This is a genomic window from Acidovorax sp. Q11 (assembly GCF_054950075.1).
The window spans coordinates 279,404-337,074 of sequence record NZ_JBUDZG010000001.1 but is presented as its reverse complement, the minus strand read 5'-3'; the positions used below and the strand labels follow the sequence as shown (position 1 = coordinate 337,074).

Genomic DNA, 57,671 nt, shown 5'->3' with positions numbered 1-57,671 from the left:
CCTGCCAGAGGTGGGGCCACGCGCGGGGCGCGGCCGATTGGGCATTTTAGGCCGCAGGGGCCCGCGCGTACATCCTTGGAGCCTGTTCAAAGCCTTTTTGGAGATCGCATTGGAGTGCAATCGGGAGGAGTGGATGCTTCGGGTGCGCCGCATGGGCTCGTGCCCATGCAAGCAGCCGGGGCGTCCAATCGCCCGATTGCACGCCAACCCTTCGGGCAAGTGCCTTGCCGGGCGGTCGGCGGCGTTGCGGCGCTTGCCGATAGCACAGGATATCGGCTGCGCACCGCGCCTAGCATCCCATCCCGGCAAGGGACTTGTGCGGCTCCAAAAAGACTTTGAGCAGGCTCCTACAGCAGCGTCAGCGCCGCCAGGGCCGCCAGCGGCGCGGTTTCGGCGCGCAGCACGCGGGGGCCCAGCGTGACGGGGGCAAAGCCATGCAACAGGGCCAGGTCCTCCTCGGCGCTGCTGAGCCCGCCCTCCGGGCCCGAGAGGAACAGCACCGGCCCGGCCGGGGCCGCCGCCTGCTGCAGCGGCAAGGTGCCTGCGCGCAGCGACAGCAGCAGGCGCTGCGCCGCCCCGGCCCCGTCGGACGCTGCGGCCCCTGCCTGCGCGCGGGCCCAGCCCGCGAGGTCGATGGCATCGTGCACCACGGGCACACGGTTGCGGCCACATTGTTCGCAGGCGGCCACGGCCACGGCCTGCCAGTGGGCGATCTTCTTGTCGGCGCGCTCGCCCTTGAGCTTGAGCACGCTGCGCTCGGCCACCAGCGGGGTGATGCTGGCCACACCGAGCTCGGTGGCTTTTTCCACCAGCCAGTCCATGCGCTCGTTGGCGGTGATGCCCGCCAGCAGGTGCACGGCGCGCGGCGCCTCGCGCTCGGTGGCGTGGTGGGCCCCCACCTGCACCAGCACATCGCTGCGGCCCATCTTCAGCACCGTGGCCTCGAACTCGCCGCCTTCGCCGTTGAACAGCGTCAGCGCATCGCCGGGCTGCAGGCGCAGCACCTGCACATGGCGCGCGGCGCCGGGGGGCAGTTCGATCTCGGCGCCCGTGGCCAATGGAGCGGGGCAGTGGAAACGGGGCATTTGCTGTGTTTTTAATAGCTATCTGGGCAATGTGATCGCGCGCAGAGGGCTGTTTTGCTTGAGTTTTTTGGCGTCTGGGCGTCTGGGCCTGCCTACATGCGGCCGTAGGCGAAGCCCACCACGGGCTCGGTGCCTTCGATCTGGTCGAGCATCTGCAGCAGCGGGCCCAGCTGGCGGTAGCGGTTGGCGGTGGCGCGGATGTAGGCCATGAACCGGGGCGCATCGGCCAGGTACCTGGGCTTGCCGTCGCGCAGCGTCAGGCGCGCAAAGATGCCCGCGACCTTGAGGTGGCGCTGCAGGCCCATCCATTCCACCGCGCGGTAGAACTCGCCAAAGTCATCGCCCCAGCCGCTGGCGCTGGTGGCGCCCAGCAGGCCGGCCTTGCGCGCCTTCTCCCAGTAGCGCACGGTGATGTCAATGATGAATTCCTCTTCCCAGCTGATGAAGGCATCGCGCAGCAGGCTGGCGATGTCGTAGGTGATGGGGCCGTAGACCGCGTCCTGGAAGTCCAGCACGCCCAGCGGCGCGCCTGCTTCCACAGGCGCCATCAGGTTGCGGGTCATGAAGTCGCGGTGCACATAGACGCTGGGGGCCGCAAGGTTGTGCGCCACGATGGCGTCAAAGGCGCTTTGCAGCGTGGCCTGGTGCTTGTCGTCCAGGGCGATGGCGCGGTGCTTGGCGAGGTACCAGTCGGGGAACAGCGCCAGCTCGCGGCGTAGCAGTGCGTCGTCGTACACGGGCAGCACGCCGGGGGTGGAGGCTTTTTGCCACTGCAGCAGCACATCGGTGGCCTGCTGGTACCAGGCGTAGGCATCCTGGGGTTTTTCAGGGTTCAGCCGCTCGATCACGGTCTGGTAGCCCAGGTCCGTCAGCAACATGAAGCCGGTGGGCTCATCAAACGCCAGGATCTGCGGTACGTTCAGCCCGGCGGCGGCCATCAGGCCCTGCACCTGCACAAAGGGCTTGCAGTTCTCCTTGTCGGGCGGGGCATCCATCACGATGCAGCTGGCGCCCGTGGCCGTGTCAATGCGCAGGTAGCGGCGAAAGCTGGCATCGGCCGAGGCGGGGCGCAGCGTGGCGGGCAGCAATTGCTGGGGGCCGACCAGGGGCGCCAGCCAGGCGTCGAAGGCGGCTTTGCGGGCGGCGTCGGGCCAGGTCACGGGGGGCAGGGCGGTGGCGGCAGCGGCCGCGCCCAGGGGCGCACCGGTGGGTGATGGGGGGATGGGGTGGCTCATGGATAATCCGATTTTAAAACCCGCTTTGGGCACGCGCCCCCGCAGAGCCTGGGGCGGGCCTTCTTCCTCTGCCACTGCCCGAACCACCACCCCACGTGCCACGCTGCCAGCCCCCTACCGTGCAGACCCCCTCTTCCCTGCGGCCCCGGCCTGCCACGGCACAGGCAGTGCGCCTGCGCGCCCCGGTGCCGCGCGCACTGGCCTACGGCGTGGCGCTGGCCTGCTGCAGCTGGCCGCTGGCGGCCCTGGCCCAGGGCCCGGCGCCCAGCGCCTGGGACGCCCCGCCCGCACTGCGCACCTCGCCCCTGCTGCAAGAAAAGATCCCGGACGCTGTGCGGCCCCAGCTGCCCGTGTTTGTGAAGGGTGACCGCATCAGCGGCCAGACCGACCTGAACGCGCTCATCGAGGGCAATGCCGAGCTGCGCCGGGGCGACACCGTGATCCACGCCGACCGGCTGGACTACAACGTGCCCGAAGACCTGGCCAAGGCCAACGGCAAGGTGCGCATCAACCGCGCGGGCAATGTCTACGAGGGCACGGCGCTGGAGCTGCGCGTGGATGCGTTTGAAGGCTTCTTCAGCGACGCGCGCTACCAGTTCCTTGCCACGCAGGCGCATGGCGACGCCACGCGCGTGGACTTCATCGACCGCTACCGGGCCGTGGTGCACAACGCCACCTACACCACCTGTGAGCGCAGCAACGAAGAAAGCTGGGAGCCCGACTGGGTGCTGCGCGCAGGCACGCTGCGCCTGGACAACGAAGAAGAAGTGGGCACGGCCGAGGACGCCGTGCTGGAGTTCAAGGGCATTTCGGTGCTGCCCATCCCCTACATCACCTTCCCGCTGTCGGACAAGCGCAAGTCGGGCCTGCTGCCACCCACCATCGGCCTGGACAGCCGCGACGGCGTGGCCTACATCCAGCCCTATTACTGGAACATCGCCCCCAACCGCGACGCCACGCTGCGCGCTGCGCTGATGACCAAACGCGGCGCCAACCTGGGCGGCGAGTTCCGCTACCTGGAGCCCACGTACTCTGGCCAGATCAGCGCGGACGTGATGCCCGCCGACCGGCTGCGGGACCGCCTGCGCTGGAGCTTCTCCGGCCAGCACCAGGGCGCGTTTGACACTGCCATCGGTGGCCTGGGCCTGAACCTCAACATCAACCGCGTGAGCGACGACAACTACTGGCGCGACTTTGGCCGCGCCTCCGAGCCGTTGCGCCAGCGCCTGCTGCCCGGCGACGCCACGCTGTCCTGGGCCCGCAACGACATGAGCGCCCGGGTCCGCACCCTCAAGTGGCAGACGTTGCAGGACGTGAACTCGCCCATCGTGCCGCCCTACGACCGCATGCCGCAGCTGCAGTGGCGCTATGCCCCGTCGCAGCTGGACGGTGGGCTGGATGCCAGCGTGGAGCTGGACACCACCCGCTTTCAGGCCGCGCGCGCCCTCACGGGCCAGCCCAACGCCGACCGCAGCTACGCGATGGCGCAGATCAGCCGGCCATTCCTGTCGCCCGGCGGCTTCATCACGCCGCGCCTGCAGCTGCACGCCACCACCTACCAGTTCGACAGTCCGCTGGCGAACGGCGACCGCTCTGCCAGCCGCACCCTGCCCACCTTCAGCCTGGACAGCGGCCTGGTGTTCGAGCGCGACGCGGCGTACTTTGGCCGCGCCTTTTTGCAGACGCTGGAGCCGCGTGCGTTCTACACCTACACGCCCTACCGCGACCAGAGCCGCCTGCCGGTGTACGACACGGCGGCCAATGACTTCAACTTTGCCACCATCTTCACGGAGAACGCCTTTGGCGGCAACGACCGGCTGGCGGACAACAACCTGCTCACCCTGGGTGTGACCACGCGGCTGCTGGACCCGAACACGGGCGCCGAGGCCGCACGTTTTGGCATTGCCCAGCGCCTGCGTTTTTCGGACCAGAAGGTCACCCTGCCGGGCGTAGCCCCCGTGAGCGAGCGCCTGTCCGACCTGCTGCTGGGTGCGGGCATCACCTGGACGCCACAGTGGGGCTTTGACTCCACCGTGCAATACAACCCCAAGACGGGCCGCTCCATCCGCTCTACCATCGGAGCGCGCTACAGCCCCGGCAACTACCGCACCGTGAGCGCGGCCTACCGCCTGCAGCGCGGTACCAGCGAACAGATCGACATCGGCTGGCAATGGCCCCTGAACGACCTTTGGGGCGACAAGGGCAAGGATCTGGGCGCAGGCCGGGGCCAGGGCGGTGGGCGCTGGTACAGCGTGGGCCGCCTGAACTACAGCCTGCAGGACCGCAAGCTGGTGGACACCGTGGTGGGCTTCGAGTACGACAGCTGCTGCTGGATCGGCCGCGTGGTGCTGGAGCGTCTGCAAAGCAGCGTGACCACATCCAACACCCGTCTGCTGTTCCAGATCGAATTTGTGGGATTCTCCCGCCTCAGCCTGGGCTCCAGCCCGCTGGAAACCTTCAAGAACAACGTGCCGCGCTACCAGAACCTGCGCGAGCAGGTCTCCACGCCGAGCCGTTTCAGCAACTACGACTAACGCCATGAACCACCGAGTTTTTGCACTGGCCCTCGCCACCCTGGCCTCCATGAGCATGCAGGGCGCTGCGGCGCAGGGGCTGCGCCCTTCGGGGGCGTCGCCGTCCGGCAAGAGTGGCCTGTCCGCGCCCTCGGCACGCCCACCGGCAGCGCCGTCGATCACGCTGCCAGAGTCTGGCGCGGGCGCAGCGCCCCGCTCGGCCGACTTCATCGTGGCGGTGGTCAATTCCGAGCCCGTGACCAACTACGAAGTGCGCTCGCGCCTGGCGCGGGCCGAGGCCCAGCTGGCCAAGCAAGGCGGCGCCATGCCCCCGCGCGACCTGCTCGCACGCGAGGTGCTGGAACGCATCATCCTGGAGAAGGTGCAGCTCCAGCAGGCGCGCGAATCCGGCATCAAGGTGGACGATGTGGCGGTGGCGCAGGCCGAACAGGGCGTGGCCCGCCAGAACGACATGACCGTGGAGCAGCTGTATGCGCGCCTGGGCCGCGATGGTCTGAGCCGCGAACGCTTCCGCGAGGAGCTGCGCAACCAGCTGCTGCAGCAACGCCTGCGCGAACGCGAGGTGGAGGCGCGGGTGAAGGTGACCGACCTGGATGTGGACCAGTACCTGCGCGAGGAGCAGAAGGGCACGGACCCCGCCGCGATGGAAATCAACCTGGGCCATGTGCTGGTGCTGGTGCCCGAGAACGCTAGCCCCGTGCAGGTGGCTGAGCGCCAGGCACGGGCCCAGCGCGCGGCCGACAAGGTGCGGGCCGGTGAAGACTTTGCCGTCGTGGCGCGGGAGTTTTCAGACGCCGCAGAGGGGCAGCGCGCGGGTGGCCTGCTGGGCCTACGCCCTGCCGATCGCTACCCCGAGCTGTTCGTGAACTCCACACTGGGCCTGCCCGTGGGCTCCATCGTGGGCCCCGTGCGGTCCCCGGCGGGTTTCCATGTGCTCAAGGTGGTGGAGCGGGTCACGGCGGGCATGCCCGCCACCGTGGTGCAGAACCGCGCGCGCCACATCCTGCTGCGCACCGGCCCCCAGTTGTCCGAGACCGCCGCCGCCGCCCGCCTGGCCGACTACCGCCGCCGCGTGCTCGCGGGCCAGGCCGACTTTGCGGCGCTGGCGCGCGAGCATTCGCAGGACGGCAGCGCCAAGGACGGCGGCGACCTGGGCTGGGCCAGCCCGGGCCGGTATGTGCCCGAGTTCGAACAGGCCCTGGACACCCTCAAGCCCGGCGACATCAGCGAGCCGCTGGTGTCGCGTTTTGGCGTGCACCTGGTCCAGCTGCTGGAGCGCCGCGAGGCCAAGCTCACCCAGCGTGAACAACGCGAGATGGCGCGTGGCGCCGTGCGCGAGAAGAAACTCGACGAAGCCTACGCCACCTGGGCGCAGGAACTGCGCGGGCGCGCGTATGTCGAGTACCGCGAGCCACCCCAGTAAACACTTGCAGCAGCATTGGCAGCAGCACACCCATCCCCCACTTCCGTGACAAGACAGGCAAGGCCGCGTTGAAACACATCCCCCGCAAGCGCTTCGGGCAGCATTTCCTGTCCGACCACGGCATCATCGACGGCATCGTCTCGGCCATCGCCCCCCTGCCGGGCCAGCCCATGGTCGAAATCGGGCCCGGCCTGGCTGCTCTGACCCAGCCCCTGGTGGAGCGCCTGGGGCGCCTCACCGTCATCGAACTGGACCGCGACCTGGCGCTGCGCCTGCGACTGCATGGCCAGCTCGACGTGATCGAATCCGATGTGCTGAAGGTGGATTTCACCGCCCTCGCGCAGGCCCTGCGCGAGAAGGCGGGCCAGCCCGGGCTGCGGCTGCGCGTGGTGGGCAACCTGCCCTACAACATCTCCACGCCCATCCTGTTCCACCTGCTGGAGCATGTGCAGGTCATCGAAGACCAGCACTTCATGTTGCAAAAAGAGGTCATCGACCGCATGGTGGCCAGCCCCGCCACGGGCGACTATGGCCGCCTGTCGGTGATGCTGCAATGGCGCTATGCCATGGAAAACGTGCTGTTCGTGCCGCCCGAGAGCTTCGACCCGCCCCCGCGCGTGGACAGCGCAGTGGTGCGCATGGTGCCCCATGCCGAGCCCGCGCCACTGTCAGTGCCCGTGCTGGAAGAACTGGTGCAGGTCGCCTTCAGCCAGCGCCGCAAGCTGCTGCGCCACACCCTGGGCCGCTGGCTGGAAGCCCGCCAGTTCGCAGGCACCTTCGACACCCAGCGCCGCGCCGAGGAAGTGCCCGTGGCCGAATATGTGGCGCTGGCGCAGATTTGCTCTTGAATTGATAGCTATCGGCGCTTGATGGGCGCGCGCAAGGCGCCATTTTGGCTGTGGATGCGGTGGCGTATCGGGCGATGATGCTCACCCAGCCTGCGATGGCGTCGCGCTTGCAGCTTCGGCGCCTCATTTCGCCACCACCGTCTCAACTGGCGCAGCCCAAGCCAGTGACACCGCGCAAGGGCCGCCCCGCCGCGCTGGTGTCGTCCCCCTTCCCGGCGAAGCCGAGAGAAGGGGGAAGCGGCGCAGCCGCTCAGGGGGATGTACCGAGTTATGCGGCGCTGAGCCAGTAACCCGCGTTGAACGGGCTGCTCATGCGCAGCGCCATCGGGGAGACGTCCACGAGCTTGTCGGTCGGCATCTTCTCGGCGGATTCCGCGTGGATCTCGATGCCCTTGACTTCCTGGGCGCCGGTAGCCTCGTTCGCCCGTTCTGCTTGGCTGGTGGATGCAGAACGGGCTACAGAAAAGAATAGAAACACCGGAACGGGATCTTGCGGTCGCCCCAGTAGTCCGCCGCGTCGCGGAAGATGTCGAGCAGTTGCTCGCGTGCTTCCTTGTCGAACTTGGCCGTGGCGGGGATCTGCTCCAGCACCACGATGAAACCTGGCTGCGGGCCCGATTTGTGCAAGGGGTCCGTCATGCAGTCGTACAACGCGTCGAAGTTCTTGCCGAAATGCGACGGGAAGGTGAACTGGGCGGCAATCAGGTCCAGCACATCCTGCTTGGACTGCGCGTGGGCCAGATTGGCATACAAGAAATGATGACCCATAGAGGTGGCCGCATCCTGCAGGTCCTGCACGCGGAAGGCGCGAATGGACTGCACGATGTTGGTGCGCACGCCACGCAGTGGCGTTTCCAGGTCTTTACGAAGTGGCGTCTGCATCTCCGCTACTCTTTCTTTAGAAAGTCCACAAACTTCTGGCTCTCCGCAGGGCTGCGGAATGCAGCCTGCGGGTGGGGGATTCAAGGGGGCGCACTGACCGCTGCCAGCGTATCTCTGGCCTGCGTGCAGCGCAACGGGTGTCACTCGACGATTTCGCGAAAACTGGCGTAGTGATCGCTGGTGTAGTAGCAGGCATCCGGAACCCGGGGCTTGCCGCCACACACAATGCGCCGGGCTCCCCGGTTGCGCGATCCTGGTGTTCTGACGGTGTACTCACGGTAGTAGCCCCGCTTGTGGGCGGGCAACAGCCGCTCGCGGTTGCCGAAAACTGTTCCGTCCTTGTCATACGGAAAGGGCCCTCCTTCACGGATCAGCGCATACGTGGCGCGCCCTTGGGGCGGCAACTCGGCCAATACGATGGGGGGGATGGCGCCGCCGGTAGACGGGGCGTTTCGTGCGTGCCCCATTGCCGGGGACAACACGAACGCAACACCCAAAACACACAAAAACCCTGCTTTGCGCGCCCGGGTGGCTACAGCCTTCAACATCAACGAACCTTTCACACGACTTATGCAATTCGGGGACAGGCAGGTCGCTTGTCCTCTAAAAACGCACTTCATGCACCCTTGTTTGCATAAGTCCAGCGTCCAGAAACCTACGGGTTAACCCGAAATTTCGAGCCGCTAGTGTCGCTCAACGGCCCCCAAAAAGCAAGCGTCTGCACAAAGATTGGGCAGACGCTGAAGGGTTGATCAAGTGCTTTAAGTTAGCACTTGCTACTGTCTTGTGGCTTATCTTGAAACGTTGGCGTCGGCCACCGTCAGGGCAGTCATATTGACAATCCGGCGCACAGTGGCGCTGGGTGTCAGGATATGGACGGGCTTGGCCGCACCCAGCAGCACGGGGCCGATCGCAATGCCGCCACCGGCTGCGGTCTTGAGCAGGTTGTAGGCAATGTTGGCGGCATCAATGTTGGGGAACACCAGCAGATTGGCATCACCCGTGAGTTCGCTGCTGGGCATGAGGGCCGCGCGGGCCTTGCCGTCCAGCGCCACATCGCCATGCATTTCGCCGTCCACTTCCAGCCAGGGTGCCTGCTGGCGCAGCAGCTCCAGCGTCTGGCGCATCTTCACGGCGCTGGGGTGGTTGCTGGTGCCAAAGTTGGAGTGCGACAGCAATGCAGCCTTGGGCTTGATGCCAAAACGCATCATTTCTTCGGCCGCCAGGGCGGTGATCTCGGCCAGCTCCTGGGGGGTGGGGTCGTAGTTGACGTGGGTGTCCACCAGGAACACCTGGCGGCCGGGCAGCATCAGGCCGTTCATGCAGGCATACACCGGCACGTCCTGCGCCGTGCTGTCGGCGCCGCCCGCGTGTTTGCCGATCACCTGGTCGATGTAGAGCAGGTGGTTGGCGGTGGTGCCCCAGGTGCCGCAGATCAGGCCGTCCACCTCGCCCTTGTGCAGCATCATCGCGCCGATGAGCGTGAGGCGGCGGCGCATCTCGATCTTGGCGACCTGCTGGGTGATGCCCTTGCGCTCCGTCATGCGGTGGTAGGTCTGCCAGAAGTCGTTGTAGCGGTGGTCGAAGTCGGTGTTGACCACGTCGTAGTCCACGCCTTCCTTCAGGCGCAGGCCGAATTTTTCGATGCGCTGGGCGATGATGACGGGGCGGCCGATCAGCGTCGGGCGGGCCACTTTTTCGTCCACCACGATCTGCGCGGCGCGCAGCACACGCTCCTCTTCACCTTCGGCATAGGCCACACGCTTCTTGGCGGCATTGCGTGCTGCGTCGAAGATGGGCTTCATCGTCGTGCCCGAGGCATACACAAAGGTCTGCAGCCGCTCGCGGTAGGCGTCCATGTCGGCGATGGGGCGCTGCGCCACGCCGCTGTCCATGGCCGCCTGGGCCACGGCAGGCGCGATCTTCATCATCAGGCGCGGGTCGAACGGCTTGGGGATCAGGTACTCGGGGCCGAAGGTGAGCTTCTCGCCCACATAGGCCGCCGCCACCACTTCGCTCTGCTCGGCCTGCGCCAGCTCGGCAATCGCGTGGACGGCGGCAATCTCCATTTCATCGGTGATGGTGGTGGCGCCGCAGTCCAGTGCACCCCGGAAGATGTAGGGGAAGCACAGGACGTTGTTCACCTGGTTCGGATAGTCCGAGCGCCCCGTGGCCATGATGATGTCGCTGCGCACGCTGTGCGCCAGCTCGGGCGTGATCTCGGGGTTGGGGTTGGCCAGCGCGAAGATCACCGGGCGCTCGGCCATCGTGGCCACCATCTCGGGCTTTAGCACGTTGCCAGCCGACAGGCCCAGGAACACGTCCGCACCCACCATCACCTCCGCCAGCTTGCGCGCGTCGGTCTTCTGCATGAACTGGCGCTTGTCGTCGTCCATCAGCTCTTCGCGGCCTTCATAGACCACACCGGCCAGGTCGGAGACGAACACATTCTTGCGCTGCACGCCCACCTTGAGCAGCAGGTTTAGGCAGGCCAGGGCAGCAGCGCCCGCGCCGCTGGTCACCAGCTTCACGTCTTCAATCTTCTTGTTGGCCACCTTAAGCGCGTTCACTATGGCCGCTGCCACGGTGATGGCCGTGCCGTGCTGGTCGTCGTGGAAGACCGGGATCTTCATGCGCTTGCGCAGCTCGCGCTCCACATAGAAGCAGTCCGGGGCCTTGATGTCTTCGAGGTTGATAGCGCCAAAGGTCGGCTCCAGCGCCGCGATCACTTCCACCAGCTTGGCAGGGTCCTTCTCGTCGATCTCGATGTCGAACACATCGACGCCCGCAAACTTCTTGAACAGGACGGCCTTGCCTTCCATCACCGGCTTGGAGGCCAGCGCGCCGATGTCGCCCAGGCCAAGCACGGCCGTGCCGTTGGAGATCACGGCCACCAGATTGCCGCGCGCGGTGTAGCGGAAGGCATTGGCCGGGTCCTTGACGATCTCTTCGCAGGGGGCCGCCACACCGGGCGAATAGGCCAGTGCGAGATCGTGCTGGTTGATCATCTGCTTGGTGGCAGCAATCGCCAGCTTGCCCGGCTTGGGAAACTCGTGGTATTCGAGAGCGGCACGGCGCAATTGGGCGCGTTTGTCGGAATGGCTGTTGTTGTTCTCGGCCGTGGTGTTCTCGGGCATTCAGTGTCTCCAGCGCAGTCAATCAGGCAGTCAGGATGGAAGCAAAAAACCGTGCCGCAGCGGGGCTGCAGCGGGCTGTCAGCTTTGTAAGGGTCTGCGATTGTAGGGGGTGGGCGGTAAAAACCCTAGTAAGCGAATCTGCTTATATGGGTGTGGGTGTTTTGACTTTCTTCGCTTTACTTGGGCACCTGTTCTGGATCCTCCCCAGCGAAGGGCTGATCCATGCTGACGTGTTGTGTTTACGGGGCCCAATTTCGTTTGGAAATAAAGAGTGACAACGGAGAGGGCATTGGTTAAAACCCATGGATTCAAATTGTTAATCCATTGAGGTTAAAGCCTTGAGTGCCTCTACGCGATACCTGCTGAACCCGCAGGAATGCTGAGTGCCCTTCTTATGAAGAAACCAGAAACGGCCACCACCTGGTGGCTCACGGGCCTTCCGGGCGCCGGAAAAACCACCCTGGCGCAGGCCTTGGCAGCAGCCTTGCGTGAGCGCGGAGAACCCGCTTGCGTGATTGACGGCGATGAACTGCGCATGGGCCTGTGCAAAGACCTGGGATTTGACGAAGCCAGCCGTGCAGAAAACGTTCGCAGGGCGGCGCACATGGCCCACCTGCTCAATGCCAACGCCATCCATGCGGTCGTTGCCATGGTCTCTCCTGCAGCACCCGCACGGGCGGCAGCGTACGCCACGATCGGCGAGGGGCGTTGCAAGGAAGTCCACGTCAGCACTCCGCTGGACGTTTGCGAAAAACGCGACCCCAAGGGCCTTTATGCGCGGGCAAGGGCTAATCAGCTGACACAGATGACCGGAATACAGGCGGGCTACGAGACCCCTGAGTCTCCCGCATTGCGCATTGACACCAGCCAGACCGAATTGCAAGTTGCCGTGCAGCAACTGCTTCGGGCCTAGGCATCCACGTTCACCCACTACCAATCTTTCATGACCTCCCTGGCCGCTCCTCGCTACCACTTCATCACAGGCCTGCCCCGATCGGGCTCCACACTGCTATCGGCACTGCTGCTCCAGAACCCACGCTTTCACGCAGGCATGACCAGCCCGGTTGGTGGTTTGTTCAAGGGCATGCTCAACCAGTTAGGGGCAGGCAGCGAATTCGGTCCCGTGGTCACTAAAGAGCAACGCAGGCGGCTGTCGCGGGGGCTTTTCGACAGCTATTACGCAGACCAGGTGGGCGAAAAAGAAGTCATCTTTGACACCAACCGCATGTGGAGCGCGCAGATGCCCGCGCTGATGGACCTCTTTCCCGGGGCCAAACTCATTGCCTGCGTGCGCAACGTGGCTTGGGTGATGGACAGCATAGAGCGCAGGTACCGCGCCAACCCCTTCGAGATCACCCGCTTGTTCAACGACGACACCGAGCGCAACACCGTCTACAGCCGTGTAGATACGCTTGCCCAGCGCAACCGCATGGTCGGCTACCCCTGGACAGCGCTCAAAGAAGCCTTCTACGGCGAACACGCCAGTTCACTGTTGTTGGTGGACTACGACCTGCTTGCGCAGGCGCCACAAAAGGTGCTGCCCTTGATCTACCAGTTCTTGGGCGAGCCCGAGTACGCGCACAACTTCGAGCGGGTGAAATACGACGCCCCCGAGTTCGACGAAGCGCTGGGACTGCACGGGCTGCACCAGGTGCGCCCACAGGTGGGGCTGCAGCGGCGCGAGACCATCCTGCCGCCGGACCTGTTTGAGCAGTACAGCAAGCTTTCGTTCTGGCAGGACCAGACCAACAGCCGGGCCAGTGTGATCACGGCCAAACCTGCTGCTTCCACCGAGAATCGTTGATCGCTCCTATATTAATAGCTGACTTTGCAATGTAGACAGGCGCAAGAGCCACTTTTTAATCACAACACCATGACCACTGACCACACTCCCGTCGTCTCCACATCTCCTGTCCAAGAGGTGCTCTTTGTCGACAGCCGGGTTCCCGACCTGCAGGCAATCATTGCCTCAGCCCGCTCCGGTGTGAAGGTGGTCATTCTCGATCCGAATGAAAGCGGCGTGGCCCAGATGGCCAAGGCATTAGAAGGGGTGCACAGCCTGGCGTCCATCAGCGTGGTCTCGCACGGCGATGAAGGTGTGCTGCTGTTGGGCAACGGCCCGCTGTTCAGCGGAAACCTGGAGCAATACCAGGCGCAGCTCAAGGCGATTGGCGCAGCGCTGGGTGCTGACGGCGACCTGCTGCTGTATGGCTGCGACGTGGGGGCGGGCGAGGCGGGAGCCCAGTTCCTGCAGGCGTTGGCGCAACTGACGGGGGCGGATGTGGCCGCCTCCAACGACAGCACGGCGGGTGCAGCGCGTGGCGGTGATTGGGATTTGGAAGTCACCAGCGGGCAGATTGAGGCGACTGCTGCACTGGATGTGCAGGCGCTGGAGGGTTATGAATTCAGCCTTCACACGGCAAGCGTTAGCACTGTGGCGCAGCTCAAGGCAGCTATTGCTACGGGGAGCACGGATGGCTCCGCCGATACCATCACCTTCACTGGGAACATCACGTTCGCCAGTGCGGCAGACGCTGTCGCCATCAATGTGACCGATGGACACAACATGTCCATTGTGGGTGGTGGTTTTACTCTCAGCGGTGGAAATCTCGCACGGGTTCTCGACGTGACGGCGGGCACCGTGTCCATTGACAACCTCACCATCGCCAATGGTTTTGTGACCGGTACGGGGGGCGATCGCACTGCGGGGGCGGGGGGGGCGGGGGGGGATGCGCTGGGCGCTGGTATTTACAACGCGGGTACTCTTACGATCACCAACAGCACCATTTCTGCAAACAAGGCCGCAGGCGGCGGCGGAGCGGGGGGGAACCTGTTCAATGGCTCGGCTGCAGGCGCTGGCGGCGGAGGCGGTGGCTACGGATCAACATTTGGTGGGGTTGGTGGCAACAATTTTGGCGGAGGCATCCAGGCTGGCCCCAGCGCAGGTGTGGGTGGGCGTGGCAGTGGGTTCAATAGCGGCAGCAACTTTTTGGGAGGCGCTGGCGGATCTACTGTGGGTGGCGCAGGTTCGAACTACGGGGGGGGCTATTCGAATGGCGGTGCGGGTGGTAGCGCCAATGCTGGCGGCCCACTGCAGATAGGCGGCGGCGGCGGCGGGTCGGGGTACGATGCTGCGGGAGGACGCGGCGGAAATGCCGCCGGTGGCGTTTACAGCATCGGTACGCTGACTGTCACTACCAGCAGTATCACTAACAACATCGGCGCAGGCGGCGGTGGCGGTGGCGGCGCATTTGGCGGCCATGGTTCCGGCGCAGGCGGTGTGGGCGGTATCGGCATTGGCGGTATCTGGAACAAGGGCGGCACCGTCAAACTGGATGCAGCAACCAATGCTTCGCTGTCCACGGGAAACACCGGCGGCGGTGGGGCTGGTGGCGCGGGAGACACCCCCGGCACAGCTGGTTCCACGACATCCACGGTCTCGACCACTAATGGCGGCACCACGGTTACTAACTATGTTCCCCCTAGCCTGACCAATGCCACCTACGACGCCAGCACCGGCACGCTGGTGGTCACCGGCGTTGCCATGACCAACGGCGGCGCCATTGACGTGAGCAAGCTGAGCCTTGCAGGCCAGGGCGGCAGCTACACCCTCACCAGCGCCAACGTCACCGCTTCGAGTGCCACCAGCTTCACGGTCACGCTGAACGCGGCCGACAAACTGGCCGTCAACGGCATCCTTAACAACAACGGCACCAGCGCGGTGGACACCACCACCTTCAACCTGGCGGCAGCCGCCAACTGGGATGTGACGGCTTCAGCAGCGGCCGACCTCACCGGCAACGGCGTAACGGTATCGAACGTGACGGCCCCGACAATCACATCGGCCACCTACGACGGCACCACCCACGTCTTCACCGTCACCGGCACCAACCTGGTCAAGACTGTCGGTGCCACGAATGACATCACGGTTTCCACATTGACGATCACGGGCGAAGGCGGTGCAACACGCACTCTGTCTACTACCGGCAATGTCGAAGTCACTTCGGCCACCAGTTTTACCTTTACCCTGGCCGGTGCCGACATCGCTGCGGTGGATTCGCTTTTGAACAAGAACGGCACGTCATCGGCCAGTAGCAGCACCACCTACAACCTTGCGGCGGCCGATAACTGGAACAGCACAGTGACGGGCGGCAACATTGCCGACCTCACAGGCAATGGCATTACCGTCTCCAATGCCGCTCCGAGCATCACCAGCGCCACCTATGACGCAGCCACCGGAGTTCTCTCCGTCTCGGCAGTCAACATGGTGGGTGGTGACACCATCGACGTGAGCAAACTTTCCCTTACGGGCCAGGCTGGCTCCTACACGCTGACCACAGCCAACGTCACTGCCAGCAGCTCGACCGCATTTGCAGTGACCTTGAACGCTGCTGACAAACTGGCCATCAATGGCATCCTGAACAACAACGGCACTACGGCGGTAGACACCACCACCTTCAACCTGGCAGCGGCCGCCAACTGGGACCAGACCGCCACTTCAAGTGCAGACCTGACAGGCAACGCCGTGACGGTATCGAATGTCACGGCCCCCACCATCACATCGGCCACCTACGACGGCACCACCCACGTCTTCACCGTCACGGGTACCAACCTGGTCAAGACCATTGGCGCAACGAATGACGTCACGATTTCCACATTGACGATCACCGGCGAAGGCGGCGCTACGCGCACTCTGTCGACCACTGGCAACGTGGAGGTCACCTCGGACACCAGCTTCACCTTCACCCTGACCGGTGCAGACATCGCTGCGGTGGATTCGCTCTTGAACAAGAACGGCACCTCGTCTGCCAGCAGCTCCACCACCTACAACATCGCCGCAGCCGACGATTGGGACAGCGTCATTACCGGCGGCAACATTGCCGACCTCTCGGGTAACGGCATCACCGTCTCCAATGCGGCACCCAGCATTCTTTCCTCTGCGTACGACGCAGCCACCGGAGTCCTCTCCGTCGCGGCCGTCAACATCGTGGGTGGCGACACCATCGATGTGAGCAAGCTGTCCCTCACGGGCCAGGCTGGCAGCTACACCCTGACCACGGCCAACGTCACCGCCAGCAGCTCGACCGCATTTGCGGTGACCCTGAACGCGGCGGACCAACTGGCCATCAACGGCATCCTGAACAACAACGGTACCAACGCGGTCGATACCACCACCTTCAATCTGGCCGCGGCCGCCAACTGGGACCAGACCACCACATCGAGTGCCGACCTGAGCGGCAACGGTGTGACCGTGTCGAATGTCACGGCCCCCACCATCACCAGCGCCACCTACGATGCCAGCACCCACGTGCTGACCGTCACAGGCACCGGCCTGGTCAAGACCATCGGCGCCACCAACGACATCACCGTCAGCGCACTGATGATTGCTGGAGAGGGCGGTGCTACCCGCGCCCTGACCACCACCGGCAACGTGGAAGTCACCTCGGCCACCAGCTTCAGCATCACCCTGGCCGGCGCTGACCAGGCGGCGGTCGAAGCCCTGTTCAACAAGAACGGAACCAGCTCCACCAGCGGCAGCACCTACAACCTGGCAGCGGCTGACGACTGGAACAGTGTGATCACCGCAGGCAACATTGCCGACGCCACCAACGCGCTCACCGTGAGCAACGTCGCGGTACCCACCATCACATCCGCCACCTATGACGCCAACACCGGAGCGCTCACAGTCACCGGCACGGGACTCTCCGGGCGGACAGGCGCCGTCAACGACATCGTGGCCGACAAATTCAGTCTGCAGGGCGAAGGTGGTGCCAGCTACACGTTGACCACCACCAGCAGCGTGGAGATCACCTCTGCCACCAGCTTCACCCTGACCCTGAGCGCGGCGGACAGACTGGGCGCCAACCTCCTCCTGAACAAGAACGGCACCAGCTCCACCAGTGCCAACACCTACAACCTCATCGCAGCAGAGGACTGGAACGCAGGTGCTGACGCTGCGCTGGTCATCGCCGACCCCACCGGCAACGGCATCACGGTGAGCAACGTCGTCGCGCCCACCGTCACCAGCGCCACCTACAACGTAGGCACCGGCGTGCTGGTTGTTGCTGGTAACAACTTCCTGAGCCTCACTGGCGCTGCCAACGACATCACCGCCAACCGCATCCGCCTGCTGGGACAAGGCGCGTTCAACTACACGCTGACCGACACATCCAACGTGGACATCACGTCCAACACCAGCTTCACGGTCACCATGAGTGCCACCGACCGTGCGGCACTGGCCCTGCGCATGAACAAGGACGGAACGTCATCCCTTGACACCACGACCTACAACATTGGCATGCTGGAAGACTGGAACACCGGTGCGGCCACTGCCGTTGTGATTGCCGACCTGTTTGGCAACGGCGTCACAGTCAGCGGCAACGACCCCGATGCCCCCGTCTGGGCCTCGGCCAGCGTTAATGGCGCCAGCCTGGTGCTGACCTACACCGACGCCAGCGACCTGGATGCCGTCAACGTAGCAGGCACAGGAGCCTTCGCCGTAGTCTCTGGTGGAGTCGCCAACGCCGTGACCGGCGTGGTTGTGAACGGCCCCGCCAAAACCGTGACGCTGACCCTGACGACGCCGGTAGGGTTTGGCCAAGTGGTCACCGTGGCCTACACGGACCCCACGGCAGGCAACGACGCCAACGCCATCCAGGACATCCAGGGCAACGACGCCGCCAGCCTGGGTGTGACCGCTGTCACCAACAACACACTGGATACCACCCCCCCTGTGGTGAGCACAGCCACTGTGACCGCCAACCAACTGGTCCTGAGCTACACCGAAGCGACCACACTGGACGCGATCAACACCGCCGCCAACGGCGCCTTTGTGGTGATGGCGGGAGGCTCAGCCAATGCCGTCACCGGCGTGGTTGTCAACGCAGCCGCCAAGACCGTCACCTTGACCCTTGCATTCGTTGTGGGCGCCGGCCAGACCGTCACCGTGGCCTATACCGACCCCACGGCAGGCAACGATGCCAATGCCGTTCAGGACGCAGCAGGCAACGATGCCATTAGCTTCGCAGCCCGGCCAGTGACCAACCTCACCCCCGCAGATCCTGATCCGACCCCGGTTCCCCCCACACCAACCCCTGTTCCTCCCACGCCCGGCGTGCCCGACAACGACGGCATCCCCGGCCCGGTGGAAGACCAGGCGCCCGGGATCCCCGGCCCCGGTGGCAACACCACCCCGGGCGACGGCAACGGAGACGGCATCAAGGACAGCGAACAGCCCTCGGTGGGCTCCGTCGGCTTTGTGCTCAGCCCCACGGGCGAGAGCAACCCGGGCAGTGCACCCCCCACCTTCACCACCCTGGTGGCCAGCAGCCAGAACGGCAAGGTGGGCAGCGGCAACGACAACTCCCGCATCACCAGCCTGACGCAGAAAGACGCGCCAGCAGACGCCCCGGCGGGGCTGCAGACCCCCATCGGGCTGGTGAGCTTCACAGTGCAACTGGCCCCGGGCAAGACCAGCGAAAGCTTCAGCCTGTACCTGGACCCGGCGCTGGGGGTGAACGGCTACTGGAAGCAGGACGCCAGCGGCACCTGGGTGAACCTGGCGAGCGAGCCGTATGGCGGCAAGATGGTGCTGGAAGGCGGGAGGGTGCGGCTGGACTTCCAGATCACGGACGGAGGGCAGTTTGATGCGGACGGCAAGGCGGACGGGATCATCACGGACCCGGGGGCGCCGGGGCACATGCCGCTGTCGATCGTGGGGCTGGCGCCGGACATGCCGCAGGGGTTCTGGTTTTGAGCGGCCCCTGCAGCCTGTCTCCACTGCAAACCTTCAACAACATGAAACGGAAAACACCGATGCCAACGAACGCGCCGATGCAAAAGCCCACCCAAATCCATCGCACGCTGACCGCAGCCGCACTCACCCTGGCGCTGACTGGCCTGCTTGCCGCCTGCGGAGGTGGCGGTGGGGGGGACGCATCTGGCCCCACCATCGACCCCACCCAGCTCAAAGGGCGCTGGGTTACTGCTGCTGGCGTGACGTCGGCCACAACCGCTGTGGTGGTGCCTGACGCCAACGGAGCCGCCAACGCCTGGCTGCTGGCCCAGGATGCCAGCCGACTGGTCAAGCTGGTGGTAAGAAGCGACAGCAGCGCCAACGGCAAGTCCTATGCACTGGGGCAAGGCAATGTTGCGGGGCAGGCGGTAACAGGCCAGGTCACCGCAGCCCTGGCGGCCAGCCCCAAGACCATTGCGTTCACGGGCCTGAACACCGGCACCCTGACCCAGAGCGACACCCTGGCCACACCCGCTGTGCAGGCCGATGTGGTGGGCAACTGGAGCGCCACATCGGGCGGAAGCGCCCAGACCACGCAGTGGAGCCTCAGCACAACCGGCAGCATGACCGGAACGTCCACCACGGGATGCACCTATGCAGGCAGCGTGGCGGCGATTGCGAGCACAGCGGCTTACAGCGTGAGCTTCAGCGAAAGCTGTGCGGACGGGAGCAAGACCCCATTCAGCGGGGTGGGCACGCTCAACGCGGCGAAGAATGGTTTGACGGTGGTGGTGGCGAGTGCGGATGAGACCAAGGGGGCTGCGGTCTTCTTCTCCAAGTAAGCGGGCATTACTATCCCGCCCGGAGCCTGGTTTTGCGTTGGCAAAGCCAGGCTCTCGCACTGTGCACCGTCCACATCCACCAGATCTTCTCCGCATGTCCGCATCTGCAGCGCCAACCGATATTGACCTGGCTCTGGCAAAGCTCACCCCATTTTTCTGGCGCGCCCTCCTTTTGAGTTTACTGGCCGGTCTGTTGGTCTTGGGGCCAACGGTCTATATGTTTGAGGTGTACGAGCGTGTGGTGAACAGCCGCAGTGCCATGACCCTGGCCATGTTGACGCTGATGGTGCTTTTGGCCATTGGTGTGATGGAGGTGCTGGAGTGGGCACGCGCTGAAACCTTGCGTGAAGCCGGTGACGCGCTGGACCAGACACTTGCGCCTCGCGTGTTCAAAGCCATCCAGGCCGTGCACCTGAAGCAGGGTGCAGCGGTGGGTGCGCAGCCTATGGTCGATCTGCGAACCGTGCGTGATTTTTTTCATGGACCTGCACTGGGGGCGGTCATGGAAACACCGGTGGCCCTGGTGCTGCTGGTGCTTTTATTTGTCATCCACCCATTGTTGGGATGGGTATCCCTGGCAGGGGCCGTGTTACAGGTCGGTCTCTCATGGCTGAACGAGCGAAGCACCAGCCCTGCCCTGCTGGGTGCCAACAAATCCGACATGAGCGCAAAGGCCTATGTGGATGGAACCCTGCGCCATAGTGATGTGATTGCAGCGATGGGAATGGAGCAGGACATGCGTCGCCGCTGGCTAGCGCTGCATGAAGAGAGCCTGGGCCTTCAGTCGCAGGCGTCTGATCACGCCGGGGTGTTTCAAGCGCTGGGCAAGTTGCTGCAAACCACGCTGTCGTCGGCGCTTCTGGGCCTGGGGGCTTGGTTGGTGATGCATGACCAGTTGTTGGGCGGACCTGGCATGCTGATCGTGGGATCTGTATTGGGTGGGCGCGTGCTGGCGCCTCTGGTGCAGATGGTGTCCCAATGGCGCGCGGTGGTGCAGGCGCGGGGGGCTTGGGGTCGGCTGGGCCAACTGCTGGAGCGATCCCCCGTACCTGTCCAAGGAATGCCGTTGCCCAAGCCGCAGGGGCGTGTGGCGGTTGAAAATCTCGTGGCTGGTGCGTCGGCCGGTGCCCCTCCCTTTGTCAAAGGCCTGGCCTTCTCGCTGCAGGCGGGGGAGGTGCTCGCCGTTCTGGGGGCGTCTGCGGCTGGCAAGACCACAGTGGCCCGGATGCTGATGGGGCTGTGGTCGCCGTTGGCGGGCAATGTCCGGCTGGACGGGGTGGATGTCAGCGTGTGGAACAAGGCCGAACTTGGCCCCCATGTGGGCTATGTCCCGCAGGATGTCGAGTTGCTGGAGGGCACGCTGGCGGAGAACATCGTCCGTTTTGGCGAGGTGGACGAGCAGGCCCTGCACGAGGCTGCAAAAGCGGTGGGCCTGCACGCATGGATCACATCGCTCCCCCGGGGCTACAACACCCCCGTGGGGGACGCCGGTGTGATGCTCTCTGGCGGTCAGCGCCAGCGTGTGGCACTGGCGCGTGCACTGTACGGCATGCCCGTTTTTGTTGTTCTGGACGAACCTAATGCGAACCTTGATGAGATCGGCAATGCGGCCCTGATGAGCGCGCTGCAGGCGTTCAAGGCACGGGGAACGACCTTCGTGGTCATGACGCACCTGCCCAGCATTCTGGCCGTGGCGGACAAGCTCTTGGTGCTGCAGGGCGGTGTGCAACAGGCTTTCGGTCCCCGCGATGAGGTGCTGGCTGCGCTCAGGGGCGTTTCTGCAGGCACGCCTGCCGCAGCCACAGCACACCGCGTCGCCTGATTGAACCTTCCACCCAACCGAACCGACACCATGTCCATCAGCGGATTCTTCTCGCGCAGCGAAATCACCCTGGCCTTGTGGAGCTTGCGGCGTGAATGGGCTGTGATCGCGGTTTTCAGCATGGTTGCCAATGTGCTCATGCTGGCGCCGACGTTGTACATGCTGCAGATCTATGACCGTGTGCTGGTCAGTCGCAGTGAGCTGACCTTGTTGGCGGTATCACTTCTTATTTTGTTTCTGTTTGCGGCCATGGCATTCGCCGAGTGGGCCCGGTCTCGACTGCTCGTGCGCACGGGTGTTCGCCTGGACCGGTTGCTGGGCGAGCGGGTCTTCACGGCAGGTTTTTCTCGGGGTGCGCGCAGCGGTGGTGGCAGCCCGGGGCAGTCGTTCACCGACCTGACAGAGGTTCGCCAGTTCCTCACGGGCCCTAGCATCTTTGCCTTCTTCGATCTGCCATGGGCTCCAATCTACATCGGTGTGCTTTTCATGCTGCATCCACTGCTGGGTGCGGTGGCGGTGGTTTTCGCACTGATCCAGGCAGCGCTGGCATGGTTTGGGTATCACCGTACGGTGGCGCCCTCGGAGGCGGTGGCGCAGGCGCAAGCTAAGGCGCATGGCTACTTGAGCGGCAAGTTGCGCAATGCCGAGGCGATTGAGGCCATGGGCATGCTGCAACACCTTTATCACCGCTGGGCGCTGTTGCATGCCGGTTATGGCGAACTGCATGCCAAGGCTCAGGGGCTGACGCATCGAGTCACCGCCTGGAGTAAAGCGGTGCGTTATGCGCAGCAGTCACTGTCTCTGGCGGTGGGCGCTTTGCTGGTGATCGATGGTCAGTTGTCTGCGGGCGCGATGATCGCAGCCAACGTGTTGACGACCCGAGCGTTGGCGCCGATCGACCAGCTGGTGAACGCCTGGCGCGGTTTCATGGCCACCCGTGCTGCATTCCTCCGGTTGGAGGATCTGCTGATGCAGCAGCCAGCGCTGCCTGCGGTCTCCCAGGCTGCGCCTCTGCAGGGTGACATCCAGCTGCGGGACCTGCATGCCTCGGCACCGGGGCGCGCCACTCCAATTCTTCAGCAAATTGATCTGCGCGCCGCTCCTGGCACCTTGACGGTGGTGCTGGGACCCTCGGGGTCCGGAAAATCTACGCTGGCGCGGGTGCTGGTCGGAGCCTGGCCAGCGTCCCAGGGAGATTTGCTGCTGGATGGCAAGCCGATCACGGCTTGGAGCCACGAGGCTCTCGGCCCGCACGTGGGATATCTGCCGCAGGATACGTCGCTGTTTGGCGGCACCATCGCTGAGAACATTGCGCGCTTTTCCATGGTGGATTCCCGTAAGGTCATTGCAGCGGCCCGGTGCGCCGGCTTGCATGAGATGGTGCTGAGATTTCCCAAAGGCTATGACACACCGATCGGAGAGGCTGGGCGCCTGCTGTCCGGGGGCCAGCGCCAGCGCATCGGGTTGGCGCGTGCCTTGTATGGTGACCCGGTATTTCTGGTGCTCGATGAGCCCAATGCACATCTTGACGATGTGGGCGAAGCCGCTTTGTTGGCGGCCATCCGGCAGCTCAAGGAGCGCGGCAAAACCATTGTGATGGTTACCCACCGGGCCGGCGTGCTGGCGCTGGCGGACCAGGTGGTGGTTCTGCGCGAAGGCCAGATACAGCTCCAGGGGTCACGCGACCAGGTGCTGGCGCAGCTGGAGGCAGTGCGGCAACCACTTTCCTCTTCGCCTGCTGGCACCTTGTCGACACCGCAGCCGCTGCCTGCCTGAGCGCACCGTGCATATTTGAGTCGAGCGGACTTTTTCTGAATCCATGCCCATGGCCAATACTGAACCTCTGAAGCAAGCACCCCCGGTTTCATCTTTGCCGGGTATTCGATCCGTTCCCCAGCCGCCATCCGACACCGGGCGTGCGGCGCGGACCGGGCTCTGGGTCTTGGGCCTGGGGCTGGGCGGGTTCCTGCTCTGGGCCGGACTGGCGCCCTTGGACGAGGGGGTGCCCAGCCAGGGAGTGGTCGCGATTGATACCAAGCGCAAGGCGGTGCAGCATCTCAGCGGTGGCATCGTCAAGCAGGTTTTTGTGCGCGAGGGCGATGTCGTTCATGCGGGGCAGCCGCTGATCGCGCTTGACGATGCCGTTGCCAAGGCCAACTTCGAGGCGGTTCGCCAGCGGTACCTGGGCTTGCGCGCGGTGCAAGGCCGCTTGCTGGCAGAGCAGTCGGGCGCTGCCACCATTGCGTTCCACCAAGACCTGCAGGCTGCGGTGGTCGACCCGCTGATCCAGCAGCAGATGAAGAACCAGGAGCAGCTGATCCAGTCGCGGCGCGCGGCCTTGCGTGCCGACTTGCAGGGCATGGAAGAAAACATTCAGGGCCAGAACGCCTTGCTGCAGGCCTATGCCGGCATGCTGGCCAGTCGGCGCGGGCAACGGGCCTTGCTGGAGGAGGAGCTACGCCACACCCGCGAGCTGGTCAAGGAAGGCTATTCCCCCCGCAACCGGCAGCTGGAGCTGGAGCGCATGGTGGCCGATTCCAGCCTGGCCATCACGGAGCTGCTGGGTAACACGGCACGCACGCAGCGCACCGTGGGAGAGATGCGCCAAAGGGCATTGGCGCGGCAGCAGGAATACCGCAAGGAAGTCGAAACGAACCTGGCGGACATCACCCGCGAGGTGCAGTCGGATGCAGACAAGGTCACGGCACTGAAAGCCGACCTGGACCGCACCGAAATTCGTGCGCCTGCTGCTGGCCAGGTGGTCGGTCTTGCCGTGCAGACTGTCGGTGCCGTGGTCCAGGCGGGGCAGCAGCTCATGGGAATTGTTCCGCCGGATGAGCCTTTGGTGCTGGAAGCCCGCGTAGCCCCGCACTTGATCGACAAGGTGCGCCCCGGCCTGCACGCCGATGTGCGCTTCACGGCGTTTGCGCATTCCCCGCAACTGGTGGTCCAAGGGGAACTGGCCTCCGTGTCGGGCGACTTGTTGACAGATGCGCAAAGCGGTGTCACGTACTACCTGGCGCGGGTCAAGGTCACGCCAGATGGCATGAAGACGCTGGGCGCACGCCACCTGCAACCGGGCATGCCTGCCGAGGTGGTGATCAAGACCGGCGAGCGGACCATGCTGACATATCTGCTGGGGCCATTGCTCAAGCGGGTGTCGGGCTCCTTGAAGGAAGAGTGAGCATGGCACTGTTGACCACGTTGCCGAACTGCTTGCGGGTTATCTGCCTGGCGGCCCTTGCGTTGCTCTCCGGCCCCGCGTGGTCCATGGATCTCCTGCAGGCCTACCAGGCTGCGCTGCAGCAGGACGCCATCATTCGCGCTGCGCGGGCGGCGGCCGAGGTGGGGGACGAGCGTGTGGAACAAGCCAAAGCCCTGCGTTATCCCAATGTAGCGTTCAGCGCAGCCCGCAGCCGCAATGATCTGAGTAATACGCAGCGCAACGCTGCAGGCCGTGCGCTGACCGTGGATGAGAACTACACCAGCCACAACGCCACACTGACTCTGCGCCAGCCGGTGTATCGCAAGGCGCTGTCGGTGGGGTTGGAGCAGGCCCACCAGATGCGCGCCGAAGTCGGGGCACAGCTGGACCGGGAGTTGCAAAACCTGGGGGTGCGCGTGACCGACGCCTACCTGCAGTTGCTGCTCGCGCAAGATCAGCTGGCACTGGTACGGGCGCAGAAGGCCACCACCACCACCCAGCTGGATGCCGCACGCAAGCTGCTGGTGGCGGGCAGCGGCACGCGCACCGACATTGACGAGGCCCAGGCGCGGCTGGACATGGCCGTGGCCCAGGAACTGGAGACTCGGCAGCAACTGGACTACGCGCGGCGCCAGCTGGAGACACTGATCAATCAGCCGGTCAATGGACTGAGCCCGCTGGACGAGGCCAAGTTCTCTGCCTGGGCCCCCGAGCAGCGCAGCGTGCAGGACTGGCTGGCTCTCGCGGAAGACAACAGCCCCGAGATCCGGCAGCAGAAGGCGCGGCTGGATGTTGCCCGGCTGGAGATCGAAAAGGCGCGCTCTGGACATCTTCCCACCCTGGACGCCGTGGCGCAATGGACCCGCAGTGGCAGTGAGAACGTAACAACTCCCAGCTCCAGCTACACAAACCGCGTGATCGGCCTGCAGCTGAATGTGCCCCTGTTTGCGGGAGGCTATGTCAGCTCCACTGTGCGCCAAGCGGTGGCGGAGCAGGTACAGGCGAGCGAGCAGTTGGAGGCTGCGCGCCGGGACCTCAGCTTGCGCATCCACACGGAGTTTCGCGGGGTCAGCGAAGGCCGTCTGCGCATCCACGCGCTGGAGCAGGCCGCGCGGTCCGCCACGCAGCTCGTGGTGTCGAGCCGCCGCTCGTTTGAAGGCGGCTCTAGAACCCTGGTGGATATCCTGAATGCCGAGCAGCAAAAGGAATTGGCCCTGCGCGACCTGGCCCGCGCGCGCTATGTGTACCTGGTGTCGTGTGTGCGCCTGCAAGCGCTGGCTGGGGGCGACAAGGACGGGAGCATTGCCGCTGTGAATGCGTTGCTCAAGAGACCCTGAGCCCCGGTGCAGTGCACTGGTGGCCCCTGCACCCACTCCCACGGGCCCATAAAAAAGCCCCCGCACCTTGGGGTGCAGGGGCGTGAATGGTGCCTGAGAGAATTGTGAAATCCGAACTCAGCGGCTGCTCGGAAAACTGAACACCGCCCCTTCACGCACGCCCGCCGAGGGCCAGCGCTGCGTGATGGTCTTGCGCTTGGTGTAGAAGCGCACGGCATCAGGGCCGTAGGCGTGCAGGTCGCCGAACAGGCTGCGCTTCCAGCCGCCGAACGAGTGGTAGGCCACGGGCACCGGCAGGGGGACGTTCACGCCCACCATGCCGACCTGGATGTGGTCGGTGAAGTAGCGGGCGGCCTCGCCGTCGCGGGTGAAGATGCAGGTGCCGTTGCCATACTCGTGGTCATTGATGAGCTGCATGGCCTCCTGCAGCGTCTTCACTCGCACCACGCCGAGCACGGGGCCAAAGATCTCTTCCTGGTAGATCTTCATGCCGGGCTTGACGTTGTCGAACAGGCAGGCGCCCAGGAAGTAGCCTTCCGCATGGCCCGCCACCTGAACGCCCCGGCCGTCCACCACCAGCGTGGCGCCTTCGGCCACACCCTGGTCCACATAGCCCTTCACCTTCTCGAAGTGCTGCTTCGTGACCAGCGGGCCCATGTCGTTGCTGTTGTCGGTGCCCGGGCCGACCTTCATCTTGGCGATCTCGGTCTTCAGGCCCGCGATCACGGCGTCGCCCACTTGATCACCCACGGCGACCAGCAGCGGGATGGCCATGCAGCGCTCGCCACACGAGCCGTAGGCCGCGCCCATCAGCGCGCTCACGGCGTTGCCTACGTCGGCATCGGGCATCAGCACAGCGTGGTTCTTGGCGCCGCCCAGCGCTTGCACGCGTTTGCCGTGCTTGCAGCCTTCGCTGTAGATGTATTCGGCAATCGGGGTGGAGCCCACAAAGCTCACGGCCTTGACGCGCGGGTCCTGCAGCAAGGTGTCCACGGCCAGCTTGTCGCCGTTGACGACGTTGAGCACGCCGGGGGGCAAGCCAGCTTCCAGCGCCAGCTGGGCAATGAACAGCGTGGAGGATGGGTCGCGCTCCGAGGGCTTGAGCACAAAGGTGTTGCCGCAGGCCACAGCCATGGGCCACATCCACAGCGGCACCATGGCCGGGAAGTTGAAGGGCGTGATGCCGGCGGTGACGCCCAGCGCCTGGAATTCGCTCCAGCTGTCAATGCTGGGGCCCACGTTGCGGCTGTGTTCGCCCTTGAGCAGCTCGGGCGCGTAGCTGGCGTATTCCACGTTTTCGATGCCGCGCTGCAGCTCGCCATGTGCATCGGCCAGCACCTTGCCGTGCTCGGCAGTAATCAGGGCGGCGATCTTGTCGGCGTTTTCTTCCAGGAGGACTTTCAGCTTGGACATGACGCGCGCGCGCTTGAGCGGTGGCGTGTTGCGCCAGGCGGGGAAGGCGGCTTCTGCGGAGGCGATAGCCGCTTCGACGGTGGCCTTGCTGGCCAGCGCCACGCTGGTGGTCGATTGGCCGGTGGCGGGGTTGAACACGGGCTGCGTGCGTTCAGCGTCGGCAACGATCTTGCCGTCAATGAGGTGGCCGACGGTGGTGGTGACGTTCTTGTCGTGGTTCATGGTGATTTCAAGTAAAAAATGCCGTTTGCGCGCGTCCAGTATGCGCAAGTAGCTATAAAAAGATGAGTAACTATGCTGCCTGCACCGCCGCCTGGGGCTCCAGCGTGGGCACCACATGGCCCAGCGCCCGGTCGATGAAGACCTCTTTTTCGCCCACCGGGGCAAAGTAGTGCAGCACCTCGCGCGCAGCATCCAGCCCCTTGAGGCGGGCGATCAGCCAGGCCACCAGGTACTGCGAGGCCAGGCACCCGCCCGCTGTGGCCACGTTGCCGTGGGCGGCAAAAGCGCGCGGCACCACGTCCACGCCCGACTCCACCACCCAGGGTTTGCTGGTCAGGTCGGTGCACGCAGGCGCGCGGCCCAGCAGGCCCAGGCGGCTCAGGAGGAAGGTGCCAGAGCACTGCGCAGCCAGCAGCTGGCGTGCAGGGTTGAGCACACGCAGCGGCTCCATCAGCGCCGGGGTGTTGGTCACCTCGCGCGTCTTCATGCCGCTGCCAATCAGCACCGCGTCGGCCTGCGCCAGCTGGCCCAGGTCTTCATGGGCGTCGATGGTCAGGCCGTTCATGGAGGTCACGCGCGGCGTGGGGCTGGCAATGCGCACCTGCCAGTCCGTGTCGCCCAGCAGCGCGATGCGGTTGAGCATGCCAAAGGCCACGAGCGAATCGAGGTCGTTGAAGGCGTCGAAGGTGAGGATGGAGATGCGCATGGGTTGCCGGGCTCAGGCCGTTTCGTGCAGGGCGTCGCCCAGGGCGCTCACCATGCGGTCGATTTCGGCGGAGGTCGAGATGAACGGAGGCGCGAGCTGGATCGTGTCGCCGCCGTAGCGCACATAAAAGCCTTTTTCCCAGCACTTCATGGCGATCTCGTACGGCCGCTTGGCGGGCTCGCCGGGCAGCGCGCTGATGGTGATACCGGCGGCCAGGCCGTAGTTGCGGATGTCCGCCACATGCTTGGCGCCTTTGAGGCCATGCACCGCGTTCTCGAAATACGGTGCCAGCGCCTTCACGCGGCCGGGCATGTCTTCCTTTTGCAGGATGTCGAGCACTGCATTGCCCGCCGCGCAGGCCACGGGGTGGGCCGAGTAGGTGTAGCCGTGCGGGAACTCCAGCATGTACTCTGGCCCGCCCTGGCCGATGAAGGTGTCGTAGATCTCCTTGGTGGCGATCACGCCGCCCAGCGGCTGCGCGCCGTTGGTGACCTGCTTGGCGAAGTTCAGGATGTCGGGCGTCACGCCGAAGGCCTCGGCCCCCGTCCAGGCGCCGCAGCGGCCAAAGCCGGTGATCACTTCATCAAAGATCAGCAGGATGTTGTTCTGCGTGCAGATCTCGCGGATGCGCTCCAGGTAGCCCTTGGGCGGGATCACCACGCCGGCCGAGCCCGAGAAGGGCTCCACGATCACGGCGGCGATGTTGGATGCATCGTGCAGCGCAATCACGTCCAGCAGCTTGTCGGCCAGCGCACGGCCGCCGTCCTCGGCCATGCCCTTCTGGAAGGTGCCGGCGGGCGGCTGGGTGTGGGGCAGGTGGTCGGCCTCGATGCCCTGGCCAAAGGTCTTGCGGTTGCCCACGATGCCGCCCACCGAGATGCCGCCGTAGTTCACGCCGTGGTAGCCCTTTTCGCGGCCGATCAGGCGGGTCTTGCTCGCCTGGCCCTTGGCGCGCCAGTAGGCACGGGCCATCTTGAGCGAGGTGTCGGCCGACTCGGAGCCCGAGCCGGTGAAGAACACGTAGTCCAGGCCCGCAGGCGTCAGCTCCTTGAGCTTGTTGGCCAGCGCGAACGAGGCGGGGTGGCCGAACTGGAAGGCAGGCGAATAGTCCAGCGTGGCTGCGGCCTTGCCGATGGCTTCGGCAACATCCTTGCGGCCATGGCCCAGGCCCGAGCACCACAGGCCCGAGAGGCCGTCAAAAATCTTGCGGCCGTCGGCGTCGGTGTAGTAGGCGCCCTGGCCGCTCACGATCATGCGTGGCTTGGCCTTGAAGTTGCGGTTGCCGGTGAAGGGCATCCAGTGCGCATCCAGCCATTCGGCGTCCATGCGGGGGCTGTCAGGGCCAGCGGCGGGTTTTTCGATGTGGACAAAGCTCATGGCGGATCTCCAGGGCGGGCGTTGATGGCAGGGTGACGGCAGTGCAGGGGCTTGCTTGGCAAAGCCCTGCAAAGCGCCCATTGTTGTGCCGCCTGTTAATCTCTCAAATAATCCAATATCAATGTTTACTTGACGCTTTATGCAAGTAAAAACACCCCCTGCCCCCCCCGCAACGGCCCCCAACCCCAAATACCGCGCCGTGCTGGGCCAGCTCAGCGACATGGACCTGCGCCTGCTGCAGGTGTTCAAGGCCGTGGTGGAGTGCGGCGGCATGTCGGCCGCCGAGCTGGAGCTGAACATCGGCACCAGCACCGTGAGCCGCCACATGAAGGACCTGGAAACCCGCCTGGGCCTCACCCTGTGCCGCCGGGGCCGGGCCGGGTTTGCGCTCGCGGCCGAGGGCCAGCGCGTGTACGACGAAACCCTGCGTTTGCTGTCCGCCGTGGACAGCTTCCGCAGCAGCATCGACGACATCCACCGCCGCATGGGCGGGCGGCTGGAGGTGGCCGTGTTCGACAAGACGGCCAGCAACCCGGCCGCGCACATCGGCGATGCGATTGCGCTGTTTGCCAGCCAGGCGCCCGAGGTGAGCCTGCAGATGCATGTGGCATCCATCCCGGCCATCGAGCGCGGGCTGATTGACGGCAGCTTCCACGTGGGCATCATCCCGGCGCACCGCACCTCGCAAAGCCTGGTCTACGCCGACCTGTTCGCCGAAACCATGCTGCTGTACTGCGGCGCACGCCACCCGCTGTTTGGCGGGGACCACGCCGCGCTCACCTGGGAAGCGCTGCGCGCCTACCAGTTTGCGGGCCTGGGCTACCACTCGCCCAACATGGAGCTGAGCCACAGCACCCGCCTGCCGCGCAAGGCCACGGGGTTTGACCAGGAGTCGATCGCCACGCTGATCCTGTCAGGCCGCTACCTGGGTTTTCTGCCCGACCACTACGCCGAAGGCTTCGAGCGCCAGGGGCTGATGCAGGCGGTGTCGCCCGCGCAGTTCCACTACCGCTGCCAGTTTGTGAGCGTGCTGCGCAAGTCGCCACAGCCGCCGCGTGCGGCGCAGGCGTTTGCGCAATGCCTGCTGCAGGCGCATGGTTGATCGCCCCGGCTTGCCTGCGCGGCGGTGCGGGCGGACAATTCGGGTTTTGTTGTTCTAACTGGCGTTTGGCGCTTTTTTGCGGGGCACAACCATGGCAACCATTTCTTCGATTGGCAGTTCGGGCCTGCAGGCCGCGCAGTTGCGGCTGGACGCCTCGGCCAACAACGTGGCCAACATGAACACGCCCAACTACCGCCGCCAGGTGGTGGCGCAGGAAGAAGCCGCCGACAGCGCCGGTGTGCGCGCCACGGTGCAGCGCCAGCAGGAGGCCGAGGGCGTGGCGCTGGAAAAAGAGGCGGTGGAGCAGATGTCGGCCACCTACGCCTTCAAGGCCAACCTGCAGACCATCAAGACGCAGGACGAGATGATGGGTTCGCTGCTGGACGTGAAGGCCTGAGCCGCCGCAGTCCTCGCTTACCCGATGCAATGCCCCGCTGGTCGGGGCATTGTTGTTTCTGGTCCTGGCGTTGCGTTCGTGCGGGCGGTCAACCGGCCGATGCCAAGCTAGCCAGCCGATGAACCAGCCAGCGCTGGAAGGCCAGCCCCGTGGTGGTGCGGCTGCGCAGAGGGATGCTGTACATGGTGAGCTCCTTCGGGTGGGGGATTCAATCAAGCGGCATGCATGGCGGCCGGGCTGGGGGCCGCTGGGGTGTCGCCACCGCTGGCATGGCGCCGCGCCGCCCGGTCCCAGGCCTTTTCGTGGAAGAAGAAGGCCACGGCCTGCACCGTGGGCTCCAGCAGGCTCAGGGTGAGCGAGGCCCACAGGTTGCCCGTGACGGCATAGGCCACCATCGCCGCCACGCCGATATGGATGAGGTAGTAGCTGCCGGTCTTCATCAGCATGGTCTTGTTTTGGCGGGCAGCGTGGCGGATACGGGACATGGCGGACTCCTTTTTTCTACAGGCTGCAGGGGGATATGCAGCGATGGAGAAATGGTAGTGATTCGCAATAGCAAAGGCCAATTGATCATCGCTAAGGCCGAGATAGTTGCTATCACATGGCAGCGATCGAAGCCCCTGCGCCGCCTATCCCAGAAACACAGCTTCCGCATGTGAACTGGTTCACACATGGAGGCAAAAATAGTGCGATCAGGCCCTCGCCCCCGTTGCTATGATGGCCGCTCTTTTCAACCCCTCTTTTGCTTTGGGAGCAGCTATGGCCCTCATGGACTTCATCAAGAAACAGTTCATTGACATCATTCAATGGACCGAAGAGGGGGATGGCACACTGGCCTGGCGTTTCCCCATGCGCGACATGGAAATCCAGAACGGCGGCCAGCTGGTGGTGCGTGAGTCGCAGATGGCGATTTTCGTCAACGAAGGCCAGGTGGCCGACGTGTTCGGCCCTGGCACCTACAAGCTCACCACGCAGACGCTGCCGGTCCTCACGTACCTGAAGAACTGGGACAAGCTTTTCGAGTCCCCCTTCAAGAGCGACGTCTACTTCTTCAGCACCCGCCAGCAGATCGACCAGAAATGGGGCACGCCCCAGCCCATCACGATCCGCGACAAGGACTTCGGTGCCGTGCGCCTGCGCGCGTTCGGCAACTACGCGTTCCGCATCGCCGACCCCAAGCTGTTCCACACCGAGATCTCGGGCACGCGCGAAAGCTACCCCGTGGCGGACCTCGAAGGCCAGCTGCGTGGCCTGGTGCTGCAGAACATCAGCAACGCCATTGCGGGCAGCGGCCTGCCGTTCCTCGACCTGGCGGCCAACCAGGTTATGTTTGCCGACGCGCTGACCAAGGAGCTCGCGCCCATCTTCGCCAAGCTGGGCATCTTGATCGAGTCCCTCACGGTGCAGAACGTCTCGCTGCCCGAAGAGCTGCAGAAGATCCTCGACCAGAAGATCGGCATGGGCATGGTCGGCAACGACATGGCCAAGTTCATGCAGTACCAGACGGCGCAGGCCATCCCCAAGTTTGCCGAAGCCAGCGGTGGCGGTGGCGGCATTGCGGGTGACGCCATGGGCCTGGGTGCGGGCGTGGCGCTGGGCCAGGTGCTGGCGCAGAACCTGCAACAAGGCCTGCAGGCCCCCGTGGCCCCGGCAGCAGCGCAGACTGCAGCTGCTCCGGTGGGTGTGAAGCCCGAAGAAGTGATGGCCACGCTTGAAAAGCTGGGCGACCTCAAGTCCAAGGGCATCCTTACGCAGGAAGAGTTCGACACCAAGAAGGCCGAGCTGCTCAAGAAGCTGGTTTAGGGCGTGTCATCAACCAACACCCCCACGCGCTGGCCGCGCAATGCGGCGTCTGCTTTGTCGGGCGGTTTGCCAATAGCCCGGCTATTGGCTGCGCCCCCCTTCGCGCATCCATCCGCATTGCGCGGCCAGTGCATGGGCGTATTGATCAATGACACACCCTTGGCGGTGCTCCACACTTTTTGACTCAATTGCTATCATAAATATAGCTGTCTTCGCAGGAGGGACGCGCGCAAGGGGCCTAAGAAGCCCCAAAGCCGCGTGATGCGGCGCAGGCAGAACACTCCAGACGATGGCCACCGACCCCACCCAGCGCTATTACCGCGCGCCCTGCCCCGGCTGCGGCGCGCCGGTGGAGTTCAAGAGCGCGCAGTCCACGCACGCCGTGTGTGGCTACTGCCAGAGCACCGTGGTGCGCAGCGGCGAGGTGCTCACGCGCCTGGGCAAGATGGCCGAGCTGTTCGACGACCACAGCCCGCTGCAGCTCATGGCCAGCGGGCGCATCCAGCTCGATGGCAAGGATGTGCCCTTCACCCTCATCGGCCGCCTGCAGTACAAGGGCGACGCGGGCGTGTGGACCGAATGGGCGGCCTTCCTGAACGACGGCACCCTGGCCACGCTGGGCGAGGACAACGGTGCCTACGTTTTCACCCGGCCCATCGACCCCGGCCGCGAGATGCCCGCGCCCGAGCGCTTTCGCATCGGCACCACCACGGCGATCAACGGCACGCCCTACAGCGTGGCCTACACCGGCCAGGCGCAGCTGATCTCGGCCCAGGGCGAGCTGCCCAAGCTGCCACCGCTGGGCCAGCCCTTCGGCATGGTGGAGCTGCGCAGCGCCGACGGCGAAGTGGTCAGCATCGACTACGGCCACACCCCGCCCAATGTGGAGCGCGGCCGCGCCGTGCTGCTGGAAGACCTGCAGCTGCAGGGCCTGAAGGACGAATCGGCCAAGGACGAAAAAGGCCGCCAGTTCAACTGCCCGCACTGTGGCGCGCCGGTGCAGGTGCAGCTGTCCACCTCCAAGAGCATTACCTGTGGCTCGTGCGCCAGCATCATCAGCCTCGATAGTGGTGTGGGCGGCGAGCTGCGCTCGGCCGAGCAGGACGAACCTGTGCAGCCCCTCATCCCGCTGGGCAGCAAGGGCCAGTTGCAGGGCGTGCACTGGCAGGTGGTGGGCTTTCAGCACCGCATGGGCGTGGAGCCCGGCGACGACGAACACTTTGGCTGGAGCGAATACCTGCTCTACAACCAGAAGCGCGGCTTTGCGTTCCTGGTCGATTCCGAAGAAGGCTGGAGCATGGTGCGCCCCACCACGGGCGCGCCGCAGATGGCAGCCACGGGGCGCTCGGCCACCTACATGGGCACCAAGTACGACCTCAAGTACACCTACGAGGCCGAGACCACCTATGTGCTGGGCGAGTTCTACTGGCAGGTCACGCGCGGGCAAAAGACCACCAACCGCGACTTCGCCAGCAGCAAGGGCCTGCTGTCGATGGAGCAGAGCCCGAACGAGATCACCTGGTCCGCCGGCGACAAGCTCGCCAGCGACACCGTGGCCAAGGCCTTCAAGCTCGAAGACAAGAAGGACGTGCTCCAGCGCGACGACCCGGGGCCCTTTGTGGCCAAGTCGGGCCTGGGCTGCGGCACCATCATCCTGATCGCGATCGTCATCCTCATCCTGCTGTTGCTGCTCAGCCGCTGCAGCCGCTGCGACCCGCGGGTAGAGAACTGCTCCTCATCCTCCTCAAGCTACCGCAGCTCGGGGGGCTCGTATGGCGGATATTCCTCGGGCGGCAGCCACAAATGACATTGAAACAACCCGAACTTCACCGGAGAACAGCATGACCAAATTCGAATGGCTTCACCCCTTGTCCATCGGCGGCACGCTGCTGTATGCCCTGATGGGCATCGTCATCTTCTGGGTAGCCTTCATCATCATCGACAAGATCACGCCCTACGACCTGTGGCGCGAAATTGTGGAAAAACAGAACCAGGCCCTGGCCCTGGTGGTGGCCGCCATGTGCCTGGGCATCAGCATCATCGTGGCGGCGGCGATTCACTGACGACGATGACAGGTGCGGTGCGGTGGGCGTGGGCACCGCACCCGTGTGAAAATCCTGGCGCGCAACGCGTCGTAGCAACGCCACGCAAAACCGCATCGCAGCGTGACCACCGCGTTGCGGCCTCCCGCCGCACGTGACTGCACGCCCGCAGCGCAGCCTCACAGACCTACACCCCAAGCCCATGAACGAATTCCTCTCGTGGAACCTTCTCCACAACCACTCGTGGGACACCCCGCCCCGCCTCACCGACGCCGAAACCGACGAACTCTTCGAGCTGATGGCCGACCCGTCGCTGTGCGATGACGCCATGACCATCGACATGGCCGATGGCTACCTGACCGCCATCGCCGTAGGCCCGTCCCCCGTGCTCGTGCATGTATGGCTGGAAGACATCTTTGCCCAGCCCACGCTGCCCCTGCCGCACGACCCGGCGCGCCAGCAGCGCCTGCTGCAACTGCTGCTGCACCGCTATACCGACATCCAGGCCGCCCTGGCGGTGCGCCCTACTGAAGCCTCGGTAGACGCCCTGTACACGCCGCTGTCGTCGGTGGTGGCCGAGGGCGACTGCATTACCCCTTACCAGCTCAACGCCCAAGGCGAGCGCATCGGCGACTGGGAGCTAAAAGACTGGGCCGAAGGCTTTCGGCGGGCCGTGGCCACCGATGAGGAGTGGGAGCCCTTGATGGCAGACCCCCAAGCTGCGGTCCTGCTGGCCCCCGTGGTGCTCTACTCCATGGGCTACAACCCCGACCAGCCAGAACTCCAGCTCGAAGCCGAAAGCGCAGAACTCATGCCCGCACTCCTTGTGTCGGTGTACGGCATGCGCGATTGGTGGCGCGATTACCGGCGCACCCACGGCGCCCGATCCGCGCACCCCGCCTACCCCGTGCACTTGCCCACCGTGCGCGACACCCCCAAAGTCGGCCGCAACGACCCCTGCCCCTGCGGCAGCGGCAAAAAATTCAAGAAATGCTGCGGTGCCTGAGAGGCTGAGCCGCCCTTGACCGATTGACGCCACCACGCACGGCCCTGCCAAGCCTCCCCGCTCGCCCCTGAGACCCACCCCGCATGCCCACCCTCGACTGGCTCCACCGCGCCGCCGCCTTCACCATTGCCGACCAGGTGCCCTACCGCCTGCTGGAGACCGTGTCGCACCACGGCAGCAGCGGCAGCCCGGAAAAGAGCACCAACAACCTGCTCATCCACGGCGACAACCTCGAAGCGCTCAAGGCCCTGATGCCGTTCTATCGCGGCCGCATCAAGTGCATCTTTATCGACCCGCCCTACAACACCCAAAGCGCGTTTGAGCACTACGACGACAAGCTCGAACACAGCCAGTGGCTCAGCATGATGCTGCCCCGGCTGGAATTGCTGCGGGATCTGCTGAGTGAAGATGGGTCCATCTGGGTGACCATTGACGACAACGAGGCGCACTACCTCAAGGTGTTGATGGATGAGGTGTTTGGGCGGGGAGGATTTGTGTCAAACGTGATTTGGCAAAAACGGTTTTCTCCGAACAGCACCGCTATTCATCTATCCGATTCGCACGATCACGTCCTAGTTTATGCAAAAGACAAATCTAGCTGGAAGCGAAATCTTCTGCCAAGGACGGAAAAGGCAGACGCGAACTACAAAAACCCTGACAACGATCCGCGCGGGATTTGGACTTCGAGCGATTTGTCTGCAAGAAACTTTTACTCATTGGGCGAGTACGGCGTCACCACTCCTGTGGGCACCGAGATACATGGACCGCCGCCTGGACGCTATTGGACGATATCTAAAGAGAAGTTTCTTGAACTCGATGCAGACAACCGAATTTGGTGGGGTGCAAAGAGAGACAACCAGCCAAGACTCAAGCGCTTTCTGGCAGACGTGCGACATGGTGTGGTGCCGCAAACGATATGGAGCCACGAGGATGTGGGTCATACCCAGGAGGCAAAGAAAGAAGCCCTGACATTCAACTCTGCTGATGTATTTGGTACTCCCAAGCCTGAACGCTTGATGAGGCGCATTCTTGAAATCGCCACCAACCCCGGCGACCTCGTCCTCGACAGCTTCCTCGGCTCCGGCACCACCGCCGCCGTGGCGCACAAGATGGGCCGGCGCTGGATTGGCATCGAGATGGGCGAACACGCCCTCACCCATTGCCTGCCGCGCCTGCAAAAGGTGGTGGCGGGCGAGCAGGGCGGCATCAGCGCGGCGGTGGGCTGGGGCCAGGGCGCAGACGGGGCACCGTTTGACGGTGGCGGCTTTCGCCTGGCGCGGCTGGGCGCGCCCGTGTTTGGGGCCGACGGCAGCATCGACCCCGGCGTGCGCTTTGCCACGCTGGCGGCCTACATCTGGCAGCAAGAAACGGCCACCGCGTGGGATGCGGGGCAGGGCACACCCGGCACGCCGTACCTGGGCATTCACTCTGTTTTTGATAGCGTCTTACGCATGATGGACGCGCGGGAAGGGCTTATTTCGTCTGAAATCTTGGAGCCCGCCCCCGCCTCCTCACCCGCCGACACCCCGGACGGCACCCCAGCGCCAACCCCCACGCCTGTGCTGCGCAGCCGCACCGCGTATTACCTGCTGTTCAACGGCATCCTGGGCGACAAGCGCCCGGCGGGCGGCAACGTGCTCACGCACGCGGTGCTGCAGTCCTTGCTGCAACTGCACGCCGCCACGCCCCACCCCGGCGCGCCGCTGGTGGTCTACGGCGAGGCCTGCCGCCTGGGCGCCGCCCGGCTGGCGCAGGCCAACGTGGTGTTCAAGCACATTCCGTATGACGTGAAGGCGCGGTGAGCAAGACCATGGCCCCTGCAAAACCGCCCCGCAAGCAGGAGAGCCGCTACGTGGAAATGGTGTGGAGCGAGGTGCGCCTAGTCCACGTGGTGGATGCAACCGACAACGCGCACTATGGGGTGTACTCCTCAAAAACAAAGCCGCTCGTGGGAGCGGCTTTGGAAAACAAGGTGGGAATATAGGATCGCCTGACTGGGTTGCCCCGTGGTTCCAGCTTTCACACGGCATGGAGCCGAATTTCGTTCCCACCGCATGATTTTAACGGTCGAATATGAATAAGCAGTCATCAAGGTTGATCGCCGTTGCGAACGGTTGGGGCGCGGCAACGCTACCCAATCAACAGGAAACTCTCTCCCAATGGGGTTGAAAAAGTTATTTGAACTCAAGGAGTTGGATTGGGGTTGCGCTTGCAGTTTGTCCCCATCGGATTCCATTCATTCCTATCCATGACCACCCTCACCCTCAAGTCCTACCAGCAGTCTGCCCTGGAAGCCCTGGCCACCTATGCCCGCGCTGCGCGCATCCAGGGCCCCGCTGCGGCCTTTGCTCAGCACGCAGGCCGCGCCTATAACGCCGACGCCTTTGGCCCCGATGTGCCCTGCGTGTGCCTGCGCATCCCCACCGGCGGTGGCAAGACGGTGCTGGCTGCGCACGCGGTGCCGCTGCTGGCGGCTGAGTGGCGCTGCACCGATGCGCCCGTGGCCGTGTGGCTGGTGCCCAGCGACACCATCCGCACCCAAACCTTGCGCGCGCTGCAAACCAGCGGCCACCCCTACCGCGAGGCGCTGGAGGCGGTGTATGGCCTGGGCTTGCGCGTGTGCTCGCTCGACGATGTGGCCCAGGTGCCCGCGCCGCAGTGGGGGCGGCAGGCGGTGGTGATTGTGGTGGCCACCATCCAGAGCTTTCGCATTGACGACGCGGGGCAGCGCAATGTGTACAGCTTTACCGAGGCGTTTGAGCCGCACTTCAAATACGCGCTGGCGCAGGGCTTGGGTGCCGAGGGCGGGCGCGACCTGGCCTGCCTGCACGCGCTGCCCGATGCGGTGGTGACGCCCGAAGACGTGGCGCAAGACCCCACCGGCATCCTGGCCGGCTTTGTGGGCCAGCCGCGCTGGAGCCTGGCCAACTGGCTGGCGCTGCACCGCCCCATCGTTATCGTGGACGAGGCACACAACACCAAGACGGACAAGAGCTTTACGGCGCTGCAGCGGCTGAACCCCTCGTGCATTCTGGAGCTGACGGCTACACCCATCGAGGCGCGCACCAATGTGCTCTACCACGTGAGCGCGCAGGAGCTGGCGGCCGAGAACATGATCAAGCTGCCCATCGTGTTGGCCGAGCACCCCGAGGGTTGGCCCGCCGCTGTTTTTGGCGCGGTGCAGACGCAGCGCAAGCTCGAAGCCGAGGCGCTCAAAGACGAGGCCGAGGGCCACGGCTATGTGCGCCCCATCGTGCTGTTCCAGGCGCAGAACGTGGGCGACGAGATGCCGCCCGAGGCGCTGCGCAGCTACCTTATCAACGAGCTGAAACTGCCCGAAGCCCAGGTGGTGGTGGCCACCGGCACCACGCGCGGGCTGGAAGACCTGGACCTGGCCGCGCGTAACTGCCCCGTGCGCTTCATCATCACCGTGCAAGCCCTGCGCGAGGGCTGGGACTGCCCCTTTGCCTACGTGCTGTGCAGCCTGCAAAAGCTCAGTAGCGCCACGGCGGTGGAGCAATTGTTGGGCCGCGTGCTGCGCATGCCCTATGCCCAGCGGCGCGGGCGCGAGGCGCTGAACCGGGCCTATGCCCATGTGTGCGCGGCCGAGTTCTCGGCCGCCGCCCACGCGCTGGCCGACCGGCTGATTCACCACATGGGCTTTGAGGCGCTGGATGTGGCGTCGATGATTGCCCAGCCTGCCACGCTGCCGCTGTTTGGCGGCGATGGGGATGAGGGTTTTGAGCAAAATAGGCCGTCACCGCCCGTCCAGCAAGCTCCAATAGCTACTAATTTTGAAGCGCTGCAGGCCACGCCCGAGCTGCTGGCTCTGCCTGGTGTGGTGGTCAAGACCATTGCTGGGGCCGAACAGGTGGTGGTGGCCGGGCACATCGGGCAAGACACCGAGGCGCTGATGCTGGCGCAGGTGCGCGGCCCCAAAAAGCAGGAGCAACTGCGCGAGCAGGTGGCCCAGCACAACGCGCTGGTGGCCGCGCAACTGGCACCCGCCGCGCGTGGCGTGCCGTTTGCGCCCTTGCCCACGCTGGCCTACCGCGAAGACGCTCAGGCCCCCCTGTGGCCGCTGGAGCGCGAGGCCGTGCTCGAAGCGGTGGAGCTGGACTTGCTCACGCCCCAGGCAGTGCAACTGCCGGGCTTTCAGGTGGCGCAAGAGTCGGACGTGTTCGAGATCAGCCTGAGCGCCGATGCCCGTGTCACGCTGCGCCGCACCGACGTGGACCAGATGGCCATGGACTACGGCAGCAGCTCCATCAGCGCCGAAGACCTGGTGCGCTGGCTGGACCAGTCGCTGTTCAAGCAGCTACACGAGCTGACACAAAGCCAGCGCCGCGCCTACCTGGCGGCGGTGGTGAACGATCAGTTGCACCGCTGCGGTGTGCCGCTGGTGGTGCTGGCGCAGGCGCGGTTTCAGCTGGCGCAAAGCATTACAAACCACTTTGGCGACCTGCGTGATGCAGCGGCCAAGCAGCAGTTTCGGCAGCTGGTGCTGCAGGCGGGCAGCGCGGGCGCTTGGCTGGTGGAGCCCGACTGGGCGCACCCGCATGTGTTTGAGCCTGGGCGCTACCCCGCGCCCGTGCTGTCGCGTTACGCGGGGCGCTACCAGTTTGGCAAGCACTACTTCCCGGTGCTGGCCGATTTGAAGGACGGCGGCGAAGAGTTTTTGTGCGCCAAGCTGATTGACGCGCACCCGCAGGTTAAGCACTGGGTGCGTAACCTGGACACCGCCCCGTGCGGTTTTGGCCTGCCCACATCGCGCGGGCGCTTTTACGCCGACTTTGTGGCCGAGCTGGTGGATGGCCGGGTGGCGCTGCTGGAATACAAGGGCGCGCATTTGCTGAACGACCCGTATGAGATCGAGAAGAGCCAGGTGGGCGCGCTGTGGGCGCAGGCCAGCGGTGGGCGGGCGGTGTTTGGCTGGCTGGCCAAGCAGCAGGATGGCCTGGGCCTGCAGCAGCAAATCAACGCGGTGCTGGCCTGACCATGCCGCAAGCTCCGTTGCCGGACTTGACGGATGTGCCGCACCTGGCGGAACCGGCCCCGCCCACCGGCCCGCGTCCCATCGAAATCGCCCTGCTCATCAGCGTCTTCGTCGTGGCCGCCTGCGGGCTGCTGTACGAGCTGGCGGCGGGGGCGCTCGCGTCCTATGTGCTGGGCGATTCGGTGCTGCAGTTCAGCACCATCATCGGCACCTACCTGTTTGCCATGGGCGTGGGCTCGTGGCTGTCGCGGTACTTTGAGCGGCAGCTGCCTGCGCACTTTCTGCGCATCGAGTTGCTGGTGGCGCTGATTGGGGGGCTGTTGCCCGCCACGTTGTTCCTGGCCAATGCCTACACGCCGGGGGCGTTCCGGTTTCTGCTGTACGGCATGGTGCTCATGGTGGGCACGCTGGTGGGGCTGGAGATTCCGCTGGTCATGCGTATCTTGAAGCGCAACGTGGCGCTCAAGGACCTGGTCTCGCAGGTGCTCACGTTTGACTACCTGGGCGCGCTGGCGGTGTCGATGGCGTTTCCGTTGCTGCTGGTGCCGCACCTGGGGCTCATCCGCACGGGGCTGTTGTTTGGCGTGATGAATGCGGCCGTGGCGCTGTGGGCAGTGTGGCTGTTCCGGCACGAGCTGCGGCGGCTCAAGGCGCATCTGGCGGCCTGTGTGATGGTGCTGGGCATTCTGCTGGCCGCGCTGGCGGGGGCCGAGCACATCACGAGTTTTGCCGAGGACAAGTTCTACCAGGACCGCATCGTGTTCACCTCCGCATCGCCCTACCAGCGCATTGTGGTGACCCAGGGGCGTGCGGGGCATCGGCTCTACCTCAACGGCAACCTGCAGTTTTCGCAGAGCGACGAGTACCGCTACCACGAGGCCCTGGTGCACCCCGCCATGGCGGCCCACGGGGCGCCCAAGCGGGTAGCGGTGCTGGGCGGCGGCGACGGCATGGCCGTGCGCGAGGTGCTCAAGTACCCCTCGGTCGAGTCCGTCACCCTGGTCGAGCTGGACCCGGCCATGACAAAAATCTTCAGCGAGAACCCCACGCTTGCGCGCCTGAACGGCCATGCGCTGCTGAACCCCAAGGTGACCATCGTCAACACCGATGCGTTTGGCTGGCTGCAGCAAGGCAGCGTGAGCGCCGCCCGGCCGCCCGAAGGCGCGAAGGCCCCCGCGGGGGGCAGCGAACCACGCGGAGCGGGGAGCGTGGGGGCGACAGCCCTTTTCGATGTGATCGTGGTGGATTTCCCGGACCCCACCAACTTCTCCATCGGCAAGCTCTACACCAACAGCTTTTATGCGCTGCTGGACAAGCGCCTGGCGGCCAGTGGTTATGCGGTGGTGCAGACCACGTCCCCGCTGGTGGCCCGTAAGAGTTACTGGACGGTGGCGCACACCATCGAGTCCGTGGGCTTGCAAACCGCGCCGTACCACGCACATGTGCCCAGCTTTGGCGAGTGGGGTTTCATCATCGCCAGCCGCCGGCCCTGGCGCATGCCCGATGCGCTGCCGGATGGCCTGCGGTTTCTGAGCCTGCCTTCGCTACCGCTGCTGTTCGACTTTCCGCTGGACATGGCGCGGGTGCCCGCAGAGGTGAACCGCTTGTCCAACCAGGCCCTGGTGCACACCTACGAGCGCGAATGGGGGAAGCACTGATGCCCCCCCTGAGCGGCTGCGCCGCTTGCCCCGCAGGGGGACGCACCCGGTGGCCCGGCAAAGCCAGCTCCACGCGTGCACGGGCCGGGGCGCGTGCCGGTATCGAAGAGCATGTGCGGCACGCTGTGACACGCAGCCGCATGCCAGGCGGCCCGCAGGTCCCTAAGACCGTTCACGCTGAGCCTGTCGAAGCGCTGCGCGGGCAGGCTCCGTCCGGGCGGCTTGGGACGATTGACCGCAGACTCTGACAACAGACTTCGACGCCATGCAACGCCGCCATTTCCTCGCCACCGCCGCCGCATCGGCTGCCGCAACGGTGCTCCTGCCGGGTTGCGATAAGGCCCCCCCCGTCTTGGAGGGCGGCTTCACCGGCATCGACATGGCCCGAGGCCACCAGCTGCGCGACCTGCTGAAAACCGGCAGCCTGCCCGCCCCCGCCGTGGTGCGCCGCGCGCAGGTGGTCATTGCAGGCGGTGGCGTGGCCGGGCTGGCCGCAGCACGCGCGCTGCGGCTGGCGGGCGTGCACGACTTTGCCCTGCTGGAGCTGGAAGATACCCCCGGCGGCAACAGCCGGGGCGGCGCCGTGAACGGCATCACCTGCCCGCAGGGAGCGCATTACCTGCCTGTGCCCGGCGACGACGCGCGCGAGGTGCAGGACCTGCTTGAAGAACTGGGCGTGCGCCAGCGTGTGGCCGGGCGCTGGCAGTACGACGAACGCCACCTGTGCCACAGCCCGCAGGAGCGTTTGTTCTTTGACGGCGAATGGCAAGAGGGCCTGCTGCCCGTGCACGGCGTGGGCGAGGCCACGCTGGCGCAGTACCGCCGCTTTGCCCGGGCCGTGGACGCCGAGGCCCGCACCGCCCGGTTTGCGATGCCTGCGCTCAAGCTATGGAGCCAAAAACAGCCGCTTGCGCCTGCCCATCAAGCGCTGGATGCTATAAATTTTGATGACTGGCTGGCCGCGCAGGGGCTTCATGATGCCCACCTGCGCTGGTACCTCGACTACTGCTGCCGCGACGACTACGGCGCGGGCGCCGACCGTGTCTCGGCCTGGGCGGGCATCCACTACTTTGCCAGCCGCCACGGGTTTCATGCGCCTGGCGAGGCGGTGGACGAAGCGCGCGAAAGCGTGCTCACCTGGCCCGAAGGCAATGGCTGGCTCACCCAGCGCCTGGCCGAACCCCTGCAGAGCAGTGCCCACGGTGGCGGCCAGCTGCGCACCGCCACCAGCGTGCTGCGCATCACCGAAAGCCGCCACGGCGTGGAGGTGGATGCGCTCAACCACCGTACTGGCAACGTGGAGCGCTGGGTGGCGCCGCAGTGCATCGTGGCGCTGCCCGTGCTGTTGGCGGCGCGGGTGGTGCAGCAGCCGCCGGCCTTTCTCACGGGCGCAGCGCAGCGCCTGCAGTGGGCACCCTGGCTGGTGGCCAACATCCACATCCACAGCCCGCTGGCCGACCGCCCCGGCGCCGCACCCGCATGGGACAACGTGCTCTATGCCGACCCCACGGCCGGGGGCCTGGGCTATGTGAACGCGGGCCACCAGCGCCTGGACCCGCGCGCCGCCCTCACCGGCCCCACCGTGCTCACCTACTACCAGGCACTGGGCGATCTGGCCGACGGCCGCCGGCAGTTGGCCACCCAGCCCTGGCAGCACTGGGCCAACGCCGCACTGGACGCGCTCTCGGTGCCCCACCCCGACCTGCGCGAACGCGCCACCCGCGTGGACATCACCCGCTACGGCCACGCCATGGCCATCCCCACGCCCGGGGTGCTGGAATATTTGAGCAAAATTGGCCTTCACCGCGCGACCAGCAAGCGCAAACAGCTATCAAAAGAAGAGCAAACACCCTGGATCCCCACGCCCACCACCGCGCGCCTGGCGTTTGCGCACAGCGACTGGTCGGGCTACTCGGTGTTTGAAGAAGCCTTCACGCGCGGGCACGGCGCGGGCCTGGTGGCCGCAGGCTGACCCCGATGGCGGGCACCGAACTGCACATCGACGTGGCGCAGCAGCGGCTGGCCCTGGTGGTGGACGGGGCCACGGAACGCAGCTACCGCATCTCCACCGCGCTGAACGGCGTGGGCGAACGCAATGGCAGCGGTTGCACCCCGCGCGGCCAGCACCGCGTGCGCGCCAAGGTGGGCGCGGGCTGCGTGCCCGGCACGGTGTTTGTGGGGCGACGGGCCACGGGCGAGGTGTATTCGCCCGAACTCGCCGCCGCCCACCCGGGGCGCGACTGGATCCTGAGCCGCATCCTGTGGCTCACCGGCTGCGAGCCCGGCGTGAACCGGGGTGGTGCGGTGGACACGCTGCGCCGGTACATCTACATCCACGGCTGTCCAGATGACTGCGCGATGGGTGTGCCGCTGTCGCACGGCTGCGTGCGTTTGGCCAATGCCGATGTGATCGACCTGTTTGACCGGGTGGTGGTGGGCACGCGGGTGACCATCCACAGCACCCCAACCCCTTGGACCACAGAGCGCACGGAGGGCACAGCGCCATGACAGACCCGGCCCACCCCGCCAGCCCGGCGCCTTCGCTCAACCGCCGCTTCCTCGTTTTTCTGGGCCCGCTGGTGCTCACCAACATGCTGCAGGCACTCACCGGCACGGTGAACCACATCTACGTGGGGCGGCTGCTGGGCGCGGGCTCGCTCGCGGCCGTGGCTTCGTTCATGCCACTGTTTCTGTTGCTCAGCGCCTTCATCTTCGGGCTGGGCACGGGGGCGTCCATCCTGGTGGGCCAGGCCTTTGGTGCACGCAACCATGCGCGTCTGCACGCGGTGGCGGGCACCACGCTGTGCGCGGGGCTGCTGCTGGGCCTGGTGCTGGCTGCGCTGGGGGTGGTGGTCGTGCAGCCCCTGATGCTGCTGCTGGGCACCCCCGCCGATGTACTGCCCCAGGCGGTGGCCTATGCACGGGGGATGATGGTGCTGTTCCCCGTGCTGTTCACCTCCATGCTCACGGCCGCACTGCTGCGCGGCACGGGCGACACCGTCACCCCGCTGCGCGCGCTGGTGGTGTCGCTGTCGGTCACGGTGGCGTGTGCGCCGCCGTTCATCCAGGGCGTGCCTGCCCTCGGGCTGCCTGCGCTGGGCATTCTGGGCGGCGTGGCCGCGCTGCTGCTGGCCACGCTGTGCTCGCTGGGCTACACGGCCTGGCACCTGCGGCGCCGCGCCCATGTGCTGGCCCCCACGCGGGCGCTGCTGGCGCAGGTGCGGCTGGACGCGGCCTTGCTGCGCACCCTGGTGCGGCTGGGTGTGCCCACGGGCCTGTTCTTCATCACCGGCTCGCTGGCCGACCTGGGCCTGCTCAGCCTGGTCAACGCCCATGGCTCGGCCGCCACGGCGGCCTGGGGCGCGGCCAGCCAGGTCATGTCGTATGTACTGTTCCCGGCGATGGCCGTGGCCATTGCGTCGTCGGTGTTTGCGGCGCAGGCCATTGGTGCGGGCCAGGGGCAGCAGCTGGTGGCCGTCACCCGCACCGGCATGCGCATGAACCTGTGGCTCACCGGTGGCCTGGCCGTGCTGGTGTTTGCTGCCGCGCCTTGGGTGGTGGGCCTGTTTGTGGCCGACGCGCGGGTGATCGACATCGCCGCGAGCGTGCTGGGCATCACCGTGTGGGGCGCGTTTTTCTTCGGGCGCGCCAGCGTGTACTCGGGCGTGATGCGCGCCAGCGGCACGGTGCTGGCGCCCACGCTCATTTCGCTGGGCTGCCTGGCCTGCCTCATCGTGCCGCTGGGCTGGGTGCTGGGCCGCCAGTGGGGCCTGGTCGCCACCTGGGCGGCCTACCCCGCCACCTACCTGTGCGCCATGGTGTTGCAGGGGCTGTACTTCCATGGCGTGTGGCGGCGCCAGGCGGTGCAGCGTCTGATCTGATCAAAAAAGGGCTTCTGCGCCTGATAGGTAATCCTGAATAGCTATAAAAATAATAGCTATCTCGGAGCCCTGCTCGCCAAGCTATCGGCATGGCCGTCACAGCCCCGTCACGCGCTGGCGGCATCGTGGACGTTTTACTTTTTTTGCCCCAGCCACCATGTCCCGACTCTCTGTCCTGGCCGCCTGCGCCGCGATTGCCTGCGCCGCCGTTTCCCCTTCTGCCATCGCCCAGCAGGCCTACCCCGCCACCCTGGCCGGCCACGCTGTGCTGCCGGCCTTCACCGTCATCCCCGCACCCAAGGATGCGCCGCAGGACCTGCAGGTTGCAGGCAAGTTCACCACCCCGCGCCGCGTGGAGGCCGTGGGCACGGTGATGGGCCAGTCCGGCGGGCGCAACACGGGCGTGTCGCTGCCCTTCCAGGGCCAGCCCATCCAAGGCCACTCGGGCATCAAGCGCATGGCCGATGGGTCGTTCTGGATCCTCACCGACAACGGCGCGGGCTCCAAGGCCAACTCGCCCGACTTCATGCTGCACCTGAGCCACTACGGCGTGGACTTTGCCAGCGGCCAGTTCCAGCGCCGCCAGACCGTGTTCTTGCACGACCCCGACAAGAAGGTGCCGTTCCGCATCACCCACGAAGGCACTGAAAAGCGCTACCTCACGGGCGCCGACTTCGACCCCGAAAGCTTCCAGTTTGCCGGTGGTGCGCTGTGGATCGGTGACGAGTTCGGCCCCTTCCTCATCAAGGCCGACCTGGGCGGCAAGGTGCTGGCGGTGTTCGAGACCAAGGTGGACGGCAGGGTCGTGCGCTCGCCCGATGCGCCTGGCGTGTTGATGCCCGGCGCACCCGACGCGAAACCCACGCCGTTCGAGGTCAAGCGCTCCAAGGGTTACGAAGGCATGGCCGCCTCCAAGGACGGCAGCAAGCTCTACGCCCTGCTCGAAGGCGCGCTGTGGAACGACGACGCCAAGGCCTACGAAAACGTGGGCGGCAAGCAATACCTGCGCGTGCTGGAGTTCGATGTGAAGACCGAGCAATGGACCGGTCGCCACTGGAAGTACGTGCTGGAGGCCAACCACCACGCGATTGGCGACTTCAACATGATCGACGGCAGCACGGGCCTCATCATCGAGCGCGACAACGGCGAAGGCACGGCCGACAAGGCCTGCCCAGAGGGCCAGAAGCGCGCGGACTGCTTCCATGACCTCGCCAAGTTCAAGCGCGTCTACAAGGTGGAGATGAGCGATGCCAACGTGGGCGGCGAGATCCGCAAGATCGGCTACATCGACCTCATGAACATCCAGGACCCCAAGCGCCTGGCCAGGAAGCCGCTGAACAACGGCGTGCTGACTTTCCCGTTCTTCACCATCGAAAACGTGGACATCGTGGACAGCACGCACATCGTGGTGGGCAACGACAACAACCTGCCCTTCAGCAGCAGCCGCGATCCGAACAAGGCGGATGACAACGAGCTTGTGCTGCTGGAAGTCGGCGAACTCTTGCGCGCCAAGTAACCCAGCACCAGCGCGCGGTGGGGGCCGGGTGGCAAAATTCCCGGTTCCCGTTCCAACGTACCCGGAAGCCGCGCCACCATGTTCACAGGCATCGTCCAAGCCACGGCAGGCATTGCCGCCATCCACGACCGCGCAGGGCTGCGCACCTTCACGCTCGATTTCCCCGAGGGCTTCTGCCAGGACCTGGCCATTGGCGCCAGCGTGGCCACCGATGGCGTGTGCCTCACGGTCACCGAAATCCTGTCGCCCACGCAGGCCAACTTCGACGTGATGCTGCAGAGCCTGAACATCACCACGCTGGGCAGCTACGGCCAAGGTGACCGCGTGAACGTGGAGCGCGCGGCCAAGGACGGCGCCGAGATCGGCGGCCACCCGTTGTCGGGCCATGTGGACTTCACCGGCACGCTGATTGAGCGGCGCGAGTTCGACAACAACCTGGTGTGGCGCGTGGCTGTGCCCGAGGCGTTTCGCCGCTACATCTTCGCCAAGGGCTACATCGCCATCCACGGTGCCAGCCTCACGGTGGCCGAGGTGAACCGGCAAGAGGGCTGGTTCGAGATCTGGATGATCCCCGAGACCCGCCGCGCCACGGTGTTTGAAACCAAGCAGGTGGGCGACCGCCTGAACATCGAGATCGAGCGCAGCACCCAGGTGGTGGTGGACACCGTGCGCGAGGCCGTGCAGGAGAGCCTGGGCCGCCTGCAGCCCGTGCTGGAGGCGCTGCTGAAGGAAAAGGGCCTGTCGCTGGACGACTTTGTGCAGGCGCCCGTGCTGCCGCACTGATTGAACCAAGCCCACTCATGTCCGTGGTGGTGCGCCCGCTGGCGCTGAGCGACCTGGCCGACCTGCTGGCCGTGCAGCTGGCCTGTTACGGCGAGGGCTTTGTCGAAAGCGGCGACGTGTTTGCGCGCCGCCTTGCCAGCCCGGCCAATTGTTCGCTGGTGCTGGACCAGGGTGGCAAGGTGTGCGCCTACCTGGCGGCCTACCGCAGCGTGCGCGGCAAGGTCACCCCGCTGCATGGCGACTTTGAGGTGGTGCCAGCTGCCGACACCCTGTACCTGCACGACATGGCCGTTTTGCCCACCTGCGCGGGCCAGGGGCTGGCACGGGCGCTGCTCGCGCCGTTGTGGGAGCGCGCTGTGCAAGAGGGGCTGCGCCACACGGCGCTGGTCTCGGTGCAGGGCTCGCAGGGCTACTGGAAACACTACGGCTACGCCGGCTACCCTCTACAGGACGCCACCCAACGCGAGCGCCTGTCCACCTATGGGCGCGATGCGGAGTACCTGTTGAGGCGCCTGGACACTCTGTAGCACTTCCACCTGTAAGGGGGAGCCGGTCATGCAAGGCTGCACACAGCAGGATGGCTACCGGGAGGCGTCTGCTGGCGCGGCAATCTGCCCAAGCGCATTATGGTACTGGGTAGAAGCCTTTAGTCTTGGCAAGTAGCGAATGGTCCGGCGCGAGCTGCGCACAATGCGGTAGTCGAGGAAGCTGCCCCGCATACCGCAATACATGCGGCACGTGGACTCGCCGGTCTCAGGGTCCGGGTCGGTCAACTCCAGATACTTGCCCGTCAGACGCAGTCGCAGGACGCAGCGCTGCTTCCAGATGGAGTCGAATTCCGCATCGCGGTAAACAAAACCGCCACGGTCATATGAGGCAGCACCACTCAGGCTGCAAATGTGCCCATTGGCAAACTGCAACTCGGCACGAAAATAGATGTTGCGCGCATCTATCGGCACGATTTCCACAATGTCTTCGGACGTCCAGGTTTCCTTTCCGTCAATGGTCCCATTGGGGAAACGGTACTTGTAGACACCCGAGATCGCTTGTATCAAGGTGTTTGGTGGCTCTGCAGCCGTGGCGGTGATTGCTGCGGTGGCAGCGATGAGCACTAGCGCCTGAAAACGCATGGCAATTCTTCCTTGGTTTCGCTTTTTTCAGTATCGGCGCGCTGAGAATGGGCGCGCGCCCATGGCCCCAGCGGAGGTCATTGTCTGCGCTTTGCTGGTGCTGAACGACTTCAGCGTTTAGGCATGGCATTTGTCCGTCATCCGTGCTGGCGATAATGCTGACCATGCCCCACCGCTGGAAACCCAACGTCACCGTGGCCGCGCTCATCGAGCGCGATGGCCGCTTTCTTCTGGTCGAGGAAGAAACCACGGACGGCCTCAAGCTCAACAACCCCGCAGGCCACCTGGACCCGGGCGAGTCGCCCATCCAGGCCTGCGCGCGCGAGGTGCTGGAAGAAACCGCGCACGACTTCGAGCCCACGGCGCTGATTGGTGTGTACCTCAACCGCTTTACCAAAACCCGCACCGGTGACGACCTCACTTACATGCGTTTTGCGTTTGCGGGCACGCTGGGCACGCACCACGATTGGCGCACGCTGGACACCGGCATCGTGCGCACGCTATGGCTCACGGCCGACGAGATCCGCGCCTGCCCCGAGCGCCACCGCAGCCCGCTGCTGCTGCGCTGCCTGGAGGACTACCTCGCAGGCCAGCGTTTTCCGCTCACGCTGGTGCACACCGACATCTCGGTGACCGAACCCTCTGCGCAATAGCGCAATAGCGCAATAGCGCAATAGCGCAATAGCGCAATAGCGCCGAGGCGCAACGTAAAAGTTTTTTTTTGGACGGCATGTAACCCGCAGCGTGCGGGGGACGAATTCCCAGGCAGAAAGCGCGGCACTGTGCAGCGTGATCTACCCGCCTGATGACTCATCCCCCAACGTTTACGGAGTTACCCACCATGCTGTCCACAAACACCAAGACCACTGCCTCGTTCGCCCTGTCTGCCGCCCTGCTGGCACTGGCATCCACCAGCTTTGCGGCCGATGCGCCCAAGGGCTCCAAGGGTGCTGCCGTCGCTGCCAACGACAAGGTGCACTGCTACAACGTGCACGACTGCAAGGGCAACAGCGACTGCGCCACCGCCGAGCACAGCTGCAAGGGCCAGAACGCCTGCAAGGGCCACGGCTTCAAGGCCAAGACGGCTGCGCAGTGCTTGAGCGAGAAGGGCACCATCGGCGATATCAAGGGATAAGGCAAGAAGCCCCCCTGAGGCGCTGCGCGCCATCCCCCAAGGGGACACCGCCAGCGCGGCGGGGCGGCCCTTGCGCGGCGGTGCTCGCCTTGGGTGGCGCCAGTTGCATCGCATTTGGCCGATGCTTTCCATTTGATTGAGTCATGGCACACGAACTCCTCGCCACGCGCGGCACCGGCTTTGGCCTGGGGCTGCGCACGCAGCACTACGCCGATTTCCTGGCGCACAAGCAGCCACTGGACTGGCTGGAAATCATCACCGACAACTACCTGATCGATGGTGGCAAGCCGCTGGCGGTGCTCGATGCCATCCGGCGCGACTACCCCGTGGCGATGCATGGCGTGGCCATGTCCATCGGTGCGGCGCAGGGCGTGGACTTGCCCTACCTGCAGCGCGTGAAGGCGCTGGCCGACCGCATCGAACCGCTGTGGGTGTCCGACCACCTGTGCTGGACGGGCCCTGGCCCCGAGCAGTTGCACGACCTGTACCCGCTGCCCTACACCGATGCCTCTGCGCGGCACGTGATCACGCAGATCCGCCGCGCGCAGGATGTGCTGGGCCGCAGGCTGGTGCTGGAGAACGTGTCGAGCTACGTCCGCTACCGGCACGACAGCGCGAGCGAATGGCAGTTTCTGGCCCACATTGCTGAGGAGGCCGACTGCCTGTTGCTCGTGGATGTGAACAACATCTATGTGAGCAGCGTCAACCACGGCTTCGACCCACTGACCTACCTGAATGCCCTGCCCGCGCACCGCGTGCAGCAAATTCACCTGGCGGGGCACAGCGACAACGGCGACCACATCATCGACACGCACGACCACCCTGTGGCGCAGCCGGTGTGGGACTGGTACGCCCAGGCCTGCCAGCGTTTTGGCGCGGTGGCCGCGATGATCGAGCGCGACGACCATATCCCGCCGCTGGACGAGCTGCTCGATGAAATGGCGACGGCGCGGCGCATAGCGGCGGAGCACGTGGGATCGTCCGAACCCGCCACCGCTGCCGCCATGACCTTGGCCCCCGCACTGGACCCACTGCCACTGGCTGCAGTACAGCGCCACTTTGCCGACCAGGTGCTGGCCGACGCGCTGCCGCCCGGCACTCCCGATGGCCCTGTCACCGGCCGCCTGCCCATCTACCACCACGCCTACCGCGCGCGGCTGTCCGAAGTGCTTGCAGACACCTACGCCAAGACGTTTCTCTACATGGGGGCCGACAGCTTCGACGCGCATGCCCGCGCGTTTGCGGTGGCGCACCCGCCGCGTGCACGCAGCCTCAACCGCTACGGCGAAGGCCTGGTGGAAGCGCTGCGCGTGCAATATCCCAACAACCCTGAGCTGCACGAACTGGCCCAGCTCGACTGGGACCTGCGCACCCGCTTTGACAGCGCCGATGTACCAACTCTGGAGACTGCGGCAGCCCAGGCGTCGGACACCTGGACCACCTGCCCCGGCGTGCTGCACCCAAGCGCCTTGCTGCACACGATCACGACGAACGTCGTGGCGGTGTGGAACGCCATCCACACCGACGACGATGTGCCCGAGGCCGTGGCCCTGCATTCTCCTGCCACGCTGCTGGTTTGGCGCAAAGGGCACCAGCCGCACTTTCGCACGCTCGACGCGACCGAGGCTGCCTGGATGCAAGCGCTGCATGCCGGTGCCTCGGTGCACGACGCCTGCACGGCGCTGCTGGGCAGTGGGCTGTGGCAAGGCGACCCCACCGTGCTCGGCGGCTGGCTTGCGCAGCTGCTGGACGATGGGCTGGTGCGGGCGGATGGGGGTGATGGATAGCGGCACATCCGGTCGGCCACTCTGGTGGCGCCAGCGCGACGGTCAATCCATTGCGCTGGTAGAGCTGGCACAGTGCGGGGGGCCAAGTGTAGTCGGCGTAGGTTTGGCCGCGCACCTGCGCCATGGCCTGCGGACTGTTCACTGCAAACTCGTGCGGCGGCGCGTACTGGCAGGCGTGCAGGCAGGCGCTGCAGATCTGTAGCTGGCGGGGCACTTCGGTTTCTCGCACACACAGCATGACGTCGCCATTCGCCAGCGCGGGCGCGGGTGTCCCGTTTCAGGGCTTCCAGCGTTTGCATGGTTTGCTCCTGTATTGATAGCTAATGAGGCAATGCCATCAGGCGGGGAAGCCTTTTTTATGCCCAAGCGGCGTGCGCTGCAGCCGCCGCGTGGCCAGCTCGCTCGCCAGCAGCGTGATCTGCAGACTGAGCGCGGACTGCACCGCGTCCGGGTCCAGCGCGGCTCATGGAGCCCTGCTCCATCACGCGCACGTAGTAGCGCAGCTGTCTCAGTTCTACCGGGGGCCTCAGGGCCTACGGGTGGCTTGACCAGAGGGCACGGTCATCGGCATGGCGGGCGGAGCGCATGGGAAGCCGTGGGTGGGTGGCAAATTGCTGCCTGGCGCTTTTTCATTGAGCGCAAAAAGGCTTTATCTAGAGTAGACAGCTTGGCGCGTTCATGCAGTGTGCAGGCCGGTGCCGGGCCCGAGCGTGGCGTAGCCCCGTTCATATGCCATGGGGCAGCAACGCCGCCAGCGCCTCGCGCATCCAGCGCGCCATCAATTGCTGGCGCTCGCGGGGCATGCGGTCCACGGTCGATGCCACGCTGATCGCCGCCACCGGTTCACCCGCCGCGTTGCGCACAGCCATTCCGGCGGCCAACACGCCCTGCGTGGCATGGTTGCCCACCACCGACCAGCCGCGCTCGCGCGTGGCCCGCACCAGGATCTGCAGCCGCTCGGGCGTCATGCCGCCGTAGCGCGGCAGCTCTCGCGCGTTGGCGGCGATGCACGCCTGCACCTCGGAATCGGGCAGCGCGGCCAGCAGCGCCAGGCCCGCAGCGCCCACGCCCAGCGGCTGGCGCGTGCCCACCTGGATCACCAGCATCTGCACCGGGTGTGTGCCCACATGGCGCGCAATGCAGTGTGAGGTAGGGCCTTCGCGCACGATGGCAAAGGCCGCATCGCCACAGGCGCGGCTCACGCGCTCCAGCACAGGCGCCAGGCGCACGGCCAGGTTGGGCTGACCCGGGGGCTCGGCCAGGGCGGACAAGCGCGAGCCCGCCACGTAACGAAAGCGCCCGCGCTGGGCCACATAGCCGCTTTCCAGCAGCGTGGCCAGCAGGCGGTAGACCGTGGCGCGCTCCAGCGCTGTGGCGCGGCACAGGTCCACCACGCGCGCTCCGTCGCGGCCCTGGGCCAGCACGGCGTCCAGCACTTGCAAACCCCGGCGCAGCGTGCGGCTGCCGGGGTCGTCGGCCGGTTCAGGCGTCGGTTGCTTGCGGGTGCGTTCGTCCGGCTGGCGGACGTTTGAATTCGCAGATTGGGAAGGCATGGGAAAGAATTTGTTCGTCAACGCCACCAGTGCGCAGTGTGCCGCAGAGCCCACGGCAGGGCGCCAAGACGGCATTTTTCCAAAAACCAACGGAGACAGACACCATGAGCCCACACCCCCCCGCCGCGCTGGGTCAGCGTACGGCTTCGTCAACCCTGCCACGCCGCGCGCTGCTGGCGCTGGCAGCCACACTGGCCTGCGGTGCCGCCATGCCGTTGCAGGCCCAGCCCAATGCCTCCGGCTGGCCCGCCAAACCGGTCAAGCTGGTGGTGGGCTACGCGGCGGGCGGCGCCACGGACGTGATTGCGCGCCTCGTGGCCGCCAAGCTGGGCGACCAGCTGGGCCAGCCCGTGGTGGTGGACAACCGCGCGGGCGCCAACAGCAACGTGGGCGCCGAGGCTGTGGCGCGTGCGCCGACCGATGGCTACACGCTCTACGTGTACACCATCGCCAACACCATCAACGCCACGCTGTACCCCAAGCTGGGCTACGACCCGGTCAAGGACTTCGAGCCCATTGGCCTGATCGCCAAGATTCCGAACATCCTGGTGGTCAACCCCAAGCTGCCCATCAAGAACCTGGCCGACTACGTGCGCTACGCCAAGGAGTCCAAGGACGGCGTCACGTTTGCGTCCTCGGGCAGCGGCTCGTCCATTCACCTCTCGGGCGAAATGTTCAAGATGCAGTCCAAGCTCAAGATGCTGCACGTGCCCTACCGGGGCAGCGCGCCCGCTGTCACCGACCTGCTGGGCGGCCAGGTGGATTCGATGTTTGACAACACGCCGTCGGCCCTGCCGCACGTGCAGGCGGGCAAGCTGCGCGCCATTGCCATCACCAGCGCACAGCGCTCGCCCCTGCTGCCAGATGTGCCCACGCTGGCCGAGTCGGGCTACGCGGGCTTTGACGTGCAGTCGTGGTTTGGCCTGGCCGCACCGGCGGGCACGCCGCGCGCCGTGGTCGAGCAGCTCAACACCGCCCTGAACAAGGTGCTGGCCCAGCCCGAGGTGCGCACGCGCCTGCAGGAGCTGGCCGCCACGCCCGAAGGGGGCACCCCCGACAAGATGCGCCAGTTTGCCGCCGCCGAGATCAAGCGCTGGCGTGAAGTGGTGAAAGAGTCCGGCGCATCGGCCGAGTGACGGATCACCCACACAACCTCACCTCTGCCATGTTTCCCATCGACTTCTTCTGGCGGGCCGCCCAGCGTTGGCCTGACCGCATTGCCATCGACGCGCCCGAGGGCGCCATCCGCTACGACGCTCTGGCCGCCCGCGTGGCCGCGCTCGCGGCGGGCTTCACCGCCATCGACCCCACACTCCAAAGCCGCGTGGGCATCTGCGCGGGCAACAGCGCCGATCACATCGCCGCGCTGCTGGCCGTGCTGGCCTGCGGCAAGGTGTGGGTGCCGCTCAATCCCAAGAGCACCCGGCCTGAAATCCGCCGCATCATCGACGCAACCGAGCCCACCTTGCTGGTGCTGGATGCCGCTTGTACCGACCTGCTCGATGGCGCACCCGGCGCTCGCGTGCTGACCGGCGCGCAGGCCGCCGAAGGCGCCACCACGCTGGCAGGCCTGGCCGCAGAGCACGCTGGCGCGCTACGCCCGCAGTTGGACCTGCCGGACGACGCCACCCAGGCCATCAAGTTCACTGGCGGCACCACCGGCGCGCCCAAGGGCGTGATGCAGCCCTACCGCGCGTGGATAGCCAACATCACCAACCAGATCCATGCCTGGGGCTTTGACGAGCACGAGCGCTACATCGTGGCCGCGCCCATCACGCACGGTACCTCCACGTACATCCTGCCCATCCTGGCGCAGGGTGGCTGCCATGTGGTGCTGGTGGGCGCGGGCGCCGAGGCGGTGCGCACGGCCTTTCGCGAGCGCGGCGGCACGGTGTGCTTCATGCCCCCCACGCTGGTCTACATGCTGATGGCGCTGCCCGGTGCGTCGCGCGCGGACTTTCCGTGCCTGCGACGCCTCATCTACGGCGGCGCGCCCATGCCGCCAGAGAAGATCCGCCAGGTGCGCGACTTTTTCGGCCCCGTGCTGGGCACCACCTACGGCCAGACTGAGGCGCCGCAGATCCTGACCGTGCTGTGCCCTGAGGACTTCGAGGACGAGCGCAACCTAGCCTCGGTGGGCCGCACCACCTGGTTCACCGATGTGGCCATCATGGCGCCCGATGGCCGCCTGCTGCCCACCGGCGCGGTGGGCGAGGTGGTGGCGCGTGGCGACCTGCTGATGACCGGCTACTGGCGCCTGCCCGAGAAGACCGCCGAGACCCTGGTGGACGGCTGGCTGCATACCGGCGACCGGGGCCTGATCGACGAGCGGGGTTTTCTCTACCTCAAGGACCGGCTCAAGGACATGGTGATCACCGGCGGCTTCAACGTCTACCCCGTGGACGTGGAGAACGCACTGGGCCAGCACCCGGCGGTGCACGAATGCTCCGTGTTCGGCCTGCCCGACGACAAGTGGGGCGAGACCGTGCAGGCCGCCGTGCAGCTGCGCCCCGGCGAGCGCGCGAGCGAGGCCGAGCTGATCGCCTTTGTGCGCGAACGCCTGGGCCCGGTGCAGACGCCCAAGCACATCCATTTCCACGAAAGCCTGCCGCGCTCGCCCGTGGGCAAGGTGCTCAAGTCCGCCGTGCGCGATGCGGCCCTGGCCGGTACGGCCACTGCCTGAAGGAACCCATGTCATGACCCACCCTGCTTCCAAGACCCCCGTCACCCGCCTGTGCACCCACACCCTCACCAGCCTGCATTACCGCGATGCGAATCTGGTGGAAGACTTGATGGGCCACAAAACCTTCACCGAGGTGATGCTGATGCAGATCCTGGGCCGTGCGCCGCGCGGCGTGGACCTGCGCATCACCGACGTGGTGCTCATCGTGCTCATGGAGCATGGCCTTACCCCTAGCGCCATTGCCACGCGGCTCATCTACATGAGCGCGCCCGAGAACCTGCAGGGCGCTGTCAGCGCGGGCCTGCTGGCCGTGGGCAGCTCCTTTGTGGGCACGATGGAGAACTGCTCGGGCCTGCTCAATCGCATCGCGGCGGCCCAGGACCCTGAGGCGGAAGC

The 57,671-nt window shown here is 65.5% G+C and carries 44 protein-coding genes and 2 pseudogenes (1 of these 46 cut by a window edge); 32 read left to right on the top strand and 14 right to left on the bottom strand.

The features are described from left to right. Nucleotides 1–347 precede the first annotated feature (347 nt). Both ACYZGB_RS01495 and ACYZGB_RS01490 read right to left on the bottom strand, forming a co-directional pair. Nucleotides 348–1,085 carry a 16S rRNA (uracil(1498)-N(3))-methyltransferase gene (locus ACYZGB_RS01495; RefSeq protein WP_462386425.1) on the bottom strand — a complete coding sequence of 246 codons (738 nt, stop codon included), beginning with the start codon at nt 1,083–1,085 and terminating at the stop codon, nt 348–350. Nucleotides 1,086–1,177: 92 nt separating this feature from the next. Beyond that, nucleotides 1,178–2,320, bottom strand: coding sequence for an aminoglycoside phosphotransferase family protein (locus ACYZGB_RS01490; RefSeq protein WP_462386424.1), 1,143 nt, complete (start codon nt 2,318–2,320; stop codon nt 1,178–1,180). A 119-nt stretch (nt 2,321–2,439) separates the two neighbouring features. Here ACYZGB_RS01490 and ACYZGB_RS01485 point away from each other — a divergent pair, with 119 nt between their 5' ends. From ACYZGB_RS01485 to rsmA, 3 genes are all read left to right on the top strand, one after another. Further along, a complete protein-coding gene (locus ACYZGB_RS01485) occupies nt 2,440–4,854 on the top strand; it encodes an LPS-assembly protein LptD (protein ID WP_462386423.1) in 2,415 nt (804 codons plus the stop codon). Between the two features lie 4 nt (nt 4,855–4,858). After that, entirely contained in the window at nt 4,859–6,277 is a 1,419-nt protein-coding gene (locus tag ACYZGB_RS01480; RefSeq protein WP_462386421.1) for a peptidylprolyl isomerase, read from the top strand. Between the two features lie 68 nt (nt 6,278–6,345). Continuing rightward, nucleotides 6,346–7,125 (top strand): 16S rRNA (adenine(1518)-N(6)/adenine(1519)-N(6))-dimethyltransferase RsmA, encoded by a 780-nt coding sequence (gene rsmA, locus ACYZGB_RS01475; RefSeq protein WP_462386420.1) that lies wholly within the window; start codon nt 6,346–6,348, stop codon nt 7,123–7,125. Nucleotides 7,126–7,393: 268 nt separating this feature from the next. Here the strand turns inward: rsmA and ACYZGB_RS01470 are convergent, their stop codons facing one another. The 4 genes from ACYZGB_RS01470 to ACYZGB_RS01455 form a co-directional block, all read right to left on the bottom strand. Beyond that, entirely contained in the window at nt 7,394–7,603 is a 210-nt protein-coding gene (locus ACYZGB_RS01470) for a hypothetical protein (protein ID WP_094289781.1), read from the bottom strand. Further along, nucleotides 7,582–8,007 (bottom strand): barstar family protein, encoded by a 426-nt coding sequence (locus tag ACYZGB_RS01465; protein WP_063461487.1) that lies wholly within the window; start codon nt 8,005–8,007, stop codon nt 7,582–7,584. Before ACYZGB_RS01465 ends, ACYZGB_RS01470 begins: the two co-directional genes overlap by 22 nt. A gap of 140 nt (nt 8,008–8,147) precedes the next feature. After that, entirely contained in the window at nt 8,148–8,555 is a 408-nt protein-coding gene (locus ACYZGB_RS01460; RefSeq protein WP_462386613.1) for a guanyl-specific ribonuclease, read from the bottom strand. 243 nt (nt 8,556–8,798) lie between these two features. Then, the gene (locus tag ACYZGB_RS01455; RefSeq protein WP_462386418.1) at nt 8,799–11,144 is read right to left on the bottom strand and encodes an NADP-dependent malic enzyme; all 2,346 of its coding nucleotides are present in this window, start codon (nt 11,142–11,144) and stop codon (nt 8,799–8,801) included. 376 nt (nt 11,145–11,520) lie between these two features. On the opposite strand from ACYZGB_RS01455, the gene cysC reads away from it, so the two are divergent. The 8 genes from cysC (at nt 11,521) to ACYZGB_RS01415 (ending at nt 26,085) form a co-directional block, all read left to right on the top strand. Next, nucleotides 11,521–12,057, top strand: coding sequence for an adenylyl-sulfate kinase (gene cysC / locus ACYZGB_RS01450; RefSeq protein WP_462386417.1), 537 nt, complete (start codon nt 11,521–11,523; stop codon nt 12,055–12,057). Nucleotides 12,058–12,087: 30 nt separating this feature from the next. Next, on the top strand, nt 12,088–12,948 hold the full coding sequence (locus ACYZGB_RS01445; protein WP_462386415.1) for a sulfotransferase family protein: 861 nt from the start codon (nt 12,088–12,090) through the stop codon (nt 12,946–12,948). Nucleotides 12,949–13,017: 69 nt separating this feature from the next. Next, nucleotides 13,018–18,900: a DUF4347 domain-containing protein gene (locus ACYZGB_RS01440; RefSeq protein WP_462386414.1), complete on the top strand. Its 5,883-nt coding sequence runs from the start codon at nt 13,018–13,020 to the stop codon at nt 18,898–18,900. 77 nt (nt 18,901–18,977) lie between these two features. Next, on the top strand, nt 18,978–19,721 hold the full coding sequence (locus tag ACYZGB_RS01435; RefSeq protein WP_462386412.1) for a hypothetical protein: 744 nt from the start codon (nt 18,978–18,980) through the stop codon (nt 19,719–19,721). A 94-nt stretch (nt 19,722–19,815) separates the two neighbouring features. Further along, on the top strand, nt 19,816–21,543 hold the full coding sequence (locus ACYZGB_RS01430; RefSeq protein ID WP_462386411.1) for a type I secretion system permease/ATPase: 1,728 nt from the start codon (nt 19,816–19,818) through the stop codon (nt 21,541–21,543). A 30-nt stretch (nt 21,544–21,573) separates the two neighbouring features. Then, on the top strand, nt 21,574–23,319 hold the full coding sequence (locus ACYZGB_RS01425) for a type I secretion system permease/ATPase (RefSeq protein ID WP_462386410.1): 1,746 nt from the start codon (nt 21,574–21,576) through the stop codon (nt 23,317–23,319). A gap of 43 nt (nt 23,320–23,362) precedes the next feature. Continuing rightward, nucleotides 23,363–24,727: an HlyD family type I secretion periplasmic adaptor subunit gene (locus ACYZGB_RS01420; protein WP_462386408.1), complete on the top strand. Its 1,365-nt coding sequence runs from the start codon at nt 23,363–23,365 to the stop codon at nt 24,725–24,727. A 2-nt stretch (nt 24,728–24,729) separates the two neighbouring features. After that, complete coding sequence (locus ACYZGB_RS01415) at nt 24,730–26,085, top strand: TolC family outer membrane protein (RefSeq protein ID WP_462386406.1); 1,356 nt, start codon at nt 24,730–24,732, stop codon at nt 26,083–26,085. Nucleotides 26,086–26,202: 117 nt separating this feature from the next. Here ACYZGB_RS01415 and ACYZGB_RS01410 read toward each other — a convergent pair whose 3' ends face one another. The 3 genes from ACYZGB_RS01410 to aptA form a co-directional block, all read right to left on the bottom strand. Continuing rightward, the gene (locus ACYZGB_RS01410; protein ID WP_462386405.1) at nt 26,203–27,720 is read right to left on the bottom strand and encodes a CoA-acylating methylmalonate-semialdehyde dehydrogenase; all 1,518 of its coding nucleotides are present in this window, start codon (nt 27,718–27,720) and stop codon (nt 26,203–26,205) included. A 70-nt stretch (nt 27,721–27,790) separates the two neighbouring features. Beyond that, nucleotides 27,791–28,426 (bottom strand): DJ-1/PfpI family protein, encoded by a 636-nt coding sequence (locus ACYZGB_RS01405; RefSeq protein WP_462386403.1) that lies wholly within the window; start codon nt 28,424–28,426, stop codon nt 27,791–27,793. 12 nt (nt 28,427–28,438) lie between these two features. Then, a complete protein-coding gene (gene aptA / locus ACYZGB_RS01400; protein WP_462386401.1) occupies nt 28,439–29,803 on the bottom strand; it encodes an omega-aminotransferase AptA in 1,365 nt (454 codons plus the stop codon). A gap of 139 nt (nt 29,804–29,942) precedes the next feature. Between aptA and ACYZGB_RS01395 the strand changes: the two genes are divergently transcribed. Then, a complete protein-coding gene (locus ACYZGB_RS01395; RefSeq protein ID WP_462386399.1) occupies nt 29,943–30,905 on the top strand; it encodes a LysR family transcriptional regulator in 963 nt (320 codons plus the stop codon). 91 nt (nt 30,906–30,996) lie between these two features. Further along, entirely contained in the window at nt 30,997–31,302 is a 306-nt protein-coding gene (locus ACYZGB_RS01390; RefSeq protein ID WP_063461580.1) for a flagellar basal body protein, read from the top strand. A gap of 212 nt (nt 31,303–31,514) precedes the next feature. Here ACYZGB_RS01390 and ACYZGB_RS01385 read toward each other — a convergent pair whose 3' ends face one another. Beyond that, nucleotides 31,515–31,787: a DUF2061 domain-containing protein gene (locus ACYZGB_RS01385; RefSeq protein ID WP_462386397.1), complete on the bottom strand. Its 273-nt coding sequence runs from the start codon at nt 31,785–31,787 to the stop codon at nt 31,515–31,517. 274 nt (nt 31,788–32,061) lie between these two features. Here ACYZGB_RS01385 and ACYZGB_RS01380 point away from each other — a divergent pair, with 274 nt between their 5' ends. From ACYZGB_RS01380 to ACYZGB_RS01320, 13 genes are all read left to right on the top strand, one after another. Further along, nucleotides 32,062–33,105 (top strand): SPFH domain-containing protein, encoded by a 1,044-nt coding sequence (locus tag ACYZGB_RS01380; protein WP_462386395.1) that lies wholly within the window; start codon nt 32,062–32,064, stop codon nt 33,103–33,105. 289 nt (nt 33,106–33,394) lie between these two features. Then, nucleotides 33,395–34,912, top strand: coding sequence for a DUF4178 domain-containing protein (locus ACYZGB_RS01375; RefSeq protein WP_462386393.1), 1,518 nt, complete (start codon nt 33,395–33,397; stop codon nt 34,910–34,912). Between the two features lie 34 nt (nt 34,913–34,946). After that, nucleotides 34,947–35,168: a DUF350 domain-containing protein gene (locus tag ACYZGB_RS01370; RefSeq protein ID WP_462386391.1), complete on the top strand. Its 222-nt coding sequence runs from the start codon at nt 34,947–34,949 to the stop codon at nt 35,166–35,168. Between the two features lie 181 nt (nt 35,169–35,349). After that, nucleotides 35,350–36,153, top strand: a complete 804-nt coding sequence (locus tag ACYZGB_RS01365) for a UPF0149 family protein (RefSeq protein ID WP_462386390.1) — start codon at nt 35,350–35,352, stop codon at nt 36,151–36,153. A 137-nt stretch (nt 36,154–36,290) separates the two neighbouring features. Continuing rightward, complete coding sequence (locus ACYZGB_RS01360) at nt 36,291–37,955, top strand: site-specific DNA-methyltransferase (RefSeq protein ID WP_462386389.1); 1,665 nt, start codon at nt 36,291–36,293, stop codon at nt 37,953–37,955. A 446-nt stretch (nt 37,956–38,401) separates the two neighbouring features. After that, nucleotides 38,402–41,149: a DEAD/DEAH box helicase gene (locus tag ACYZGB_RS01355; RefSeq protein WP_462386388.1), complete on the top strand. Its 2,748-nt coding sequence runs from the start codon at nt 38,402–38,404 to the stop codon at nt 41,147–41,149. 2 nt (nt 41,150–41,151) lie between these two features. Beyond that, complete coding sequence (locus ACYZGB_RS01350) at nt 41,152–42,807, top strand: polyamine aminopropyltransferase (RefSeq protein ID WP_462386386.1); 1,656 nt, start codon at nt 41,152–41,154, stop codon at nt 42,805–42,807. 265 nt (nt 42,808–43,072) lie between these two features. Beyond that, complete coding sequence (locus ACYZGB_RS01345) at nt 43,073–44,779, top strand: NAD(P)-binding protein (RefSeq protein ID WP_462386384.1); 1,707 nt, start codon at nt 43,073–43,075, stop codon at nt 44,777–44,779. A gap of 5 nt (nt 44,780–44,784) precedes the next feature. Further along, nucleotides 44,785–45,315: a L,D-transpeptidase family protein gene (locus ACYZGB_RS01340; RefSeq protein WP_462386383.1), complete on the top strand. Its 531-nt coding sequence runs from the start codon at nt 44,785–44,787 to the stop codon at nt 45,313–45,315. Next, nucleotides 45,312–46,688, top strand: a complete 1,377-nt coding sequence (locus tag ACYZGB_RS01335; RefSeq protein ID WP_462386381.1) for an MATE family efflux transporter — start codon at nt 45,312–45,314, stop codon at nt 46,686–46,688. The genes ACYZGB_RS01340 and ACYZGB_RS01335 overlap by 4 nt, the downstream gene beginning before the upstream one ends. A gap of 157 nt (nt 46,689–46,845) precedes the next feature. Further along, nucleotides 46,846–48,204, top strand: coding sequence for an esterase-like activity of phytase family protein (locus tag ACYZGB_RS01330; RefSeq protein ID WP_462386380.1), 1,359 nt, complete (start codon nt 46,846–46,848; stop codon nt 48,202–48,204). A 78-nt stretch (nt 48,205–48,282) separates the two neighbouring features. Further along, nucleotides 48,283–48,987, top strand: a complete 705-nt coding sequence (locus tag ACYZGB_RS01325) for a riboflavin synthase subunit alpha (protein ID WP_462386379.1) — start codon at nt 48,283–48,285, stop codon at nt 48,985–48,987. Nucleotides 48,988–49,004: 17 nt separating this feature from the next. Beyond that, the gene (locus tag ACYZGB_RS01320) at nt 49,005–49,514 is read left to right on the top strand and encodes a GNAT family N-acetyltransferase (RefSeq protein ID WP_462386377.1); all 510 of its coding nucleotides are present in this window, start codon (nt 49,005–49,007) and stop codon (nt 49,512–49,514) included. Between the two features lie 54 nt (nt 49,515–49,568). On the opposite strand, the gene ACYZGB_RS01315 is transcribed toward ACYZGB_RS01320, so the two are convergent. Continuing rightward, nucleotides 49,569–50,117, bottom strand: a complete 549-nt coding sequence (locus ACYZGB_RS01315) for a beta propeller repeat protein (protein ID WP_462386376.1) — start codon at nt 50,115–50,117, stop codon at nt 49,569–49,571. Nucleotides 50,118–50,281: 164 nt separating this feature from the next. Between ACYZGB_RS01315 and ACYZGB_RS01310 the strand changes: the two genes are divergently transcribed. From ACYZGB_RS01310 to bufB, 3 genes are all read left to right on the top strand, one after another. Further along, nucleotides 50,282–50,770 (top strand): NUDIX hydrolase, encoded by a 489-nt coding sequence (locus tag ACYZGB_RS01310; RefSeq protein WP_094289735.1) that lies wholly within the window; start codon nt 50,282–50,284, stop codon nt 50,768–50,770. Between the two features lie 188 nt (nt 50,771–50,958). After that, a complete protein-coding gene (gene bufA2, locus ACYZGB_RS01305; protein ID WP_462386374.1) occupies nt 50,959–51,252 on the top strand; it encodes a BufA2 family periplasmic bufferin-type metallophore in 294 nt (97 codons plus the stop codon). Between the two features lie 143 nt (nt 51,253–51,395). Beyond that, the gene (gene bufB, locus ACYZGB_RS01300; RefSeq protein ID WP_462386373.1) at nt 51,396–53,039 is read left to right on the top strand and encodes an MNIO family bufferin maturase; all 1,644 of its coding nucleotides are present in this window, start codon (nt 51,396–51,398) and stop codon (nt 53,037–53,039) included. A gap of 28 nt (nt 53,040–53,067) precedes the next feature. Here bufB and tcuB read toward each other — a convergent pair. From tcuB to ACYZGB_RS01285, 3 genes and pseudogenes are all read right to left on the bottom strand, one after another. Then, a pseudogene (tcuB, locus tag ACYZGB_RS01295) lies at nt 53,068–53,338 on the bottom strand (tricarballylate utilization protein TcuB); the annotation flags it as partial. 62 nt (nt 53,339–53,400) lie between these two features. Continuing rightward, a pseudogene (locus ACYZGB_RS01290) lies at nt 53,401–53,521 on the bottom strand (LysR family transcriptional regulator); the annotation flags it as partial. A gap of 243 nt (nt 53,522–53,764) precedes the next feature. After that, complete coding sequence (locus ACYZGB_RS01285) at nt 53,765–54,592, bottom strand: IclR family transcriptional regulator (protein ID WP_462386372.1); 828 nt, start codon at nt 54,590–54,592, stop codon at nt 53,765–53,767. Between the two features lie 104 nt (nt 54,593–54,696). Between ACYZGB_RS01285 and ACYZGB_RS01280 the strand changes: the two genes are divergently transcribed. The 3 genes in view from ACYZGB_RS01280 to ACYZGB_RS01270 are tightly spaced (at most 29 nt apart) and all read left to right on the top strand, a layout consistent with a single transcriptional unit that may run on beyond the window. After that, nucleotides 54,697–55,728, top strand: coding sequence for a tripartite tricarboxylate transporter substrate binding protein (locus ACYZGB_RS01280; protein WP_462386371.1), 1,032 nt, complete (start codon nt 54,697–54,699; stop codon nt 55,726–55,728). Nucleotides 55,729–55,757: 29 nt separating this feature from the next. Beyond that, complete coding sequence (locus tag ACYZGB_RS01275) at nt 55,758–57,275, top strand: class I adenylate-forming enzyme family protein (protein ID WP_462386369.1); 1,518 nt, start codon at nt 55,758–55,760, stop codon at nt 57,273–57,275. Nucleotides 57,276–57,288: 13 nt separating this feature from the next. Further along, on the top strand, nt 57,289–57,671 hold the 5' end (the start) of the coding sequence (locus tag ACYZGB_RS01270; RefSeq protein ID WP_462386368.1) for a citryl-CoA lyase. The gene runs 409 nt beyond the window's last position; the window shows 383 of its 792 coding nt (coding positions 1–383); the start codon lies at nt 57,289–57,291; its stop codon lies beyond the right edge, outside the window.

Coding starts and splice junctions, on each gene's coding strand:
- ACYZGB_RS01420 (WP_462386408.1), top strand. CDS start 23,363: ATGCCCATGGCCAATACTGAACCTCTGAAGCAAGCACCCCCGGTTTCA.
- ACYZGB_RS01415 (WP_462386406.1), top strand. CDS start 24,730: ATGGCACTGTTGACCACGTTGCCGAACTGCTTGCGGGTTATCTGCCTG.
- ACYZGB_RS01325 (WP_462386379.1), top strand. CDS start 48,283: ATGTTCACAGGCATCGTCCAAGCCACGGCAGGCATTGCCGCCATCCAC.
- bufA2 (WP_462386374.1), top strand. CDS start 50,959: ATGCTGTCCACAAACACCAAGACCACTGCCTCGTTCGCCCTGTCTGCC.
- ACYZGB_RS01405 (WP_462386403.1), bottom strand. CDS start 28,426: ATGCGCATCTCCATCCTCACCTTCGACGCCTTCAACGACCTCGATTCG.
- ACYZGB_RS01330 (WP_462386380.1), top strand. CDS start 46,846: ATGTCCCGACTCTCTGTCCTGGCCGCCTGCGCCGCGATTGCCTGCGCC.
- ACYZGB_RS01460 (WP_462386613.1), bottom strand. CDS start 8,555: ATGTTGAAGGCTGTAGCCACCCGGGCGCGCAAAGCAGGGTTTTTGTGT.
- ACYZGB_RS01385 (WP_462386397.1), bottom strand. CDS start 31,787: ATGTCCCGTATCCGCCACGCTGCCCGCCAAAACAAGACCATGCTGATG.
- ACYZGB_RS01370 (WP_462386391.1), top strand. CDS start 34,947: ATGACCAAATTCGAATGGCTTCACCCCTTGTCCATCGGCGGCACGCTG.
- ACYZGB_RS01340 (WP_462386383.1), top strand. CDS start 44,785: ATGGCGGGCACCGAACTGCACATCGACGTGGCGCAGCAGCGGCTGGCC.
- ACYZGB_RS01280 (WP_462386371.1), top strand. CDS start 54,697: ATGAGCCCACACCCCCCCGCCGCGCTGGGTCAGCGTACGGCTTCGTCA.
- ACYZGB_RS01440 (WP_462386414.1), top strand. CDS start 13,018: ATGACCACTGACCACACTCCCGTCGTCTCCACATCTCCTGTCCAAGAG.
- ACYZGB_RS01395 (WP_462386399.1), top strand. CDS start 29,943: ATGCAAGTAAAAACACCCCCTGCCCCCCCCGCAACGGCCCCCAACCCC.
- ACYZGB_RS01445 (WP_462386415.1), top strand. CDS start 12,088: ATGACCTCCCTGGCCGCTCCTCGCTACCACTTCATCACAGGCCTGCCC.
- ACYZGB_RS01435 (WP_462386412.1), top strand. CDS start 18,978: ATGCAAAAGCCCACCCAAATCCATCGCACGCTGACCGCAGCCGCACTC.
- ACYZGB_RS01285 (WP_462386372.1), bottom strand. CDS start 54,592: ATGCCTTCCCAATCTGCGAATTCAAACGTCCGCCAGCCGGACGAACGC.
- ACYZGB_RS01495 (WP_462386425.1), bottom strand. CDS start 1,085: ATGCCCCGTTTCCACTGCCCCGCTCCATTGGCCACGGGCGCCGAGATC.
- ACYZGB_RS01310 (WP_094289735.1), top strand. CDS start 50,282: ATGCCCCACCGCTGGAAACCCAACGTCACCGTGGCCGCGCTCATCGAG.
- ACYZGB_RS01345 (WP_462386384.1), top strand. CDS start 43,073: ATGCAACGCCGCCATTTCCTCGCCACCGCCGCCGCATCGGCTGCCGCA.
- ACYZGB_RS01275 (WP_462386369.1), top strand. CDS start 55,758: ATGTTTCCCATCGACTTCTTCTGGCGGGCCGCCCAGCGTTGGCCTGAC.
- cysC (WP_462386417.1), top strand. CDS start 11,521: ATGCTGAGTGCCCTTCTTATGAAGAAACCAGAAACGGCCACCACCTGG.
- ACYZGB_RS01320 (WP_462386377.1), top strand. CDS start 49,005: ATGTCCGTGGTGGTGCGCCCGCTGGCGCTGAGCGACCTGGCCGACCTG.
- ACYZGB_RS01335 (WP_462386381.1), top strand. CDS start 45,312: ATGACAGACCCGGCCCACCCCGCCAGCCCGGCGCCTTCGCTCAACCGC.
- ACYZGB_RS01365 (WP_462386390.1), top strand. CDS start 35,350: ATGAACGAATTCCTCTCGTGGAACCTTCTCCACAACCACTCGTGGGAC.
- ACYZGB_RS01375 (WP_462386393.1), top strand. CDS start 33,395: ATGGCCACCGACCCCACCCAGCGCTATTACCGCGCGCCCTGCCCCGGC.
- ACYZGB_RS01315 (WP_462386376.1), bottom strand. CDS start 50,117: ATGCGTTTTCAGGCGCTAGTGCTCATCGCTGCCACCGCAGCAATCACC.
- ACYZGB_RS01465 (WP_063461487.1), bottom strand. CDS start 8,007: ATGCAGACGCCACTTCGTAAAGACCTGGAAACGCCACTGCGTGGCGTG.
- ACYZGB_RS01380 (WP_462386395.1), top strand. CDS start 32,062: ATGGCCCTCATGGACTTCATCAAGAAACAGTTCATTGACATCATTCAA.
- bufB (WP_462386373.1), top strand. CDS start 51,396: ATGGCACACGAACTCCTCGCCACGCGCGGCACCGGCTTTGGCCTGGGG.
- ACYZGB_RS01480 (WP_462386421.1), top strand. CDS start 4,859: ATGAACCACCGAGTTTTTGCACTGGCCCTCGCCACCCTGGCCTCCATG.
- ACYZGB_RS01430 (WP_462386411.1), top strand. CDS start 19,816: ATGTCCGCATCTGCAGCGCCAACCGATATTGACCTGGCTCTGGCAAAG.
- ACYZGB_RS01490 (WP_462386424.1), bottom strand. CDS start 2,320: ATGAGCCACCCCATCCCCCCATCACCCACCGGTGCGCCCCTGGGCGCG.
- ACYZGB_RS01455 (WP_462386418.1), bottom strand. CDS start 11,144: ATGCCCGAGAACACCACGGCCGAGAACAACAACAGCCATTCCGACAAA.
- ACYZGB_RS01390 (WP_063461580.1), top strand. CDS start 30,997: ATGGCAACCATTTCTTCGATTGGCAGTTCGGGCCTGCAGGCCGCGCAG.
- ACYZGB_RS01355 (WP_462386388.1), top strand. CDS start 38,402: ATGACCACCCTCACCCTCAAGTCCTACCAGCAGTCTGCCCTGGAAGCC.
- ACYZGB_RS01410 (WP_462386405.1), bottom strand. CDS start 27,720: ATGAACCACGACAAGAACGTCACCACCACCGTCGGCCACCTCATTGAC.
- ACYZGB_RS01350 (WP_462386386.1), top strand. CDS start 41,152: ATGCCGCAAGCTCCGTTGCCGGACTTGACGGATGTGCCGCACCTGGCG.
- ACYZGB_RS01425 (WP_462386410.1), top strand. CDS start 21,574: ATGTCCATCAGCGGATTCTTCTCGCGCAGCGAAATCACCCTGGCCTTG.
- aptA (WP_462386401.1), bottom strand. CDS start 29,803: ATGAGCTTTGTCCACATCGAAAAACCCGCCGCTGGCCCTGACAGCCCC.